At 73.7% G+C, this 57671-nt stretch carries 39 protein-coding genes (2 of these 39 cut by a window edge); 19 read left to right on the top strand and 20 right to left on the bottom strand.

Annotated features, from left to right (window positions below; all coding sequences use genetic code 11):
* Positions 1–110, top strand: the 3' end of a protein-coding gene (locus tag ACRB68_RS38275; RefSeq protein WP_153541539.1) for a phosphotriesterase family protein. Its footprint begins 862 nt before the window's first position; the window shows 110 of its 972 coding nt (coding positions 863–972); its start codon lies off the left edge, out of view; its stop codon occupies positions 108–110.
* Positions 107–1345 carry a cytochrome P450 gene (locus tag ACRB68_RS38270; RefSeq protein ID WP_153541537.1) on the top strand — a complete coding sequence of 413 codons (1239 nt, stop codon included), beginning with the start codon at positions 107–109 and terminating at the stop codon, positions 1343–1345. The genes ACRB68_RS38275 and ACRB68_RS38270 overlap by 4 nt, the downstream gene beginning before the upstream one ends.
* 14 nt (positions 1346–1359) lie before the next feature.
* On the opposite strand, the gene ACRB68_RS38265 is transcribed toward ACRB68_RS38270, so the two are convergent.
* Entirely contained in the window at positions 1360–2496 is a 1137-nt protein-coding gene (locus tag ACRB68_RS38265; RefSeq protein WP_328595300.1) for a S1C family serine protease, read from the bottom strand.
* A gap of 142 nt (positions 2497–2638) precedes the next feature.
* Positions 2639–3619, bottom strand: a complete 981-nt coding sequence (locus ACRB68_RS38260; protein ID WP_153541535.1) for a phosphotriesterase family protein — start codon at positions 3617–3619, stop codon at positions 2639–2641.
* A gap of 98 nt (positions 3620–3717) precedes the next feature.
* Between ACRB68_RS38260 and ACRB68_RS38255 the strand changes: the two genes are divergently transcribed.
* Positions 3718–4317: a TetR/AcrR family transcriptional regulator gene (locus ACRB68_RS38255; RefSeq protein ID WP_153541533.1), complete on the top strand. Its 600-nt coding sequence runs from the start codon at positions 3718–3720 to the stop codon at positions 4315–4317.
* Here ACRB68_RS38255 and ACRB68_RS38250 read toward each other — a convergent pair.
* The 9 genes from ACRB68_RS38250 to ACRB68_RS38210 form a co-directional block, all read right to left on the bottom strand.
* Positions 4274–5542, bottom strand: a complete 1269-nt coding sequence (locus tag ACRB68_RS38250) for a multidrug effflux MFS transporter (protein ID WP_153541531.1) — start codon at positions 5540–5542, stop codon at positions 4274–4276. The two genes, ACRB68_RS38255 and ACRB68_RS38250, sit on opposite strands and share 44 nt — an antisense overlap.
* A gap of 24 nt (positions 5543–5566) precedes the next feature.
* The gene (locus ACRB68_RS38245; protein WP_153541529.1) at positions 5567–6166 is read right to left on the bottom strand and encodes a malonic semialdehyde reductase; all 600 of its coding nucleotides are present in this window, start codon (positions 6164–6166) and stop codon (positions 5567–5569) included.
* Between the two features lie 95 nt (positions 6167–6261).
* On the bottom strand, positions 6262–6972 hold the full coding sequence (locus ACRB68_RS38240) for a PASTA domain-containing protein (RefSeq protein WP_153541527.1): 711 nt from the start codon (positions 6970–6972) through the stop codon (positions 6262–6264).
* 113 nt (positions 6973–7085) lie between these two features.
* Complete coding sequence (locus ACRB68_RS38235; protein ID WP_153541525.1) at positions 7086–8795, bottom strand: TRAFAC clade GTPase domain-containing protein; 1710 nt, start codon at positions 8793–8795, stop codon at positions 7086–7088.
* Between the two features lie 4 nt (positions 8796–8799).
* Positions 8800–11067, bottom strand: coding sequence for a GAP1-N2 domain-containing protein (locus ACRB68_RS38230; RefSeq protein WP_194293607.1), 2268 nt, complete (start codon positions 11065–11067; stop codon positions 8800–8802).
* Positions 11068–11071: 4 nt separating this feature from the next.
* The gene (locus ACRB68_RS38225; protein WP_153541522.1) at positions 11072–12292 is read right to left on the bottom strand and encodes a TRAFAC clade GTPase domain-containing protein; all 1221 of its coding nucleotides are present in this window, start codon (positions 12290–12292) and stop codon (positions 11072–11074) included.
* Positions 12289–14868: a hypothetical protein gene (locus tag ACRB68_RS38220; protein ID WP_153541521.1), complete on the bottom strand. Its 2580-nt coding sequence runs from the start codon at positions 14866–14868 to the stop codon at positions 12289–12291. The genes ACRB68_RS38225 and ACRB68_RS38220 overlap by 4 nt, the downstream gene beginning before the upstream one ends.
* Before the next feature lie 117 nt (positions 14869–14985).
* Positions 14986–16569, bottom strand: coding sequence for an Hsp70 family protein (locus ACRB68_RS38215; RefSeq protein WP_153541519.1), 1584 nt, complete (start codon positions 16567–16569; stop codon positions 14986–14988).
* A gap of 18 nt (positions 16570–16587) precedes the next feature.
* Complete coding sequence (locus ACRB68_RS38210; protein WP_328595299.1) at positions 16588–17235, bottom strand: nucleotide exchange factor GrpE; 648 nt, start codon at positions 17233–17235, stop codon at positions 16588–16590.
* 193 nt (positions 17236–17428) lie between these two features.
* Here ACRB68_RS38210 and ACRB68_RS38205 point away from each other — a divergent pair, with 193 nt between their 5' ends.
* The 3 genes from ACRB68_RS38205 to ACRB68_RS38195 all read left to right on the top strand — a co-directional run bounded on the left by ACRB68_RS38205 (position 17429) and on the right by ACRB68_RS38195 (position 19792).
* Positions 17429–18076 carry an ACT domain-containing protein gene (locus ACRB68_RS38205; protein ID WP_153541515.1) on the top strand — a complete coding sequence of 216 codons (648 nt, stop codon included), beginning with the start codon at positions 17429–17431 and terminating at the stop codon, positions 18074–18076.
* A gap of 251 nt (positions 18077–18327) precedes the next feature.
* Positions 18328–18951: a class II aldolase/adducin family protein gene (locus tag ACRB68_RS38200; protein WP_153541513.1), complete on the top strand. Its 624-nt coding sequence runs from the start codon at positions 18328–18330 to the stop codon at positions 18949–18951.
* 46 nt (positions 18952–18997) lie between these two features.
* Positions 18998–19792: an enoyl-CoA hydratase gene (locus tag ACRB68_RS38195; protein ID WP_328595309.1), complete on the top strand. Its 795-nt coding sequence runs from the start codon at positions 18998–19000 to the stop codon at positions 19790–19792.
* Positions 19793–19800: 8 nt separating this feature from the next.
* Here the strand turns inward: ACRB68_RS38195 and ACRB68_RS38190 are convergent, their stop codons facing one another.
* Both ACRB68_RS38190 and ACRB68_RS38185 read right to left on the bottom strand, forming a co-directional pair.
* Positions 19801–20991 (bottom strand): FAD-dependent monooxygenase, encoded by a 1191-nt coding sequence (locus ACRB68_RS38190; protein ID WP_153541510.1) that lies wholly within the window; start codon positions 20989–20991, stop codon positions 19801–19803.
* Positions 20988–21581, bottom strand: coding sequence for a PadR family transcriptional regulator (locus tag ACRB68_RS38185; RefSeq protein ID WP_153541508.1), 594 nt, complete (start codon positions 21579–21581; stop codon positions 20988–20990). The genes ACRB68_RS38190 and ACRB68_RS38185 overlap by 4 nt, the downstream gene beginning before the upstream one ends.
* 78 nt (positions 21582–21659) lie before the next feature.
* Here ACRB68_RS38185 and ACRB68_RS38180 point away from each other — a divergent pair, with 78 nt between their 5' ends.
* The gene (locus ACRB68_RS38180) at positions 21660–22082 is read left to right on the top strand and encodes a TIGR03668 family PPOX class F420-dependent oxidoreductase (protein ID WP_153541506.1); all 423 of its coding nucleotides are present in this window, start codon (positions 21660–21662) and stop codon (positions 22080–22082) included.
* Here ACRB68_RS38180 and ACRB68_RS38175 read toward each other — a convergent pair.
* Entirely contained in the window at positions 22079–23056 is a 978-nt protein-coding gene (locus ACRB68_RS38175) for an ADP-ribosylglycohydrolase family protein (protein WP_235960897.1), read from the bottom strand. The genes ACRB68_RS38180 and ACRB68_RS38175 overlap by 4 nt on opposite strands.
* A gap of 50 nt (positions 23057–23106) precedes the next feature.
* A complete protein-coding gene (locus tag ACRB68_RS38170) occupies positions 23107–24147 on the bottom strand; it encodes an acyl-CoA dehydrogenase family protein (RefSeq protein WP_153541502.1) in 1041 nt (346 codons plus the stop codon).
* Positions 24148–24325: 178 nt separating this feature from the next.
* Between ACRB68_RS38170 and ACRB68_RS38165 the strand changes: the two genes are divergently transcribed.
* The gene (locus tag ACRB68_RS38165) at positions 24326–24919 is read left to right on the top strand and encodes a Uma2 family endonuclease (RefSeq protein WP_153541500.1); all 594 of its coding nucleotides are present in this window, start codon (positions 24326–24328) and stop codon (positions 24917–24919) included.
* Between the two features lie 11 nt (positions 24920–24930).
* On the opposite strand, the gene ACRB68_RS38160 is transcribed toward ACRB68_RS38165, so the two are convergent.
* Positions 24931–25887 (bottom strand): helix-turn-helix transcriptional regulator, encoded by a 957-nt coding sequence (locus ACRB68_RS38160; protein WP_153541498.1) that lies wholly within the window; start codon positions 25885–25887, stop codon positions 24931–24933.
* 99 nt (positions 25888–25986) lie between these two features.
* On the opposite strand from ACRB68_RS38160, the gene ACRB68_RS38155 reads away from it, so the two are divergent.
* A complete protein-coding gene (locus ACRB68_RS38155) occupies positions 25987–26379 on the top strand; it encodes a VOC family protein (protein WP_153541497.1) in 393 nt (130 codons plus the stop codon).
* Positions 26380–26386: 7 nt separating this feature from the next.
* Entirely contained in the window at positions 26387–26761 is a 375-nt protein-coding gene (locus tag ACRB68_RS38150) for a VOC family protein (protein ID WP_153541495.1), read from the top strand.
* 36 nt (positions 26762–26797) lie between these two features.
* Here ACRB68_RS38150 and ACRB68_RS38145 read toward each other — a convergent pair whose 3' ends face one another.
* A complete protein-coding gene (locus ACRB68_RS38145; RefSeq protein WP_153541493.1) occupies positions 26798–28837 on the bottom strand; it encodes a phosphocholine-specific phospholipase C in 2040 nt (679 codons plus the stop codon).
* A gap of 488 nt (positions 28838–29325) precedes the next feature.
* Here ACRB68_RS38145 and ACRB68_RS38140 point away from each other — a divergent pair, with 488 nt between their 5' ends.
* Positions 29326–29904 (top strand): Uma2 family endonuclease, encoded by a 579-nt coding sequence (locus ACRB68_RS38140; RefSeq protein ID WP_153541491.1) that lies wholly within the window; start codon positions 29326–29328, stop codon positions 29902–29904.
* Here ACRB68_RS38140 and ACRB68_RS38135 read toward each other — a convergent pair whose 3' ends face one another.
* From ACRB68_RS38135 to sbnA, 3 genes are read right to left on the bottom strand one after another with little or no spacing between them, the layout of a single operon-like run.
* Positions 29905–30138, bottom strand: a complete 234-nt coding sequence (locus ACRB68_RS38135) for a hypothetical protein (protein WP_153541489.1) — start codon at positions 30136–30138, stop codon at positions 29905–29907.
* Positions 30139–30194: 56 nt separating this feature from the next.
* Positions 30195–31220, bottom strand: coding sequence for a 2,3-diaminopropionate biosynthesis protein SbnB (sbnB, locus tag ACRB68_RS38130; RefSeq protein ID WP_153541487.1), 1026 nt, complete (start codon positions 31218–31220; stop codon positions 30195–30197).
* A 32-nt stretch (positions 31221–31252) separates the two neighbouring features.
* On the bottom strand, positions 31253–32242 hold the full coding sequence (sbnA, locus tag ACRB68_RS38125; protein WP_328595297.1) for a 2,3-diaminopropionate biosynthesis protein SbnA: 990 nt from the start codon (positions 32240–32242) through the stop codon (positions 31253–31255).
* Between the two features lie 360 nt (positions 32243–32602).
* Between sbnA and ACRB68_RS38120 the strand changes: the two genes are divergently transcribed.
* From ACRB68_RS38120 to ACRB68_RS38085, 8 genes are all read left to right on the top strand, one after another.
* Positions 32603–34114: an amino acid adenylation domain-containing protein gene (locus ACRB68_RS38120; protein ID WP_153541484.1), complete on the top strand. Its 1512-nt coding sequence runs from the start codon at positions 32603–32605 to the stop codon at positions 34112–34114.
* A 437-nt stretch (positions 34115–34551) separates the two neighbouring features.
* Positions 34552–44226, top strand: coding sequence for a non-ribosomal peptide synthetase (locus ACRB68_RS38115; protein ID WP_153541482.1), 9675 nt, complete (start codon positions 34552–34554; stop codon positions 44224–44226).
* Positions 44223–51899, top strand: a complete 7677-nt coding sequence (locus ACRB68_RS38110; protein ID WP_153541480.1) for a non-ribosomal peptide synthetase — start codon at positions 44223–44225, stop codon at positions 51897–51899. Before ACRB68_RS38115 ends, ACRB68_RS38110 begins: the two co-directional genes overlap by 4 nt.
* Positions 51899–55804, top strand: a complete 3906-nt coding sequence (locus ACRB68_RS38105; RefSeq protein ID WP_153541478.1) for an amino acid adenylation domain-containing protein — start codon at positions 51899–51901, stop codon at positions 55802–55804. Before ACRB68_RS38110 ends, ACRB68_RS38105 begins: the two co-directional genes overlap by 1 nt.
* 39 nt (positions 55805–55843) lie before the next feature.
* The gene (locus ACRB68_RS38100; RefSeq protein ID WP_153541476.1) at positions 55844–56053 is read left to right on the top strand and encodes an MbtH family protein; all 210 of its coding nucleotides are present in this window, start codon (positions 55844–55846) and stop codon (positions 56051–56053) included.
* Positions 56046–56684 carry a GNAT family N-acetyltransferase gene (locus tag ACRB68_RS38095; RefSeq protein WP_328595296.1) on the top strand — a complete coding sequence of 213 codons (639 nt, stop codon included), beginning with the start codon at positions 56046–56048 and terminating at the stop codon, positions 56682–56684. Before ACRB68_RS38100 ends, ACRB68_RS38095 begins: the two co-directional genes overlap by 8 nt.
* Positions 56685–56772: 88 nt before the next feature.
* Positions 56773–57507, top strand: a complete 735-nt coding sequence (locus ACRB68_RS38090; RefSeq protein ID WP_153541474.1) for a thioesterase II family protein — start codon at positions 56773–56775, stop codon at positions 57505–57507.
* A 145-nt stretch (positions 57508–57652) separates the two neighbouring features.
* Positions 57653–57671, top strand: the 5' end (the start) of a protein-coding gene (locus ACRB68_RS38085; protein ID WP_153541472.1) for an ABC transporter ATP-binding protein. 974 nt of this gene lie beyond the right edge of the window; only the first 19 of its 993 coding nucleotides appear in the window; it begins with the start codon at positions 57653–57655; its stop codon lies off the right edge, out of view.

Here is a 57671-nt window from a genome sequence, read left to right as displayed (position 1 = left end):
TCTCCCGCGACGTGCTGCCCGCGCTGCGCGCCGCCGGGGTCACCGAGGCGCAGATCGAGCGGATGCTCGTCGGCAACCCGCGCCGCATCCTCACCGGAGGCCGCCCATGACCGGGCCGGAGACCGCCGCCGACTTCGACGTCACCGCCGATTGGCACGTGGCGAACCCCTACCCGTTCCTGCGCCGGCTGCGCCATGAGCAGCCGGTGTTCTGGAGTGATCACCTGCGGATGTGGGTGCTGACCAGGCACGACGACGTGCGCGCCGCCTACCGCGACCACGGGCTGTTCTCCAGCGTCGGCTCCCTGACGATCTCCCGGACGCTGACCGCCGAGGTCAAGGGCATGCTCGGCGAGCACCGCTCGTTCCTGGACGACTTCGCCGCCAACGTCGACCCGCCCAAGCACACCCGGATGCGCCGCGCGATCTCCCGCGCGTTCACCCCGCGCGCCGTCGAGCGCCTCGGCGACGCGTTCGGCGGCCAGGTCGACGCGGTGCTGGACGACGTCGTCCCGCGCGGCCGCGCCGACTTCGCCGCCGAGATCGCGCACCTGCCCTCCGCGCGTCTGGCCGCGGTGTTCATCGGCGTCCCGCCCGAGGACGAGGAGCGGGTCAAGCGCTGGGTGCTGTCGTGGTTCCAGCTGTTCCTGTCGCCGCAGCCGCCCGGACGCCAGCGCGAGCTGGCCCAGGACTTCCTGAAGTACCTCGACTACGTCGACCGGCTGGTCACCGAGCGGCGCGCCGATCCGCGCGCCGACTTCGTGTCGATGATGGCCGGGCTGATCGACAGCGGCCCGGACGGGCTGTCGCACCGCGAGGTGGTGGAGACGATCAGCGCGCTGCTGCTCGGCGGCAACGACACCGTCCCGAACGCGCTGTCCAACGCCGTGCACCGGCTGACGCGCGAGCGGGCGGTGTGGGAGGAGGTCGTCGCCGAGCCCGCGCTGATCCCGGGGATGATCGAGGAGAGCCTGCGCATCGACGGCGCGAGCCTCGGCAGCTTCCGCACCGCGACCCGCGACGTCGTCCTGCACGGGACGAGGGTCCCGGCGGGCGCGCAGGTGCTGCTGCACGCCGACTCCGCCGGGCACGACGAGACCGTCTTCCCCGACCCCGAGTGCTTCGACGTGCGCCGCGCCAACGCCCGCGACCACCTGGTCTTCGGGCACGGCGTGCACCACTGCGTCGGCGCCGCGCTCAGCCGGCTGAAGATGCGGATCGCGTTCGAGCGGCTGGCGGAGCGGATGCCGGGCCTGCGCGCCGCACCTGGCCCGCCGCCCGTGCACCGGCGCAGCCTGGTCGGCCGCGGCCTGGTCGCGCTGCCCGTCGAGTGGGACGTGCCTTGACCACGGGGCGGTGACTACTGGGCCGGCCCGTCGGCCAGGCGCACCTGGGCCGCGCGGCTCTGCCCGTCCGCGGTGCGCCACTCCAGCCGGACGACGTCGCCGGGATGGTGGGCGAGCATCAGCTCGGTGAGCCGGGTGGGGGAGTCGACCGGCTGCCCGTCCATGGCCGTGATGACCGCGCCCGCCCGCACCCCGGCGTCCGCCGCGGGCGCGTCGGGCACCACCATGGCGACCTGCGCGCCGCCCGCCGGAGCGGCGCCCGTGCCGCCTGCGCCGGGGGTGGCGCCCGCGGCGGCGACCGCGCGGACCTGCACGCCGAGCATCGCGGTGCGGCCGATGTGGACCGTCGCGGACGCCTCGCCCCGCTTGATCTTCGCGGCGACCTCCAGCGCCCGCGCGGCCGGGATCGCGTACCCGCGGTGCACCGCGCCCTTCTGCTTCATCTCGAAGTTGCCCGACGCGGCGGTGTTGATGCCGATCACCTTGCCGTCGGTGTCCAGCAGCGGGCCGCCGGAGTCGCCGGGCTTGATCGGCGCGCTGGTCTCGATGAGGCCGGTCAGCCGCTCGGTCCCGCCGTCGCTCTGGTCCCGCGCGGTGACCGTCTGCTCCAGCGCGGTGACCCGGCCGGTGACCACCGCGGGCGTGCCGCCCTTGCCGCCCGCGTTGCCGACGGCGGTGACCGGGTCGGCGATCCGCACGTCCGCCGAGTCGCCGAACGCCGCGGGCTTCAGCCCGGCCGCGCCGGTCAGCCGGATCACCGCCAGGTCGCCGGACTTGTCGTAGCCGACGACCTCGGCGGAGTAGGCGCGCCGGTTGTCGGTGTCGGTCCCGGTGATGGCGGTCGCGCCCTGGATGACGTGGTTGTTGGTCAGCACCAGCCCGGACGGCTCCAGCACGATCCCGGTGCCCGCCGAGCGCAGCCCGCGCAGCCCCTGCTCGGTCTCGATGTTGACCACGCCGGGCCGCCGCCCGCTCGGCCTGGCGGTGGCGCGGGTGCTGGTCGGCAGCGGCGGCGCGGCGGCCGTCTCGCCCTCGCCGCCGCCGAGCAGCGGGCGGCCGAACAGGAACGCGCCGACGGCCACCAGCAGGGTGAGCAGGAGCAGCACGGTCCCCGCCCCCGAACCCTGCCGGTCGTCGTGGGTCTGGTTCACCGGACGCGTCCTCCTCCGCTCCCGCGCGGCGGACGACGCCGCGCAGGATGATCCTCAGTGGCGGCGGGCTCCGGCGTCACCATCCCAGACTTGCTCCAGCGGGTACGACAAAGACCCCCGGATCAGCATAGAGGGGATCATGTCAGCCGGTAGTGAAGTAACGACGAGGGTTGTCCACCAGCATCTGGTCCAGCTGCGCGTCGCTCACGCCCAGCTCGCGCAGCGCGGGCAGGACGTCGTCGCCGATGTGCCGGTAGTTCCAGTTCGGCGCCATCGCCCGCAGCATCTCCGGGTCGGGCCCGAACCAGTCCATGTAGCAGCTGGCGTCGTGGCTCAGCACCATCCGGTCGGTGTAGCCGCGCTCGCAGAGGGCCGCGATCGTGGCGATCCGGCTCGCGGTCGGGTTCAGCAGGTCCAGGCCGAACCGGTCCATCCCGAGGATCGCGCCGGTGTCGGCGAGCTCCATCAGGTAGTCCAGGTCGTTGCTGTCGCCGGCGTGCCCGATGACGACCTTGGACAGGTCCACGCCCTCCTTGCCGAGCAGGTCCACCACGATCCGCCCGGTGTGCGCCGCGCTGTCGGTGTGCACGGTGAGCGGCGCGCCGGTCTCGCGGTGCGCGGCGGCGACGGCGCGCAGGATGCGCTCGACGCCGGGGGTGAGGCCGGGCGCGTCGATCGCGCACTTCAGGAACGCCGCCTTGACGCCGGTCTCGCCGATGCCCTCGGTGAGGTCGCGGACGAAGTCGGCGACCATCGGGTCCGGGCCGCCGAGCAGCGTGCCGGGGCCCCGGTAGTGGAACTGGAAGGGCACGTCGTTGTAGGAGTAGATCCCGGTCGCGACGATGATGTTCAGCTCGGGCACCTGCCCGGCGATCCGCGCGATGCGCGGGATGTAGCGGCCGAGGCCCCACACGGTCGGGTCGGCGATCGTCCGCACGCCCCGCTCGACCAGCTCGCGCAGCTTGACGACGGCGTCGGCGGTCCGCTCCTCCTCGTCCCACCAGGCGCCCGCGCCGTAGTTCTGCACGTGCTCGGTGCTCAGCACGAAGACGTGCTCGTGCATGTAGGTGCGGCCGAGGTCGTCGACGTCGACGGGGCCGCGGGCGGTCTCGACTGCGGGCATCAGGGGCTCCTCTGCACATACCGACCGGTCGGTCTTCTGGCAAACTATGAGGCGGAGCCGATGGACGTCAATGAAAGCACGGAAGAGGGAGGCGGCCGATGGCGGACGGCGGTCCCCGCAGCAGCCCGGTGGAGCGGCGCATCCTGGACGCGGCCGTGCGGCTGTTCGCCGAGCACGGCTACGACGCGACCCCGGTCCAGCGGATCGTGACCGAGGCGAAGGTCACCAAGGGCGCGCTCTACCACTACTTCGACGCCAAGGACGACCTGCTCTACGAGATCTACCACGGGCTGATCACCCGCCAGCTGGCCGACCTGGACCGGGTGCTGGCCGCCGGGCTGCCCGCGGCCGAGTCCGTCCGCGCCGTGCTGACCGGGCTGATCCTCAGCACCGCCGAGCACATCGACGAGGCCAAGGTGTTCGCCCGCGAGATGCACCGGCTGGAACCCGCCCGCATGCACGCCGTCCGCGCCGACCGCCGCCGCTACCACGTCACCTTCCGCGAGATCGTCGAGCGGGGGCAGCGGGCCGGGGAGTTCGCCGCCGCCACCCCGGCCGAGACCGTCACGATCGTCGCGCTCGGCATGGTCAACCAGATGCCCGCCTGGTACCGCGCGGACGGGCCGAAGCCCGCCGCGCGCCTCGCCGAGGAGGTCACGACCTTCGTCCTGACCGCCCTGGCGCCCGCCGGGCCCTGACGCGGCGGGTGGTGAGGGCGGTGAGCAGCGCCGCCGCGACCGCCAGCGCCGCGATCGTCACGGCCATCGGCACGGCGGTGCCGGTCCCGCCGATCCCGGCGAGCGGCGCCGCCGCCCCGCCGAGCGCGAACTGGGCGAGGCCGAGCAGCGCCGAGGCGCTGCCCGCCATGTGCGCGGGCCGGTCCGACAATGCCAGGGCGGTGGCGTTCGGCAGCACCAGGCCCTGCCCGGCGACCACCAGGAACAGCGCGGGCAGCACGCCCGCCAGGCCCGCGCCGGCGAGCACCGAGACCAGCAGCGCGACGCCGCCCGCCGCGACGACCAGCAGGCCGGCGTCCAGCAGCCGCCGCAGCGGCACCCGCCCGGCCAGCCACCCGCCGGCCTGCCCGGCGGCGATGATGCCGACGGAGTTGACCGCGAACACCAGGCTGAACATCTGCGGCGACAGGTGGTAGAGGTCCTGCAGCACGAACGGCGAGCCGGAGATGTAGACGAACATCGCCGCGAACGCCAGGCCGATCGCCGCCGCGTACCCGGCGAAGACCCGGTCGGCCAGCAGCGCCCGGAACGTGCGCAGCGTCTCGCGCAGCCCGCCGGTCGCGCGGCGGCCGGGCGGCAGCGTCTCGGGCAGCCCGAACAGCGCCGCGAGCAGCAGCGCCACCCCGATCCCGCCGAGCACGCCGAACACCCCCGGCCAGGGCATGACCCGCAGCAGCTGGCCGCCGAACACCGGCGCCAGGATCGGCGCGAGGCCGTTGACGAGCATCAGCAGCGAGAAGAACTTCGCCGCCGCGGTGCCGTCGTACAGGTCGCGGACGACGGCGCGGGCGATCACGATCCCGGCAGCGCCCGCCGCGCCCTGCACCAGCCGGAGCGCGATCAGCGTCTCCACGGTCGGCGCGAGGGCGCAGACCAGCGACGCGGCGGTGTAGGCGGCCATCCCGACCAGCAGCGGGCGGCGGCGCCCCCAGGCGTCGCTCATCGGCCCGGCCACGACCTGGCCGAGGGCGAGGCCGGCGACGCACGCGGTCAGCGTGAGCTGGGCCTGCACCGCCCCGGTCGACAGGTCGCCGGTCAGCTCGGGCAGCGCCGGCAGGTACATGTCGATCGACAGCGGCGCGAGCGCGCTCAGCGCGCCGAGGACGACGATCAGGACGAGCCGGCGCCCCGGCGCGGCGGGGGCGGTGTCCTCGCCGGCGCGGGGCGCCGCGGAAAGCTCGGTCATGGGGGGAGTCTCCTGCCCGGGTGCTCAGATCTCGGTGACGACCTGGTCGTAGGACAGGCGGGGGTTGCGGTCGAACCAGGCGTCCGGCCCGGGGCGGCCGACGTTCACCACGGCGACGACCTGCCGGTTGTCGTCCGCCAGGAACTCCTTCTTGATCCCCTCGGCGTCGTAGCCGGCCATCGGCCCGGCGGCCAGCCCGGCGGCGCGGATGCCGACGATCAGGTAGCCGAGCTGGATGGCGGCGTTGAAGTGCGCCATCCGCGCGCGGCCGGGGTTGGCGGCCATCACCTCGCGGGCGTCCGGCTTGTGCGGGAAGGTCACCGGCAGGTGCTCGTGGAAGTCGGCGTCGGCCGTCACGATGATCGTCAGCGGGGCGGCGGCGGTCTTGGCCTTGTTGCCCTCGTTCATGTGCGCGACCAGGCGCTCGCGGGCCTGCGGGCTGCGCACCAGCGTCAGCCGGAGCGGCTGGGTGTTCATCGCGGTCGGGCCCCACTTGACCAGGTCGTAGATCGCCGCGACCTGCGCGTCGGTGACGGGCTCGTCCGTGAAGGTGTTGGCGGTGCGCGCCTCGGTGAACAGCAGTTCCTGCGCGGCCCGGTCCAGGGCCAGGGTGCCGTCGGTCATCTCGTCCCTCTCGTCGCCGGTGTTTCGAGAGGCTTCAACGCGATGACGGTGAGTTATCTGCCGCGTCAGGAAGTGGGGTGTGTCACATTCGCCGGTCAGCCGCCGAGGTTCAGCGTGACGGCCGAGCCGCGCAGCCGGACGGTGCCGGGCGCGGGCTGCTGGGCGGTGACCATGCCGGTGCCCGTGGTGGTCACCGTCAGGCCGAGGCCGCCCGCGGCGATGCGCGCCTGCTCCTCGGTCAGCCCGGTGAAATAGGGCACGACCACCCGGCTGCCGGTGACCGCGCCGCCCTGCCCGCCCGACACGTACAGGGTGACCGGCATGCCCGGGGTGAGCGCGGTGCCGGGGGCGGGGAAGCTGCGCAGCACCAGCCCGGCGGGCTGCGCGGACGGCACCCGGATGAGCGAGCCGAGCGGGATCTGCCGCGCGGCGAGCCGTCCGACGGCGGTCATCGAGCCGAGCCCCGACAGTTGCGGGACGGTCGCCTGCGGCACGGCGGGCGGGGGCGTGGCCGGTCCGATGGCGGTGCCCGTGGTGGGAGTGCCGCCGGAGGAGGAGGGCTGCGGCGCGGTGCTCGCGCTCGCCGTCTGGATCTCGCTCGGCCGGTCGGCGCTGGAGTTGCGGGACGGGTGGCCGCCGAAGAGCATGGTCAGGGCGAGCACCACGACGACGGCCGCGGTGGCGCCGCCTCCGAGCAGCAGGATCGCCCGCGGGGACATCTCTGGTCCCGTCCGCCGCTCGTCCTGGGGGCCGCCTGGGCCGATGACGGCGTCGACGGCGGTGTCCTGGGGTCGTTGCTCGGGCATCGGACTGCCCCTTCCTCGGCGGGGATCTGCCCCCTCTTACCTGGTAGGACGCCACCTGCCGAGACGGGGTTCGTGATCCACACCCTCCGGTGGGGATCGGCGGCGGCAGCCGGTCAGATCAGCCGGACGGCGGCCAGGGCGGCGCCCGCGAGCGACGCGATCGTCAGCAGCGACAGCCCGGCCAGCACCGCCCACCGGCCCGCCTGGTAGCCCGCCGGGACGCGGGCGGCGTCGCGGCCCCGCACCGGCCACGGGTCGCGCAGCGGCGCGGTGCCCGGCACCTCCTGGCCCGGGTCGGGCGACGGCCCGGCGTGCTCGCCGGCCGGGGCGAGCCCGGCCACCCAGCCGAGCAGGTCGGCGACGTCGTCGGGGGCGGTGGCGAGGCCCGAGCCGAAGTAGCGGACCTGGCCGGCGACCTGGTCCAGGGTGCGCACGGTGTTGCCGAGGCCGACCCGGCCGAGCCAGCCGCGCAGGTCGGGGTCGGTGTCCAGGGACCGGCCGATCTCGGTGCGCACCAGCAGGTCGGTCTTGGTGACCACGACCGCGACGCGCTTCTGCCGGCCCCGGTCGGGGCGGGTGCGCAGCTCGTTCAGCACCCGCTGCAGGGTGTCGGCGGGGTCCTCGTCGGACGCGGCGGCCGTCTCGTCGACCAGCCGCCGCTCGTCGCCGGTGAGGGCGCGGCCGACCTGGGGGAGCGCGAACGGGTCGACGACGAACAGCAGCGCCTCGCCGTGGTCGAGGTAGCGCAGCGACTCGACCTCGGACGCGCCGGTGTAGTGCTCGCCGGCCGGGTCGAACAGGTACAGGATGCGCCGGGCCCGTCCGGGCAGCTCGACGTCCAGCATGGTGGCGAGGGGCAGTTCGGGGCCGGTCTTGGCGAGCCGCCCGCCGCGCTGGAACTCGCGGATCGCGCCCGCGTACGCCTGCGCGTGGCGCTGCTCGACGAACGCGACCCGGCCCTGCACAGCGCGCGCGCGGGCGTGCAGGGCGCGGATGCCCATCACCATGAACGTCGTCTTCCCGGCGGAGGGGCCGCCGACGAACGCCAGCGGCTCCACACGGACCCGCCCGATGCGCTCGGGTAGCCGCCCGCCGCAGTGCGGGCAGTACGCCGACAGCCGGAACCGGCCGAGCGGCACCGTCGTCGGCAGCCGCGTCCCGCACCGGCACACGTGCAGGAACGCGCCCGCCGCACCCGGCGTGAGATGCGGGTGCCGGGCCTGGCAGCCCGGGCACTCGTACACCGGCAGCGCGATCTTCTCGTAGCAGAACGGATGCGGGCAGGTCTGCAGGATCCGGCCGTAGGCCATGAACAGCCGCTCCACGGCGGCGAGCGTGAGCGCGCACACCAGCCAGCCGGCCAGGCCGACCGCCGCGACCAGCCCGTACAGCGCGGTCAGCGCGACGCCGAGCGCGGCGGCGGGCAGCGCCGCCACCACGATGCCGGCGCAGAGCGCCAGCCAGACCGGGAAGGCGAAGAACCCCCACAGGCCGCCGAGCAGGTAGGACGTCAGCCTCGTCACGACCGTCACGGCGGTGTGCCACACCCGCGGCACGACCGTGCGGGTGATCGTCCACCAGTCGCGCCAGACCTGGTCGAGCAGGTAGTGCCGGTAGGCGGTCTCGGGCGCGCCGACGGGGGAGGGGCCGAGCCGGGTGGACGGCGCGAGCGTCCGGCAGGCGTGCAGGTAGTACAGGCCGACGGCGGCGAGCCCGGCGGCGGCGACGGCGACCGGGAACAGCACCGGGAACACCACCACGAACCCGAGCCACATCGCGGCGATCCACGCCGCGATCAGCAGCAGGATGACGATCGGGTGCATCCGGTCACCTCCCCTTGCCCTCGTCGGCCAGCTCGCGCAGCGCGGCGCGCAGCCCCGGGTCGGCGGCGAAACGGGCGTCCAGGCGGCGGACGGCGCCCCAGCGCCCGGCGGCCGCGCGCGCCCAGTCGTCCAGGCCAGCGTCGCGGGCGCCGTGCCGCCGCAGCCGCAGCGCGACCTCGACCAGCTCGTCGCGGCGGACGGCCTCGGCGCCGCGCGGCCGGCCGGGCAGTTCGGCGGTCCAGGCGGCGCCGAGCCGGGCCCGGTCCGGGGCGGACGCGGCGGCGAGCAGGGCCGCGCGGAAGCGGGGGTCGCGGCGGCCGAGCCGCCGCGCGGCCCCGGCGAACGCGGTGGCGGCGAGCCGGCCCTGGCCGGTGAGCGTGGCGAGGGCCTGTGCGGCGTCGCCGGGTTTGTCCGCGCCGATCGCGTTGCCGTACGCCCGGACGATGCGGGCGTCGCGCTCGGCGCCGCCTCCCGGCAGCACTGCCTGGACGCGGGCGGCCAGCCGCAGCGTGCCCGGATCGGCGAGACCGTCACCGGTGGCCAGCCGCGCGAACGTCCGCGACGGCAGCGCCGCGAGCGCCGGATGCGCCGGGAACGCGTCGGCGTGCGCGTCGACGAGCGCGAGGCACTCGGCGGCGTCCGGCGGTTCGCCCCAGATCCGGCCGAACGCGGCGTCCCGGTCGGCGGCGGGGACGTCCAGCCGCAGCAGCTCCGCGGCCACCGTCAGCCGCGCGTCGCGGCGGCGGCGTCCGACCGAGGCGAGCACGGCCAGCGCGATGACCGGCTCCAGCGGCCGTTCCCCCGCGTGCGGCATGTCGTACAGCAGGTCGCAGGCGCGGTCGCCGAGGACGGCGGCGCGGGTGGCCTCGTCGGTGGCGGCGAGGCCGCGCAGCGCGCCGGTCAACAGCGCGTCGCGCGCCCCGCCGGGACAGGCGGCGAGCGCGGCGGGCAGGTCGGCGGCGCCGCACCTCGCCCGGCCGTGCGCGGCGGCGGCGACCTCGCCGGGATCGGTGTCGGTCATCGCGGCGATGCCCGCGACCTCGGTCAGGTCGGCGGCGGCCGTCAGCGCCTCGGCCACGCGCGGCGCCAGCTCGGCGCGCGCCGCCGGCGACAGCTCCAGCCGGGGCAGCCGGGCCCGCGCCGCCGGGTCGGACAGGGCGAGGACGGTCGCGCGCAGCGCGCACTGCCCCGCGACGCCCGCCGCGCCCGCCGCCCGCGCCCGGTCGTGCACCGCCAGGGCCAGGTCGAACCCCATCGAGGGCACGCCCGGCACCAGGTCGCGCCACATCCACTCGGGGATCGCGGCGCCGTGCCGCGCCAGCAGCCCGGCGGCCCCGGCCTCCTCGGCCGCGCCGACGGAGGCGTCGCCCCGGCAGAGCGCCAGCAGGGCCGCGGCGCGGTCCAGCTCGGCCGGGCCGGGACGGTCGCCGTCCAGCAGCGCCAGCTCGCCGAGCGCGTCCAGCCCGGCGAAGTCGCCGTCCCGCCAGCAGCGCGCGACGGTCGCGGCGAACCGGCCCGGTTCGGCGCCGGGCGGCACGGAATCCAGGACGAACGCGGCCGAACCGTGGTGCTGCGCGCCCGCCCACACGTCCGGGGTGGTGCCGACGAGCCGCTGCGCCGCGCCGCCGGGGTCGGCGCTGTAGGTGACGAACGTCAGCCGCGCCGCCGCCGCGAGCGGCAGCGAGTACGACACCACCGCGATCCACCGGGCGATCGCGCCGACGTCCTCCGACACCAGCACCACCCGGCCGTGGCCGCGCCCGAGCACCGCCGCGACCGCGTCGACGATCCCGGCCAGCATCCGGTGGCCGCCGCGCCCGGCGAGCCACTCGGCCAGCAGGTCGGGCGCGAAGTCGGGGCCCGGTGCCAGGTCGGCCAGGTCCGGCAGATCGGCGCCGGCCGCCGGATCGTCGCACCACAGCGGCGCGTCCCACAGCTCGGCGGGCCGCAGCCCCTCCAGCTCGCCCGGCTCGGCGACGACGGCGTGCGCGAAGAAGTTGCCGTACCGGCCCGAGTAGTCCTGCCCCAGATAGCGGCAGCGCAGCAGCAGCGGGCGGCCGTCCACCCGGTCGTAGAGCAGCGCGACCGGGAAGCGGTGCAGCTCGCCCTCCTCCGGCGACAGCGGCGCGTCCGGCGGCGGCCGGTACGCCAGATACGGCGTCACCGCCGCGCGGACCCCGGCGGGCAGCCCCGGCGTCTCGGCGACGAACTGGAACCCCGCCCGGCCGGTCGGGCCGCGCCGCGCGGAGGTGTAGTGGAGCTGCCAGGCCACGCCGTCACGACCCCTGCGACCGGGCGCCCGCGAGCATCCCGAACCGGTGCAGCAGCCACAGAAGCGGATCCTCGGTGCGGTAGGGGCGGACGCCGCCCGCGCCGACCCGCCCGTTCTCGGGGACGCCGCCGAGCGCCGACAGCCCGAACAGCGCGTAGTCGGCGTACTGCTGGCCGAGATAGGTGTCCAGGCCGCCCGCCTGCCACTCGTGCAGCAGCGACCGGACCTGCTCGTTCACCGCCTCGCGGTCGTCCAGGTCGAGCACCCCGGCGCCCGTGCGCGAGCGGTGCAGCGCCGACTGGCGCAGCAGCGCGGGCCGCAGCACGTCGATCTTGGTGAGCGCGACCGCGACCGGGACGCGCAGCCGCTCGCCCGGCCGCACGCCGTGCCGGGCGCGCAGCGCCTCGGTGACGCGCGCGATGATGTTGATCGGCTCGCTGTCGGGGTCGTCGGCGGCGCCGGTGGGCACCCCGTCGCCCACCGAGGGCCGGGCGGCGGGCAGCTCCAGCGGGTCGACCAGGAAGATGACCGCGTCGGCCGCCTCCAGGTACCGCAGGTGCAGGTCGCGGACCTCGCGGCTGCGCAGGTCCTCCCCGGCGGTGTCGAACAGCACCAGCGCGAGCGAGTCGGTGCGCTCGCGGGCGAACCGCGTCCGGGCGCGGCGGGTGCGGGTCAGCAGGTAGACCAGCGGCTCGCGCGGGGACGTCGCCGCGCTCGCCGTCGTCGGCAGCAGCCGCCGCTCCTCCAGCAGCGGGCGCGCGAAGTCGCGCTTGTAGCGCTCGATCGTGCGGTCGTCGCACGCCACCAGCGAGGCGTCCAGTTCGGTGCCGACCCGGTTCATCAGCTCGTGCAGCAGCACCGCGATGTAGGTGCTCTTCCCGGCGTTCTTGGCGCCGACCAGCGCGACGATCCGGCCGGGGGAGTCGCAGTACGCAGGCGGCAGCGGGTTGTGGCACTCGGGGCAGACGCGGCTGCCGGTCGTCTGCCCGCACGTGGGGCAGTCCGCGCGCGCCTTGCCGCCCGGCGCGTCGAACACCGGCGGCAGCGACGCGCCCGCCGTGGACCCGGTGTAGGCGGCCAGCTCCTTGTCCAGCACCGGCGCGCAGCCCGCCCGGCGGCCCGCCTGCCCCCGGCAGCGGTAGGGGATGCGCTGCGCGGCGACGACCGCGAAGCAGTACGGGCAGGTGATGCCCTGCCGGGACGAGGACGGCACGGGACTCCTCATCTGGTGACCTGGAGGCGGCGGACGGGGGGATCGCTCAGCTCGACGTCGTCGTCGGCGAAGCAGCGCAGCCAGTACGGCCCCGCCAGGGAGGGCAGCGCGACCGACAGCTCGCCGGGCACCGGGACCTGCTCCCAGCTGTGCAGCGTCTCGCCGTCGCCGCGCCGGTGCGGCATCACCCGCCCGGCGCGCACGACCAGGTCGAGCCGGGCGACCCGGACCGGGCGGCCCGACGTCAGCCGGATCGTCAGCGAGCGCCGCCACGGCGGGCCGCCGCGCGTCACGTCGTAGTGCACCACGGTCCGCGCGGCGACCTCGGTGGTCGCCGCCGGGCCGGTGACGCGGTCGCCGCCGGCGAACCCGGCGGCGGCGACGGCGATCTCCACCGGTTCGTCCTCGGGGACGGGCAGCCGCAGGCCGCCGCCGGTGTCGTAGCCGGCGCGGGTGACCACGACGCGCTCGGCGGCGCCGGCGTCGTGCCGGGACCCGGCCCGCCAGGTCACCTCCACCTCGGTCACGTCGGCCGGCCAGTCGAAGCCGACGTGCACGTGCGCGCCGCGCCGCTCGGCGACCAGGCGGCGCGGCGGCGGCAGGTTCACGTGCCGGTGGCACGCGCCGATCGCGGCGGTGCCCTCGGCGACACTGACGGCCAGCAGCCAGCCGCCCGCGCCCGGCCGCACCGCCAGCGCCGTCCCCGACGGCGTCGCGGCGAGGCGGCGGCTCTCCCGCCACACCTCCTCGATCGGCACCAGCGCGCTGCGCGGCCACGGCGGCTCGGCCGCCGTCAGCACCAGCTCCACGGTGCCGTGCGCGGGCGGCGCGAACCGCACCAGCAGCCGCCCGGGGTCGCCGGGATCGGGCGCGACGGCCAGCTCGTACACCGGCTCGGGCGGCGCGCTCGGCGTCACCGACACCCGCACGCCGGGCGTCACGACCTCCCGGCCCGACCCGTCCAGGTACACCGCGCAGACCCGGTAGTGCTGGGTGACGCCGTTCGGGACGTCCTCGCGGAAGCCGTCGCGGTCCGCCTCGACACGCCGGTCGCCGCGCACGACCTGCACCCGCGCCGCCTCGGGCGGGCAGCGCCAGCGGCCGGTGACGACGCCGTCGCCGGGGACCAGCTCCACCTCCCGCGGCTCGGGCCGCACCACGACCGGTCCGGCGACGGCGGGCGCGGCGGCGGCCTCCCCGCGCACCGCGACGGCCGCGTAGTAGAGCGGCACGTTCACCGGGACGCGGTCGTCGCGCGGGCCGGCCAGCGGCTCCCCGTCGGCGGCGCCGCGCGGCGGCCGGTCCCGGCGGCGCACCAGCAGATACCGGACTTCACCGGCGGTCGACGGCGACGGCTCCCACGACAGCCGCACCGACGCGCCGTCCACGTCCGCGCGCAGCGCCGGCACCGGCCGCGGCGCGAGGCGCCGCTGGTGCTCGGCCGCGCCCGGCAGGTCGCCGACCAGGCGCAGCGCGTCGGCGAGCAGCAGCCACGCCCGGTCCGGGTCGGGCTCGGCGGCGGCCTGCTCGCGCAGCCGCACCGCGGTCGCCACGCGCTGCCGCGCTTCGGCGGCCAGCACCGCGGCCTCCTCGGGCACGTCCTCGTGGCCGGCGTCCGCCAGCTCGGCGGCGGCGTGCACCTCGCCGCCGTCCAGCAGCGCCCGCAGCCGCCCCTCCAGGCCGCCGCCCGGCGCGGTCTCGCGCAGCACCGCGAACACCAGGCGCCGCGCGTCGCCGGCGTCGACACCGAGGTCCTCCACCGCGTGCCGCATCAGCGCCCGCTCCGACGCGCGCTGCCGCAGCCGCTCGCGCAGCCGCTCCGCCACGTCGTACCGGACGAGCCCGGCCAGGTCGGCGCCCGACCGCAGCGCCGCCAGGACCGTGCCCGCGTGCGTGGTGCTGGTGTCGCGGCTGCGCCGCGCCCACCGCTCGCCCGCCGCCTCCACCGCCGCCGCGTCCAGGACGACGCCCGGCGCGGCGAACCCGTCCAGCACCCGCATCGGGCCGGGCGGACGCCCCGCGAACACGAAGTCGGCCAGGTGCCGCATGCCGAGCACGTCCAGCGACGCGCGCACACTGCGGAACGCCGCGTACGGCGCGGCCGCCGGGAGCGCGTCGGGCTCACGGACCTCGATCCGGTCGGCCTCCGCCAGCGCGGCGAGCTCGGCCGCCGTCACCCCCGCCGTCCGCGCGATGCCCTCCAGCTCGGCGGGCGTCGCCATCCGCAGCCCCCCGGCGGCGTCGGCCAGCCGCGCCCGCGCCTCGGCCCGGCGCCGCTGCGACCGCTCCTGGCCGCCGCGCAGCCGCTCGGCCAGCGGCCGCAGATCGCCGCGCTCGGCCGCCAGGAACAGCGGCGCCAGCTCGCGGTGCTCGGCCTCCAGCCGGTCCACCAGCCGCCGGTACTTCAGCTGCCCGCGCGCCCGCCGCCAGCACTGCCGCACCTGCTTGACCCGCGCCGCGACCCCGGCCGGGTCCAGCGGCTCGGGCAGCGCGTACCGCGCCCGCAGATCCTCCGGCGGCGCGTCCCCGGCCGCCCGCGCGGGCTCCAGGACGTCACGCCGGTACTCCTCGTCAAAGGCAGTGCTCATGGCCTCGCCTCCGCTCGGCGGCTCGCGGCCGCCTTACGCGGCGGCTTCCCTCGTCGCAGGCTCCTCAGTCCAGCCGCCGCGCGGCCGCTCGCGCTCATGGCCTCGCCTCCGCTCGCGTCAGCTCACCTGGACACGGGACAGCGCCTTGCGGGACTGCTCGACCTCCTCCTCGGTCATGCCGCCCACGTCGACCTTCAGCTCCAGCCGCTCGCCGGTCTCCTTCTCCACCGCGGTGACGTTCAGCAGCCCGGAGGCGTCCAGCGCGAACGTCACCCCGATGGGCCAGCCGGCCTTCTTGCCCGGCGGCACCCGGATCTCGCCCTTGGCGATCTCGTTGTTGTCGGCGAGCTCGGCCGACTCGACGCTGCCGGCCTGCTCCATCACCCGGATGTCGGCGGAGGTCTGCTCGTCGTAGACGGTGAAGAAGTCCTCGGTGCGCGCCGCGGGCAGCTCGTCGTTGGCGTGCACCAGGTGCGCGACGTGCTCGGCGCCGGTCTCGCGCTCCACGACGACGATGCCGAACGCGTGCGAGGCGACCGTCTTGATCTGCCGCCCGGCGATCTGCCGCCGCTGCTCGGCCGACAGCCCGGCGCGGCCCGCCATCTCCTCGGCCTGCTCGGCGGCGCCCTCGCGGACCAGGCGCCGGTAGGTCTCCTCGAACGCGTACAGCGCGGCGCCCTTGGCGACGGCCAGGTCGGGGTCCTGCAGCCGCGGCGTCAGGTTCAGCTCGGTCTCCAGCCGGGCCGGCACCATCGGCATCTTGGTGGAGCCGCCGACCAGCACCAGCTCGTCGTACTCGTGCACGCCCTTGTCGGCGGCGGCGGCGAGCGCCCGGCCGGTGATCTCGATGGTGCGGTCCAGCAGGTCGCGGGTCAGCTCCTCCAGCTTCTCCCGGGTCACCTCGACCGCGGCGACCCGGCCCGCGTGCATCACCCGGACGGTGTGCGCGGTGCGGGTGGTCAGCGCCTTCTTGGCGTCCTCGGCGTCGCGGCGCAGCTGCTGCTCGGTCTGCTTGTCGTCCAGCGGGTCGCCCGCGCCGGGGTGCTCCTCGCGGAACCGCTCGGCCAGGTGCGCGACGAGGCGGTCGTCCCAGTCGGCGCCGCCGAGCTCGTGGTCGCCGTCGGTGCACACCACCTCGATGTGCCCGTCGCGCAGCGCGATCACGGTGGTGTCGAAGGTGCCGCCGCCGAGGTCGTAGACCAAGATGGTGCGGTCGGCGTCGGGGTTCAGCACCCCGTAGGTGATCGCGGCGGCGATCGGCTCGGACACGATGTCGATGACGTTCAGCCCGGCCAGCTGCCCGGCCTTGCGGGTGGCGTCGCGCTCGGCCGCGCCGAAGTAGGCCGGCACCGTGATCACCACGTCGTGGGCGTCCTCGCCGGTGACGGTGCGCGCGTCGGTGGCGAGCTTGAGCAGGATGAACGCCGACAGCTCCTCGGGCCGGTACTCGGTGCCCTGCAGCGGGTAGGCGACGTCGCGCCCCATGTCCCGCTTGATCAGGCTCACCACGTTGTCGGGGTCCAGCACCGCGGTGTCCTTGGCGGTGGCGCCGACCACGACGTTCTGGCCCGTCTCGAAGTACACCACCGACGGGGTGGTGTCGGTGCCCTCCAGGTTGCGCAGGACCGCCGGGCGTCCCACATCGTCGATGGAGGCAATGCAGGAGTAGGTGGTTCCCAGGTCGATCCCGTAGACAGCCATGTCCTCATTCACCTATCGCTACCGGGTGCTGGTGTTCATCGTCTCGCCCGGCCCGGCCGCGCGCAGGGTTTCCGGCCTGTTGTGACCTTCGGCATCGCCCGCGGGCGATGCCCGCCCGACGCAGACCTCGGCCTTGCGCACGATCCGCCCGCTCTGCTCGAAGCCCTCGGCGAGGACCCGCACGACGGTGCCGTCGCGCGGGCCGTCCACCGGCTCGGTGCGCACGGGCCGGTGCCGGGCGGCGTCGTAGGGCGCGCCGGGCTCGACGGCGAAGCGCTCGACGCCGAGCCGGGCCAGGGCGTCCAGCACGTCGCCGGCGACCGAGTCCAGCAGCGGCCCGAGCACCCCGGCGCCGCCGGGTTCGTCCTCGCCCTCGCCGGTCCAGTGCGCGCCGGCCTGCCGGACCCGGTCGTACAGCCGCAGCAGCGTCGTGCAGGCGGGCTCCAGCATCGCGGCGAGCTCGCCGCGGCGCAGCCGCTGGTTCTCCTCGTGCAGCCGGTCGATGATCGTCTCGCGGTGCGCGGCGCGCTCGTGCTCGCGGTCCAGCCGCTCGGTCAGCGCGGCGAGCGCCGCGCACAGTTCGGCGGGGAGCGGATCGGGCGCAGCGGAGGACCCGGGCCCGGACTGCGGGGCCTCGCTTACCTGGCGATCCCGATCACTCGACACGTTCAGTCACCCTAATGGGCCGCGATGGCGTGGGGTAGGTCTTGCGTTGACCTTCCCCTTTCTTTTCCTTGACCCGCCCCGGGGCGGGGTTTCTTGCCGCCGTCATCACGGGGTAACACGACCGAAACGGCTTTGCCGCAGGCTGGGGACCCGTACCGGTCACTCCCGGTACGGGGTGAAAGGGGAGGTGACGATGTTGCTGCGGATTCGGGTCCGGCTGCCGGACCGTCCGGGGGCGCTGGGGCAGGTGGCGCGCATCCTGGGCGCCGCCGGGGCCGACGTGGTCCAGATGGCGGTCCTGGAGCGCGAGAACGGGCGCGCCCTCGACGACTTCACCGTCGCCTGGCCCGCCGGCGCGGGCATCGAGCGGCTCTGCGACGGGCTCGGCTCGGTCCCCGGGGTGGACCTGGTCGGGGTGTGGCCGACCGCCGAGCCGCAGGGCGCCTCGCCCGACGCCGCGCTGGTCGGCCAGCTCGCCGCCGACCCCGGGCGCGGCGCGCTCACCCTGACCGACGCGGTGCCGGCCATCCTCAGCGCCGACTGGGCGGTGCTCGCCGAGATCCAGGCCGACGGCGCGGTGCCGGCGCACGCCAGCATCGGCGCGGACGAGGTGGAGCTGCCCGACCTGGCGCCGCTGCGGTCGCGCGCGTTCACCGCGCCGGACGGCACCCAGTACGCGGTCTGCCCGATGGCGGGGGACGCGCCGGGCGGCCGGGCGCTGGTGGTGGCGCGCACCGGGGCGCCGCCGTTCCACCGCACCGAGGTGTACCGCCTGTCCCAGCTGGTGGGCGCGGCCGAGGCGGTGCTCGGCGCGCGGAGCGCGGCGATGCCGAGCGCGTAACCGGTATGAAACCGACATGACGCTCGATGCGTCTACTTTTTGGACATGGCTCTCGGATGCGGCGGCGCGGTCGCAGCCGGGAGCCATCTCCTTGTCAAGGACGGTAGATCTTTCCCGGGCCGGGGGCGGGGCGCGGACGGCCGCCGCCTGCCGCCGTCCACCGGCTGGGCGCGGGCGTCCACGATGTGCGCTCCGAGGGCTACGACGGTCTAGCGTACGCGTGCGGATCGTCGAACCCGAGGGAGATGCATATGGAGCTCGCCGAGGAGCGCGCGCGGTTGTGCGCGACCGGCCGCCGGATGGCCGAGACGGGTCTGGTCAGCGGCTCGTCCGGCAACATCTCGATCCGGGTGGGCGACCTGGTCGCGGTCACTCCCGGCGGCGTCATGCTCGACCGGATGGAGCCCGCCGATTGCCCTGTGGTGGACCTGGCGGGCCGTGTGGTCGAAGGGGGGTGCAAGCCGTCCTCCGAGACGCCCATGCACCTGGCCATCTATGAGACGACCGACGCCGCCGCCGTCGTGCACACCCATTCCACCTACGGCACGGTCGTGGCCGGTGTGCTGACCGAGCTGCCCGCCATCCACTACAACGTGCTGCTGCTGGGTGGCCCGGTGCGGGTCGCCGAATACGCCACCTACGGCACGTCCGAGCTGGCCGCCAACGTCCGCGCCGCCCTCGAAGGTGGCCGGAAGGCCGCACTCATGGCCAACCACGGCGGCGTCGCCCTCGGGAACGATCTGGACGAGGCGTACGAGAACGCCCGGCTGCTGGAGTGGCTCTGCGGCGTCTACGTGCGGGCGAAGACGATCGGCGAGCCGCGCGTGCTCACCGAGGAGGAGCTGGCGCGGGTGGTGGAGCGCTTCGCCATGTAACCTAGCGCTTGCTAGGTTACCGCTGAGGAGGCCCCGGTTGCCGTTCGTGCTCATCGACCAGCCCCGCCCGCACGTCACCCAGATCACCCTGAACCGCCCCGAGCGGATGAACGCCATGGCCTTCGACGTCATGGTGCCGTTCCGCGAGGCGCTGGAGGAGGTCGGGCGCGACAACGGCACCCGCGCCGTCGTGGTGACCGGCGCCGGGCGCGGCTTCTGCTCCGGCGCCGACCTGGAGTCGCCCGGCCGCATCCCCGGCATCGAGGGCCTCACCGTGTCCACGATCGCGCTGCGCTCGATGGAGCTGCTGGACGACGTCGTCCGCGCCATGCGCCGGCTGCACCAGCCGGTGATCGCGGCCGTCAACGGCCCGGCCATCGGCGGCGGGTTCTGCCTCAGCCTCGCCGCCGACATCCGGATCGCCGCCGACACCGCGCGCTTCCGCGCGGCCGGCATCAACAACGGCCTCACCGCCAGCGAGCTCGGCCTCGGCTACCTGCTGCCGCGCGCGATCGGCGCCTCCCGCGCCTTCGAGATCATGCTGTCGGGGCGGGACGTGGACGCCGCCGAGGCCGAGCGGATCGGCCTGGTCTCGCGCACCGTCCCCGGCGGCGAGCTGCTGGACGCCGCCGCCGAGCTGGCCGAGCGGATCGCCGGGTTCAGCCGTCCCGGCGTGGAGCTGACCAAGCGGATGCTGTGGTCGAGCCTGGACGCCGCGAGCCTGGAGGCGCACATGGACCACGAGGGCCTGGCCCAGCTGTTCGTCCGCCTCACCACGCGCAACTTCGAGGAGGCGATCCAGGCCCGCAAGGAGGACCGGCCACCCGTGTTCGGCGACTGACCGGGCGTTCAGGGCGCGACGGGCTCGTCCCAGTCGATGTGGTGGTCGAACACCCGCGTCATCTGCTTGCCGCCCGCCGCCACCTTGAGGATGCCCGGCAGCACGGCGTCGCGCACCCGGCGTGCGACGGGCCCGGCCGCCTTGCTGCTGTTGATTCGCGCGGCGGCCTTGATGATGCCTTCCACGCGGGGCCGGCGCAGCTCCTGGAACCTGGCGAACGCCTCGGCCGGGCCGGGCAGGTCGCGCAGGCAGCGGGCGAGCACGACGGCGTCCTCGATCGACAGCGAGGCGCCCTGCCCGGACGTCGGCGTCGGCGCGTGCGCGGCGTCGCCGATGACGACCATGCGGTCGTCGTGCCACCTCGGTAGCCGCGGGACCGAGTGCACGGGCCCGGCCACCAGGTCGGCGGGATCGCTGGCCTGCACACAGCGGACGGCAGGCCCGGCGTCCTCGGCGAACAGCTCGGCCAGCGTGCGCTGCCACTGCTCACCAGGGATCTTCTCGACCTCGCCGCGGGCGGGTTCGCCGGCGCGCGGGATGTTGGCGAACCACCAGACGGCGCCGTCCGGCGGCACCGCGTACCCGAAGAACGCCCGCCGCCCGAAGACCATGGTGTAGCCGCCGGTCTCGCCCGGCAGCCGCAACCCCTCGGCGTACCCGCCGAGACCGACCAGGCCCGCGTAGACGGGCGCGGGCGCGGCCGGATCGATCAGGGTGCGCACCCGCGAGTGCACGCCGTCCGCGCCGATCAGCACGTCGCCGGTCGCCTCGGTGCCGTCGGCGAACACGGCGCACACCCCATCGGAGGTCCGCCGGGCGTCGACGAGCCGCTTGCCGTACTCGATCCGGACGCCCCTTTTCAGGGCCTCCTCGGTCAGGGCCCGGTACAGGTCGGCGCGCCGGAGGGTGTGGCTGACGACGCCGTCCGGCAGCGCCCGGCCGGTGGGCGTGTGGCCGAGTTCCTTGCCGGTGGTGCTGCGCAGCAGAATGTCGGGCGTGGCGAAGCCCCGCTCCAGCACCCCCGCGTCGGCCCCGATCGTGCGCAGCGCGTCGATGCCGTTGGTGGCCAGGGTCAGGAACGCGCCGCCGCCGTCCACGGCGGGGCGGGCCTCGTGGACGACCGCCTCGACACCGGCCTTGCGCAGGGCGATCGCCGCGGCGGTCCCGGCGATGCCGCCGCCGATGACCAGGACCCTCATGACCTGCTCCCCATGACCTGCTCCCACGCCTGGACATAGCCGGGCTCCCGCAGCGACGCGGCGAGGCCGGTGACGAAGCGGTGCTCGGCCTCCAGCACCGCGAGCTCGTACTCGTCCTCCACCAGGAAGATCCACATGACACCGTCGTCGGTGGCCTTCCGGACGGTCTCGCGGATCTCTCCGATCTGCTCGTCGAGCCGCGCCAGCCGCTCGCCGAGCAGCGCGGCGGCCTCGGCCGGCGGCAGCACGCTGATCAGTGACAGGGCCACCCCGAACTGGGGGTACTCGTTGCGGGGCCGGGCGACCAGCTCGCGCAGCCAGTCGTAGAGTTCGACCCGGCCCGCCTCGGTGAGCGCGTAGACGGTGCGCTCGGGCCGCTGGGTGTCGCGCACCGTCTCCTGCTCGACGACGAACCCGGCCCGCTCCAGCTGCTCGACGACCATGTACAGCGAGCCCCGGGTGTACTTCAGGGTCCGGTCGTTGCCGTGCTCCTGCAGCCGCCGGCCGATCTCGTACGGGTGCATCGCCTCCACGAGCAGTTCGGCGAGCACCGCCAGTGCCAGCGGGTTGGCCACCTTGCGCCGGGACATCGCGCCTCCTTAGTCAGGATCGACTATCCGCTCTCAAATAGTCGATGTCAACCATTCGGGGTATGAGAGGCTGGGCGCATGCCCCGGTTGTCGTCCGCCGCCGCGCGGGAGCGGCTCGCCTCCGCCCCGGTCGCCCGGCTGGCCACCGCCGACGAGCACGGCCGCCCGCACCTGGTCCCGGTGACGTTCGCGATCGAGCGCGGCACGGTCTACATCGCCGTCGACCACAAGCCGAAGTCGACCCGCGACCTGCGGCGGCTCGCCAACATCCGGGCCAACCCGCGTGTGGCGCTGCTCGCCGACCACTACGAGGACGACTGGGACCGCCTCTGGTGGGTGCGGGTGGACGGCCACGCGCACATCATCGACGACCCGGCCCGCATGGCAGGACCCGTCCGGCTGCTGGCCGCCCGCTACCCGCAGTACCGCGAGCGGCCCCCGGACGGTCCCGTCATCGTGATCGTCATCGACTCATGGACGGGCTGGTCGGCGGGCGGCTAGTCCCAGGCGCCGCCGATGCGCGCCAGGGCGTCGGCGTACTCGATGCGCCCGGCCCACTCGGCGGGCCAGGCGTCCATGCCGAGGTGCGCGCCGGCGAACGCCCCGGCCAGGCAGGCGATCGAGTCCGAATCGCCCGAGCTCGCCGCGCCCCGCCAGATCGCCGAGACCGCGTCATCGGGGAACAACAGGAACGCCAGCAGGCCGGTGGCCAGGGCCTCCTCGGCGACCCAGCCCGCGCCGGTCGCCTCGCACGGGTCGGCGTCGCGGTCGAGACGGGCGAGGGCCGCGTCCAGCCGGTCCAGGACGGCCAGGCACTCGTCCCAGCCCCGGGAGATGAACATCTCGGGGCTCTCCATGCCGGGCTGCTGCCACAGGTCTTCGAGCCAGTCGCCGTGATACGTCGTCCGCTGCTCGTGGCAGCGCGCGCGCAGCGCACCCGGCAGGTCGGCCGGGTCCATGCCCTCCCGCAGCCACCAGACGGCGAACGCGGTCAGCTCGCTCGCCGCGAGACCCGTCGGATGGCCGTGCGTCAGGGCCGCCTGCAGCTGCGACGCCGCCGCGCGCGTCTCGTCGGTGAAACCGGGCACCAGACCCAACGGTGTGACCCGCATGTTGGCGCCGCAGCCCTTGGAACCGGCCTGCGTCGCCTTCACCCAGGGCAGCCCGGCCTCCAGGTTCCGGCAGGCCTGCAGGCACGTGTTGCCCGGCGCCCGGTTGTTGTCGGGGCTGTTCAGCCAGTCGATGAACTTCCGCCGCCAGATCGGCGTGATCAGATCCGGCGTGAAGGGCGGGTTCTCCAGGGCGTTCAGCAGGCCCTCGGCGACCGCGATCCCCATCTGGGTGTCGTCGGTGACCAGCGCCGGGTTCCCCTCCGGCACGCGCGGGCCGTCGAAACCGTACCGGCGGTGGATCTGCTTCATGTCGATGAACTCGGTCGGCGCGCCGAGGGCGTCCCCGTACGCCAGTCCGAACATGGAACCGCTGGCCCGCCTACCCATCGAACGCCCCTTTCGCCGCGCCGAGCCTATATCCCGACAAGCCCGGCGAGCCGCTCCCGGTGCCGCGCGGCCGACCCGAACAGCTCCTGACAGGACTTGGCCCGCTTGAAGTACAGATGCGCGTCATGTTCCCAGGTGAACCCGATCCCGCCGTGCAACTGGACGGCCTCCCCGGCGACCTGGAAGTAGGCGTCGGTGCAGTACGCCTTGGCCACGGCCGCCGCCATCGGCAGCTCCTCAGGGCTCTCGTCCGCGACGGCCGCCGCCTGCAGCACCGCCGAGCGCGCCGACTCCACCAGCACGAACATGTCGGCGCACCGGTGCTTGATCGCCTGGAAGGACCCGATGGGCCGCCCGAACTGCCGCCGCACCTTGACGTACTCCACCGTCAGGTCGAGCATCCGCTGCGCGCCGCCGAGCGCCTCGGCCGCGAGCGCGACCGCCGCAACGTCCTCCACATGCCGCCGGGGGCCTCCGATGCGGCGGGCAGGTGTCCCGTCGAACTCCAGCCGGGTCAGCCTGCGGGTCTGGTCCAGCGTCGGCAGCGGCGTCCGCCCGAAACCGTCCTGCACGGCGAACAGCCCGTCGTCCCCGCAGACCACCACGAGATCGGCGAGGTGGCCGTCCACCACATACGAGGCGATGCCGTCCAGGGCCCATCCCTCGGCCGTCTCCCGCGCCGTGACGCCCTCGACGGCGACGGCCGCGATCATCGTCCCGTCCGCGATCCCGGGCAGCACCTCCCACTTGAGCTCCTCGTCCTCGGCGGCCAGGACCGCGGCGGCGCCCAGGATCGTCGCCAGATAGGGCGCGCACACCAGCGCCCGCCCCATCTCCTCGAAGACGATGGCCAGCTCCCGCATCCCGAACCCGGCCCCGCCGTACTCCTCGGGGATCGCCAGGCCCTGCAGCCCGATCTGCTCGGCCATCTGCGCCCAGACCTTCGGGTCGTAACCCTCGGCGCTGCCCATCAGCCGCCGCACCTCGGCCGACGGCGACTTGTCGGCGAAGAACCGCCGCAGCGCCCTCCGCAGTTCTTCCTGCTCCTCGCTGACGACCAGGCTCATCCGCTGCCCTCCGCTATCCCAACCCAACGCTTGCTTGGTAAGTCAATCATGTGCCACGGATGGAGAAGGCGGCCGGCGGGCACATACTGTGAGAACAAGCGACCTGGTCACTACGATCCGTATGCGAAGGGTGGCACTCTGCTCCTAAGCTCGTCCGTGACGAGGAAGGGAGCGGAACATGACCGCGATGGCACACGACACGCAGGCTCATCACGCGGAAGCTCACGAGGACTTCCTCCTGCAGGACTTCCTGGCCCTTGAGACCCCCGAGGGCTACCGCGCCGAGCTGATCGACGGAGAGATCGTCGTGTCCCCACCCCCCTTCGGTAACCACGAGAAGAACATCGCGAAAGTCGTCTCGCAGATCATCAGGAAAAGCAGCATCGAGGTCGACACATCTTCGATGAAGGGCCTGAAGGTTCCCTCCGGCGGCGGTTGCACCAAGAACCATGTGATCCCCGACCTCACGGTCGCCCCGGAGGAGCTGGACGTGTTCGGCGACGCGGCTCCCTGGATGGAACCGGAGGGTGTCGCACTCGTCATGGAGGTGACCTCCGATCACCCCGAACGTGATCGCGAGGCCAAGCGGCACTGCTACGCCAGATCGGGCATTCCGCTCTACCTGCTGGTAGATCGCACGGAAGCAAAGGTGACGCTCTTCAGCTCGCCCGAGAACGACGACTACGTCGAGCTCGTTCAAGTGAACTTCGGGAAGACGATCGCTCTGCCGAAGCCGTTCGAGTTCGAACTCGACACCTCAAAGTTCGTCTGAGGGGCCTGGGGTCAGGTGATGCCGCGGGTGGCGCGGGCGGCGATCGTGCGCAGGTGCCCGGCGACCTCCGGCGGGTCCAGCAGGGTGTAGTCCACTCGCAGCAGCGCGATGCGGTAGGCCAGGTTCACCGCCGAGTCCGGGTGGGTGCGCAGCCGGCACGACCGCTCGTCCACCGCCTCCAGTTCCCCGTGCCACCCCGAGACCAGCTCGCGGGCCTGCTCGATCGGGGTGTGCAGGATCAGGTGGGCCTGCAAGGATCCCGCGTTGCCCGCGATCGTCTGGTCGAGCCACGCGGCCGCGTCCACGCCGCCCGGCAGTGAGCGTTCCGGGACGCGGACGCCCGTGCGGTGCACCTCGGCGATGCGGTCCGCCCGGAAGGTGCGCCAGTCGGCGCGTGCCTCGTCGAAGGCCACGAGGTACCAGCGGCGGCCCGCCGCGACCAGCCGGTGCGGCTCCACCAGCCGCCGCGTCGCCGCGCCGTCCGCCTTGGTGTGGGCGAAGCGGACCTTCTCGTGCGCGACGCAGGCGGCGGCGAGCGTGGCCAGGACGTCCGGATCGGCGCCCGGCCCGGTCCCGGGCAGGGCCACGGCCGCCTCCGACAGCGCCGCCACCCGGTGCCGCAGCCGCCGCGGCAGGACCTGCTCCAGCTTGGCCAGGGCGCTCAGCGAGGTGTCCTCGATGCCGCCGATGGCGGCCGTGGCGGCGGTGCGCAGGCCGATGGCGATCGCGACGGCCTCGTCGTCCTCCAGCACCAGCGGCGGCATCGCCGCGCCGGCGGCCAGCCGGTACCCGCCGACGTTGCCCTGCGCCGCGTGCACCGGGTAGCCCAACTCCCGCAGCCGCTCGACGTCCCGCCGGATCGTGCGGGAGGTGACGCCGAGCCGGCCGGCGAGTTCGGGGCCCGGCCATTCGCGCGGAGTCTGCAGCAGGGACAGCAGTTGCAGCAGTCTTCCGGACGGATCTCTCATGGTCCTCATCCTGCCGTCCTGCTAGGACGTTCACTGTCCTATTGGGCTCCTACTGTTCAGGAAGCGGCCGAACGGCGGCCAAGGCGAAGGGAACAGGACATGCTCCGCGGACTCACCACCACCAGCTTCTGGGCGAACGACCTCCAGGCGGCCGAGCGCTGGTACACCGAGCTGTTCGGCGCCGAGCCCTACTTCGCCGTCCCCGGCTACATCGAGTTCCGCATCGGCGACTACCAGCACGAGTTCGGCGTGATCGACGCCGCGTACGCCCCGCCCGGCGCGACCGACGGCCCGGCCGGCGCCATCGTCTACTGGCACGTCGACGACGTGGACGCCGCCGTCGCGCGGCTGCTGGAGCTCGGCGCCACCGAGCACCTGCCCCCGACCGTGCGCGGCGAGGGCTTCGTCACCGCCTCCGTCGTCGATCCCTTCGGCAACGTCCTCGGCGTGATGTACAACCAGCACTATCTGGACATCCTCCAGATGCGATGATCAACGCATGGTGAGCATCGGATCGATCGTGCTGGGCGCCTCGGACGTGCGGCGCGCGGTGGCCTTCTGGAGCAGTGCGCTGAACTACGTGCCGCGCGACGGCGCGGTGAAGGACGACTGGACCGTGCTGGTCCCGGCGGACGGCGGCCCCGGCACGCCGGTCGCGCTCGGCCTCAGCGTGTCGCCGGTGCAGGAGCACCCGCGCGTCCACGTCGACCTGTACACCGCCGACGCCGCCGAGCAGGCGGCCGAGATCGAGCGGCTGCTCGCGCTCGGCGCGCGGCAGGTGTCCTGGGACATGTACCCCGACGATCCCGACTTCGTCGTCCTCGCCGACACCGAGGGCAACCGGTTCTGCGTCATCGACACCGCCCACGGCTGACCGGGCCCGCCGCGCGGGCCCGGCCGGCCGGCGGCGTCAGCCGAGCGCCGGGTCGCTGAGGCTCGGGCGGCCGGTCTCGACGTGCCCGGCGACGCGCCACAGGTAGGACGGGTCGCTGTCGGCCGTCACCGTCAGGTCGTACCAGGACGCCGAGTGGTGCAGCCCCACGGTGTGGCTGATCCGCTGCCCGGGCCGCACCCGCAGCCGCGCCGGCCGCCCGCCGCCGTAGGCGCTGGTGACGGTCACCTCGCAGGTGGTCCGGCCCGGGTTGGCGATGCTCAGCCGCACGTCGCCGCCCGCCCGGCGGACCGACACCTGCGGGCCGCCCTTGGACAGGTCGCCCCGGTAGCGGCGGAAGAACCCGTTGGGGCCGTGCACCGACAGGTCGTAGGCGTCCTTGGTGGTCCAGCTCTCGGACAGGGACTTGCCCGGCTCGACGGTGTAGGTCCAGGGGCCGTCGGTGCGGGTGGCCGAGGTGACATGGAAGCAGGCGCCCGCGCGGGGCCCGGCGGCGAACTCCAGGGTGACGCGCCCGGCGGCCGCGTCGGTCTTCGCCGCGACCGTCAGGTTGTAGGGCAGCGGCCGCGCCGGGCGGCGGCCGGGCTCCTGCTTCGGCATCGCGGGCGACGCCGGCCGGGCCGGGACGTAGTCGGGGTGCCGCTTCTTGTCCGGCGGCAGGTACCCGCCGGTGGACGGCAGCGGCGCGGGCTTCTCATCGCGCCGCGAGAAGTCGAACGCGCTGGTGAGGTCGCCGCACACCGCGCGCCGCCACGGGGAGATGTTCGGCTCGTGCACGCCGAACCGCTTCTCCAGGAAGCGGATGATGGAGGTGTGGTCGAAGGTCTGCGAGCAGACCCAGCCGCCCTTGCTCCACGGCGAGATCGCGATCATCGGCACGCGCGGCCCGAGCCCGTAGGGGCCCGCGGGCAGGCTCCCCGAGCCGGGGAAGTACTCGCCGGTGGTCGGCGCGGTGGACTGTCCCTGCGCGCGCGACGCCGGGGCGTAGGGCGGCACGACGTGGTCGAAGAACCCGTCGTTCTCGTCGTAGGTGAGCAGCAAGACGGTCTTGCTCCACACCTCGGGGTCGGCCGTCAGCGCGTCCAGCACCTGCGCGATGTACCAGGCGCCGTAGTTGACGGGCCAGTTCGGGTGCTCGCTGTAGGCCTCGGGCGCGGCGATCCAGGAGACCTGCGGCAGGCGGCCGTGCACGACGTCGTCCTTCAGGACGTCGAAGTAGGTCCCGCCGGACTTCACGTCGGTCCCGGTGCGGGCCTTGTCGTACAGCGGGTCGCCCGGCTCGGCGTTGCGGTACTTGTTGAAGTACAGCAGCGAGTTGTCGCCGTAGTTGCCGATGAACGCGTCGTCGGTCCAGCCCCAGGAGCCCGCGGCGTCCAGGCCGTCGCCGGCGTCCTGGTAGACCTTCCAGGAGACGCCCGCCTGCTCCAGCCGCTCGGGGTAGGTCGTCCAGTCGTAGCCGCGCTCGTCGTTGCCGAGGACGGGCCCGCCGCCGGTGCCGTCGTTGCCGGTGTGGCCGCTCCACATGTAGTACCGGTTGGGGTCGGTCGCCCCGATGAACGAGCAGTGGTAGGCGTCGCAGACGGTGAACGCGTCGGCGAGGGCGTAGTGGAACGGGATGTCGTCCCGCTTCAGGTACGCCATCGTGTTGGCGGTCTTGGCCGCGATCCAGTTGTCGTAGCGGCCCTGGTTCCAGGCCTTCTGCCCGCCGCGCCAGTCGTGGTTCAGGCCGGTCAGGTACTTCATGCCGAGGTCGGGGGCGTCCGGGCGGAACGGCAGCACCTCCCCGGCGCCGTCCGGCTGGTGCCACACCGGCTTGCCGTTCGGCAGCGCGACGGGCCGCGGGTCGCCGAACCCCCGCACACCGCGCAGCGCGCCGAAGTAGTGATCGAACGAGCGGTTCTCCTGCATGAGCACCACGACGTGCTCGACGTCGCGGATGGTCCCGGTGCGGTGGTGCGCCGGGATGGCGGCAGCCCGGGCGATGCTGTCGGGCAGCATCGAGAAGGCGGTGGCGCCGCCCGCGATCTGCAGGAAACGCCGGCGGTCGACTGCGCTCATGAAAAGTTCTCCTAACAGGATGAGTCGCCGCATCCTGCCGGGACTGCCCGAATACCCCCCATACGCAGGGCATCCGCAACCTGAACTGTGCCGATGCGATTCCAGCCGGGCCGTTCACCGGGACGACCGGCAAGAGCGGAATCCCTGGAATCCGGCCCGGCCCGCGTCTCGTCCGACGGCGCCGGGCCGCTCCGCATCCCGGTGACCGGCTGCGGGCTGTTCAGCATGCCTGAGCGCGCCCGCTCGCCTTCCCGCTGGACGGCTGGAGGCACGCACTCTGCGCCACATACGCGCTGATGCGCTCGTAGCTCGGATCCGCGCGGCCCAAACGGTATGCCGCGCGCGGGCTGCGCGGTGTCGCCGAGGCGGTCATCGTCCGGGCGGGGCGGGCGTCGTACGCTGAGGGTGCCGATACCGGGAAGCACGATCTGTATGCGAAAGGTGGCGCCCTGTCACTAGACTCGTCTTCGACGAGGAAGGAGCAGGGCATGACCGCGATGGCTCATGACCAGCATGTGCAGGAGGACTTCCTCCTGGAAGGTTTCCTCGCCCTCGACACCCCCGAGGGCTTCCGCGCCGAGCTGATCGACGGAGAGATCGTCGTGACCCCACCCCCCTTGGGCGATCATGAGAAGTGCGCCGGGAAGATCGTCCGGCAGATCTACCGCAACAGCACCGCTGATGTGGACTATGCGGCCAACAAGGGGCTCGTCGTCCCCAGCGGAGGGCGGTGTCCCAAGAACCATGTGATCCCTGATGCCACCTTCGCCCCCAGCGAGCTGGATCTGTTCGGCGGGGCCGAGGCATGGATGCCCGCTGACGGGGTGCTGTTGGTGGTCGAGGTGACGTCCTCCCGGCCCGAGCAGGACCGGGAGGCGAAACGGCACTGCTACGCGCGTGCGGACATTCCCCTCTATCTCCTGGTCGACCGTGAACACCGGTCTGTCACCTTGTTCACCGACCCGGGGGACGACGACTACCAGGAGGCCGCCTCGGTGGCGTTCGGGAAGCGGTTGCCGCTGCCGGAGCCGTTCGGGTTCGAGCTGGAGACCGCCGAGTTCGGGTGATCAGGCGCTCCAGTCATGGGGTCCCAGGACGTAGCCCTGGGGGGTGGAGTGCAGGTGGTTCGCCGAGACCAGGGTGCTGAGGGCGGCCCACAGGTCCTCCTCGGGGCTGTCGATCAGGTCCTGGAGGGTCGCGATGTCGGCCGCTGTGCCGGATTTGTCGAGTTCGGCGACGGTCTCGTAGACCAGCAGCTGGAACGGGGACAGGGCTTGGACGTCGGCTCGCTTGTCATCCATGTCCGAGGCGTTCCCGTTCCGCGGGCGTCCAAAGACGCCCGCGGAACGGCGGCGGGTCAGCCGTAGCGCTTCATCTCGTGGAAGAAGCCCGGGATCTCCTGCAGGTCGCCGGCGGCGGTGACCTGGTCGTAGACGTAGCGGGCGACGGCCAGGTCCAGCACGCCGAGCCCGAACGGGGAGAACACGACCGGCTTGTCGGCCGGGGGAGTGGTCGCGCCGGTGAGGACGTCGTAGAGCGTGCCGGCGACGAAATCGCGGTTGCCGACCCGCTGCTCCGCCAGGTGCGGGGAGGTGTTGGCCTTCATGCAGTGCTCGACGTCGTCGACGACGTTGTAGGAGTCCAGGATGATCTCGGGGGACAGGTCGCGCAGCGAGACGTGCAGGACCAGCGGGTTGTGCCCGAACCAGGCCGGGTCGGTGACGTGCGGCTCGCCGGCGACCGTGGCGAACACGATCAGGTCGGACGAGCGGACCAGGTCCTCGGCCTTCTCGTGGATCGTGACGGCGCCCTTCTCGGTGCGCTCCAGGTACCCCTTGAACCCCTCGGCGTGCTCGGCCGACAGGTCGTGCACGCCGAGCTCGTCGAACTCCAGGCCGTTGCCCACCAGGTAGGTGTGGATGTAGCGGGCGATCAGGCCGACGCCGAAGAAGCCGACCCGGCGGGGCCGGACGCCGCGCCGCCCGGCGAGCTCGACGGCGGCGAGCGCGGCCGAGGCGGCGGTGCGGGCGGCGGAGATGATCGAGCTCTCCAGGCACGCGAACGGGTAGCCGGTCGCGGTGTCGTTGAGGATCAGCACGGCGGAGGCGCGCGGGATGCCGCCCGCGACGTTGCCGGGGAACGAGGAGATCCACTTGATGCCGTGCGCGTTCACCTCGCCCTCGACCGAGGCCGGCAGCGCGATGATCCGGTTGGCCGGCTGGTCGGGGAAGCGCAGGAAGTAGGAGTCGGGGTTGACCGTGCGCCCCTCGCCGTGCAGCCGGTAGGCGGCCTCGATCATGCGGGTGACCTGCTGCTCGCGGCCGGTGATCGCCTCGTGCACCTGGGCGCCCGAGATCACGGCGAAAGAGGGGGACTGCGTCATATCCGTGTGCTCCGTGGAATGGCTGGTGATGATCAGACGCCGAGGATATCGGCGCCCGGCAGGGACAGTTCGGGGGCCAGGCCGGCGAAGTTCTCGCGCAGCCAGCTCTCCTCGTAGATCGAGTCGAGGTAGCGTTCGCCCAGGTCGGGGGCGATGGCGACGGCGACGGGCTCCTGGCCGGGGTATTTGTCGGCCAGCCAGCGGGCCGCGCCGGACACCACGGTGCCGGTCGAGCCGCCGAACAGGAAGCCGCGCGCGGCCAGGGCGTGCACGGTGCGGATGGTGTCGGCCTCGGCGACGTGCACGACGTCGTCGACGAGCGACTCGTCGACCAGCTCGGGGCGGCGGCTGGTGCCGAGCCCGGGGACCATCCGGCGCTCGGGGATGCCGCCGAAGGTGACCGAGCCGACCGCGTCGATCGCCACGATGGTGACCGGGCGCCGCTTCTCGCGGAAGTAGCGGGCGCAGCCCATCAGGGTCCCGGTGGTGCCGGCGCCGACGAACAGCACCTCCAGGCCCGGGAACGCGCGGTCGATGGCGGGCGCGGTCCCGCTGTAGTGCGCCATGGAGTTGTTGGCGTTGGCGTACTGGTTCAGCCAGACGTAGTCGCCGCCGGACTCGCACAGGCCCTGGACGTAGCGGATCCGGCTCTCCAGGAAGCCGCCGTTGCCGTCCTGGCGGGAGATGACCCGCACCTCGGCGCCGAGCGCGCGCATCACCCGCATCGAGGCGGGGTTGCAGCGCGGGTCGGTCACGCAGACGAACCGGTACCCCTTGCTCGCCGCGATGACGCTGAGCGCGATGCCGAGGTTGCCCGAGGAGGACTCGACGATGATCGAGCCGGGGGTCAGCACCCCGTCGCGCTCGGCCGCCGCCACCATCGCGGCGGCGGCCTTGAGCTTCACCGAGCCGGCGAAGTTGAAGCCCTCGCACTTGAGATGAACAGGACAGCCGAGGGCAGGCCGAAGGTCCACATAAAGGTCCTCGACATTGAAATCCTGCGGCGAGGTGATGATGGGCACGCTGCCACCCTTGAATGAATGACAATTGATGGATCGGTGGAAGTGGGAAAGGGGACGCGAGACTTTTGATCCGCCATTTTTTCCCCGCGTCGAATATCCAGAAATCAATTTCTGGCCGTTCCCCCGTCTTCCCCCGAGTACGCCGCGAGGTTCTGGGGCGAACCGGGGCGAAGCCTCACCGTACCTTCGGCCATGTCCCGTCGCAACCCTCTGCTTACCCACCGGTAGGTCGTAAGTAGGGTGTTATCCGGGGAATCGGTGAACGTTCCCTCGAGGACCGACATAAGCTAGCCCATCCGGCCATACCTCCGGCTCATTCGGTGATGACGGTCGAGAAGTTCTACATCACGGAGAGTTAAGATGAATGCTCGCGGTCCCGTCGCCGACCGGCTGCTGCCCCTGACCGGTCTGCCCGTCCTGCCGGTCTCGGTGGCCGAGGCCGGGCGCGCCCGTGAGCTCGCCGCCCGGCACGGCATGACGAGCGATCTTGCGGTCGACCTGACCGACGCCGTGATCACCCGGGTGGAGCGCCTGGCCGCTGAGCGCGACCGGCCCGCCGTCACCGACCGGCACCGCGCTCTCTCCTACGCCGAGCTGGCCGCCGAGGCCCGCCGCCTCGCCACGTTGCTGGAGGAGTCGGGCGTCGAGCCCGGTACCGTCGTCGGGGTCGGCGGCGAGCGCTGCGCCAGCGTGATCGCGGCGTTCCTGGCGATCGAGCTGATCGGCGCCCTGTACGTGCCGGCCGACGAGACCTGGCCCGCCGCCCGCGTCCGCGACGTGCTCGGCCAGGCCGGCGCGTCGGTGCTGCTCACCGTGGACACCGGCGCCTCCGCCCCGGCCCTGCTGGAGGGCGCCGCCGCGGCCGGGTGCACGGTGGTGCGGGCGGAGCGCGCCGCGGCCTGCGCGCCCTGGGCGGGCCCGGCCCGGCTGGACTCGCTCGACCGGCCCCGGTACGTGCTGTTCACCTCGGGTTCGACCGGCAAGCCCAAGGGCGCCGTGGTCGAGCACCAGGGCATGATCAACCACCTCTACGCCAAGATCGTCGATCTGGAGCTGACCGGCGCCGACGTGGTCGCCCAGACCGCCCCGCTCGGCTTCGACATCTCGGTCTGGCAGATGCTGTGCCCGCTGCTGATCGGCGGCCGGGTGGACGTGATCGGCGACGAGGTCGGCCACGACCCGGTCGCCTTCGCCCGCGCGGTGGACGCGCAGGGCATCACCATCGTCGAGCTGGTCCCGACCATGGTCAGGCACCTGCTGGACGACCTGGCCGGCGCGCCCGCCGGCTCGCTCGGCGGCCTGCGCTGGATGATCGCCACCGGCGAGGAGCTGCCCGCCGAGCTGTCGCGCCGCTGGCTGGAGGCGATGCCGCACGCCCGGCTGCTGAACGCCTACGGCCCGACCGAGTGCTCCGACGACGTCACCCACCACACCGTGACGGCCGGCGACCTGGAGCTGCTGCGGCTGCCGATCGGCGTGCCGATCGTCAACTCCCGCCTCTACGTGCTGCGGCACGAGGACGACGGCACCTGGAGCGCCTGCGACCTGGAGGAGACCGGCGAGCTGTTCGTCGGCGGCGTCTGCGTCGGCCGCGGCTACCTGGGCGACCCCCAGCGCACCTGCGACGCCTTCTACCAGGACCCCTTCGAGGAGAGCCCGACCGGCCGCCTCTACCGCACCGGCGACGCGGTGAAGCTGCTGCCCCCGGGCGCCGGCGGCGACGCGCGCCCGACGCTGCAGTACCTCGGCCGGGTCGACCGGCAGGTCAAGATCTCCGGGGTCCGGATGGAGCTCGGCGAGATCGAGGCGGTGCTACAGCGCCATCCCGGGGTGGGGGCCGCGGCGGTGGTGGTGCACGAATACTCTGCGTGACCGCACTGGCCGAGTTCGGACGTCAACCCTTGTCACGGGTTGAGCGTCCATGATCGCGCCAGGGCCCGCCACCTGCGGATCTTTGTCACGATCGTGAGTAATTTCGGGGCCCAAGTTCTACTTTTGGGGGGATTGCGAGCCATGTGACAGGCTGGTTAACTGTGGCTCCGCTACTCCTCAGTAGAGACGGGGCGCGGGGTCGGGCCCTCGCCGGGGGACGGAAGCAGTGGCGCTCCGCACCGGCCGGGAGTGAACCGCGGACGAACACACCTTTGGATCGGGCGCGAAATCACGATCCCGGAAGGGACTTGGGGAAAGGGGACGGGGACGGCCCGTAGTTGCGTGTTCAGTCGCTTTGCCTCCTGCCCGCGGCCGGAAAGTCCAGCCGCCGTATCGGGCATTAAGAAGTCCCCCTCCGACCGGGAAAGTACCGCTTGATGTCGTCCTCCGAGTACGTTCCTCTTTCCGCCGCCCAGCAGAGCGTCTGGTACGCGCAGCAGCTGGCACCGGAAACGCCGGTCCATATCGCGCTGTACATCGAGATCGAGGGACCGCTCGACGCCGAGCTGTTCGACCGCACCGCCCGTCTCTGCTCGCACGAACTCGACGCCATGCACGTGCGCATCGTCGAGCACGACGGAATGGCGCAGCAGGTCATCGAGAAGGCCCCGGCGTCCATTCCGCTGGTGGACCTGAGCGGCGAGCCCGACCCGGAGGCCGCCGCGCGCGCGTGGATGGACGCGCGCATGCGCGAGCCGCTGCCGATGGACGGCGACCGGCTGAGCGTCACCGCGCTGCTCCGGCTGGCGCCGCAGGTGCACTGGTGGTTCATCCGCTCGCACCACATCATCCAGGACGGCTACTGCGGCCCGATCATCAGCCACCGCGCCGCCGAGGTGTACACCACCCTCCTGCGGGGCGGCGAGTACGTGCCCGGCAGGCTCGGCGACTACCGGAGGCTGCTGGCCGAGGAGGCCGCCTACCGCGAGAGCGAGCGGTTCGAGCGCGACCGGGCGTACTGGCTGGAGCGGTTCGCCGACAAGCCCGTCGCGGCCGGCCTCACCGACGAGATCGCCGGGCCCACCGCCGACTACATCTCCCGCGTCGTCACCGTCCCGCCGGACCAGAGCGAGGCGCTGGCCGCCGGGTCGCGGCGGCTGCGCACCGCCTCCCAGGGCCTGGCGATCGCCGCGACCGCCGCCTACATGGCGCGGATGACCGGCACCGAGGACGTCATCCTCGGCCTCGCGGTCACCGGCCGCGTCACCCGGCTGGCGCTGGAGACGCCGGCGATGATGTCCTCGATCCTGCCGCTGCGGGTTCAGGTGCGCCCGGACATGACGGTCGAGGAGCTCGTCCGCTCGGTCACCCGGGCGAGCGCGCGGGCCCTGCGCCACCAGCGCTACCGGTACGAGGACCTGCGCCGCGACCTGAAGCTGCTCGGCGACCGCCGCCGCATGTACGGCCCGGTCATCAACATCATGGCGTTCGACTACCGGCTGGACTTCGGCGGCACGCCGGGCCGGATGCACGCCCTCACCGTCGGCCCGGTCGAGGACCTGCAGATCAACATCTACGACAACTTCGACGGCAACGGCCTGCGCGTCGACTTCGAGGCCCACCCCGACCTGTACGGCGCGGACGAGGTCGCCGCGCACCACGACCGCTACATCCGGTTCATGCGCGCGCTCGGGGACGCCGACCCGGCCACCCCGCTGCGCGAGATCGAGCTGCTCACCGACGCCGAGCGGCACACGATCCTGCACGAGTGGAACGGCCCCGCGCTGCCGGTGGAGCGCGACGTGCTCGCGCACGAGCTGATCGAGGCGCACGCCGCCCGTACCCCGGACGCGATCGCGCTGACCGCCGGCGACGGGCGGATCACCTACGCCGAGCTGAACGCCCGCGCCAACCGGCTGGCCCGCCACCTGGTGGGCCTCGGCGTCGGCGCCGAGGACCTGGTCGCGGTCGCGCTGCCGCACGACGCGCGCACCGTCGTGGCGACGCTCGGGGTGATGAAGGCGGGCGCCGCCTACCAGGCGCTCGACCCCTCCTACCCGCCCGACCGCGTCGCCTACATGCTGCAGGACGCCGCCCCCGCCTGCGTCGTCACCACCAGCGAGGTGCCGCTGCCGGGCGACGTCGTCCGCGTCGAGCTGGACACCCTGGACCTGGAGGGCACCCCCGGCGGCGACCTCACCGACGCCGAGCGGGTGCGGCCGGTCCGGCCCGGCAACCCCGCCTACATCATCTACACCTCCGGCTCCACCGGCCGCCCGAAGGGCGTCGTGGTCACCCACGCCAACCTGGTGGAGTTCCAGGCCCGGATGCAGCCGGTGTTCCCGCCCGAGCGGATGGCGCGGGTGCTGTTCGGCACGTCGCTGAACTTCGACATCTCGATCATCGAGTGGTACCTGACGCTGTCCAGCGGCGGCTGCCTGGACGTGGTGCGCGACCTGCTGGAGCTCACCGACCGCGGCGGCTGGGAGGGCACCTTCCTCGGCGGCGTGCCCTCGGCGGTCGCCGCGCTGATCGCGCGCGGCTCCCTCAAGCTGGACGTCGGCGACCTGATGCTCGGCGGCGAGGCGCTGTCGCCGCGGCTGCTGCGCGACCTGCGCGCGCTGGCGCCGCAGGCGCGCATCACCAACGTCTACGGCCCCACCGAGATCACCGTCCTGGTCACCGCGTGGATCGACGACGGCGACCCCGCCGCGAACGCGCCGATCGGCGCGGTGCTCGGCAACACCGGCGCCTATGTGCTGGACGACGCGCTGAAGCCGGTCCCGGCCGGCGTGCCCGGCGAGCTGTACCTGACCACCCCCGGCCTCACCCGCGGCTACCTCGGCCGCCCCGACCTCACCGCCGAACGCTACGTCGCCTGCCCCTTCGGCGCGCCCGGCGAGCGGATGTACCGCACCGGCGACGTGGTGCGCTGGCTGCCGGACGGGCAGCTGGAGTTCATCGGCCGCTCCGACCACCAGGTCAAGGTGCGCGGCTTCCGCATCGAGCTCGGCGAGATCGAGGCGGCGCTCGCCGCGCACCCGCAGGTCGGCCAGCACGTGGTGACCGCGCGGCGCGACGCGGCCGACGACACCATGCTGGTCGCCTACGTCGTCCCGGCGGACGACACCGCCCCCGACCCGGCGCGGCTGAAGGCGTTCCTGGCCGGGACGCTGCCCGAGTACATGATCCCGGCGGCGATCGTGGTGCTGGACGCCATGCCGCTGAACCCGGCCGGCAAGATCGACCGCGGCGCGCTGCCCGAGCCGGTCTTCGCCGCCGCCACCACCGGGCGCGGCCCGCGCGACGCCCGCGAGGAGATCCTGTGCGGGATCTTCGCCGACGTCCTCGGCATCGAGCACATCGGCATCGACGACGACTTCTTCGACTTCGGCGGCGACTCCCTCAAGGCCACCCGCGTCGTCTCCCGCGCGCGCGCCGCGCTGGACGTCGAACTGCCCGTCCGCGCCCTGTTCGAGACCCCGTCGGTCGCCGGGCTGTCCGAGCACATCGCGACGGCCAAGGCCGAGCCCGCCCGCCCGGTGCTGCGCCCAGCCGACCGGCCCGACCCGCTGCCGGTGTCGTACGCGCAGGAGCGGCTGTGGTTCCTCAGCCGGCTCGAAGGGCTCACCGCCACCTACAACATGCCGATCCCGCTCCGTCTCACCGGCGCACTGGACCAGGACGCGCTGCGCGCCGCGCTGCGCGACGTGGTGAACCGGCACGAGTCGCTGCGGACGCTGTTCGGCGAGGCGGACGGCGAGGCCTACCAGCGCGTCCTCGCCCCCGGTGAGGCCGACCCGGCCCTGCACATCGGCGGCGTGCCGGACGGCGACCTCCACGGCGCGCTGTTCATGGACGCCACCCGCGGCTTCGACCTCGCCACCGAGCTCCCGCTGCGCGCCCACCTGTACGAGATCGGCCGTGCTGCTTCTGGGGGGGCGACCCCCCAGACCCCCCGAGGGCCGGAGGAGCCGGCTTCGCCGGCGGACGGGCCTCACGAGCACCTCCTCCTGCTGGTCCTGCACCACATCGCCGGCGACGGCTGGTCGATGGCGCCGCTCGCCCGCGACGTCATCACCGCCTACCTGGCCCGCCGCGACGGCCACGCCCCCGGCTGGGCGCCGCTGCCGGTCCAGTACGCCGACTACGCCCTGTGGCAGCGCGAGCTGCTCGGCGCCGAGGACGACCCGGCCAGCCTGGCCGCCCGGCAGATCGCCTACTGGAAGAAGACCCTGGCCGGGCTGCCCGACCAGACGCCGCTGCCCACCGACCGGCCGCGCCCCGACCGCGCGTCCTACCGCGGCGGCCAGGTCTCCTTCGAGCTGCCCGCCGAACTGCACCAGGGCCTGGCCGCCCTCGCCCGCACCCACCAGGTCAGCCTGTTCATGGTGCTGCAGGCCGCGCTCGCCGCGCTGCTCACCCGCCTCGGCGCCGGCACCGACGTGCCGATCGGGTCGCCGATCGCGGGCCGCACCGACGAGGCGCTGGACGACCTGGTCGGCGTGTTCGTCAACACCCTGGTGCTGCGCACCGACACCTCCGGCAACCCCTCGTTCGCCGAGCTGCTCGGCCGCGTCCGCGAGACCGACCTCGGCGCCTACGCCCACCAGGACGTGCCGTTCGAGCGCCTGGTGGAGGTCCTCAACCCGGCCCGGTCGCTGGCCCGGCACCCGCTGTTCCAGGTCATGCTGACCCTGCAGAACAACCCCGAGGCGACCGTCGAGCTGCCCGGCCTCACCGTCGCGGTCGAGCCGGTCGACGCGGGCGTGGCCAAGTTCGACCTGGAGTTCCTGCTGGAGGAGGCCCGGGACGGCTCGGGCGCCCTCGCGGGCACCGTCGAGTACGCGGCCGACCTGTTCGACCGCGAGACCGTCGCCGACCTCGCCGGCTGGTTCCGGCAGGTGCTGGAGGCCGCCGTCGCCAGCGCCGCCGCCGTCACCGTCGGCGGCCTGGAGCTGCCCGGCGCCGACGCGCGCCGCGCCGCCGTCGTCCCCGCGGCGCCCGGGGTGAAGCGGCTGGTCGCCTACGTCGTCGCCGCGCCCGGCCAGACCCTCGACCCCGAGGAGCTGCGCGCCTACGCCCGGCAGAACCTGCCCGAGTCGATGGTGCCGTCCGCGGTGGTGGTGCTGGACGAGCTGCCGCTCACCCCGAACGGCAAGGTCGACACCAAGGCGCTGCCGAAGCCGGAGATCTCGGGCCGTACCGCCCCCTACCGCGCCCCGCGCGACGAGCGCGAGCAGATCGTCGCCGCCGTCTTCGCCGACCTGCTCGGCCTGGACCGCGTCGGCGTCGACGACGACTTCTTCGAGTTCGGCGGCAACTCGCTGATCGCCACCCGGGTGGTCAGCCGGATCCGCCGCGCGCTGGACGTCGAGCTGCCCGTCCGCACCCTGTTCGAGACCCCGACCGTCGCCGGCATCGCCGCGCTGCTGTCCGGCCTGTCCGGCGGCGCCCGGCCCGCGCTGGAGGCGCGCGAGCGGCCCGAGACGGTCCCGCCGTCCTACGCCCAGCAGCGGCTGTGGTTCCTCAACCGGTTCGAGGGCCCGTCGGCGACCTACAACATGCCGATCGCGCTGCGCATCCGCGGCGCGCTCGACCCGGCCGCGCTGCAGACCGCGCTCGGCGACGTCGTCGCCAGGCACGAGACGCTGCGCACGGTGCTGCCCGACAGCGGCGGCGTCCCGCGCCAGCTCGTCCTGGACCCGGCCGCGGCCCGCCCCGAGCTGCAGATCACCGAGACGACCGCGGCCGAGCTGCCCGCCCGCCTCGGCATGGCCGCCGGGTACGCCTTCGACATCTCCGCCGAGCCGCCGCTGCGCGCCCACCTGTTCCGCCTCGCGGAAGAGGAGCACGTCGTCCTGCTGCTGATGCACCACATCGCCGGCGACGGCTGGTCGCTGGCGCCGCTCGCCACCGACGTCATCACCGCCTACACGGCGCGCGCCGGCGGCCAGGCCCCCGGCTGGGCGCCGCTGCCGGTCCAGTACGCCGACTACACCCTCTGGCAGCAGGAGCTGTTCGGGTCCGAGGACGACCCCGGATCGCTCATCTCGCGGCAGATCGCGTACTGGAAGGACGCGCTCGCCGGGCTGCCCGAGGAACTGGAGCTGCCCGCCGACCGGCCGCGCCCGGCCGAGGCGTCCTACCGCGGCGGCACCGCCCGCTTCCGCCTCGGCGCGGGCGTGCACGCCGCGCTGCTGAAGCTGTCGCGCGAGACCGGCGCCAGCCCGTTCATGGTCGCGCAGGCCGCGTTCGCCGCGCTGCTGACCCGGCTCGGCGCGGGCACCGACGTGCCGATCGGGTCGCCGATCGCGGGCCGTACCGACGAGGCGCTGGACGATCTGGTCGGCATGTTCGTCAACATGCTGGTCTTCCGCACCGACACCTCCGGCGACCCGACGTTCCGCGACCTGATCGGCCGGGTCAAGGAGACCGACCTGGCCGCCTACGCGCACCAGGACGTCCCCTTCGAGCGCCTGGTCGAGGTCCTCAACCCGCCGCGCCACCTCGGCCGCCACCCGCTGTTCCAGGTCGGCCTGACCTTCCAGAACAACCCCAAGGCCAAGGTCGAGTTGCCCGGCTTCACCGCCGAGGTCGAGCCGCTGTACGCCGGCGTCTCCCGCTTCGACCTGCTGATGGTCCTGACCGAGGAGGAGGACGGCCTCGCCGGCGAGCTGGAGTACGCGCTCGACCTGTACGACCCGGCTTCCGCCGAGCGCCTCATCACCCGCTTCGAGCGGTTCCTGACCGCGCTGCTGGACGCCCCCGACACCCGCATCGGCGCCGCGCCCGTCCTGTCCGGGGACGAGCGCGCGACGATCCTGGGCGACTGGGCGGGCGGTTCGGCCGTCGGGAAGGCGGAGCGGGCGACGATCCCGGCGCTGTTCGAGGCGCAGGCCGCGGCCCGTCCCGACGCCCCGGCCGTCACCTTCGAGGGCCGCACCCTCACCTACGGCGAGGTCAACGCCGAGGCCAACCGCCTTGCCCGCTACCTGGCCGCCCGCGAGATCGGCGCCGAGCAGTTCGTGGCGCTGGCGCTGCCGCGTTCGGCGGAGCTGGTCGTGGCGATCCTGGCGGTTCTGAAGACCGGTGCGGCGTATGTGCCGATCGACCCGGACTACCCGGCCGACCGCATCGCCCACATGCTGGACGACGCCAAGCCCGTCATCGCGATCACCACGGGCGAGGCCGGATCGGCGCTGCCGGAGGAACTGCCGCGCGTCCTGCTGGACGAGCAGGAGCACTCCGCCTACCTGGACAGCGACCTCGGCGACGAGGACCGTGTCCGGCCGCTGTCGCCCGAGCACCCGGCGTACGTCATCTACACCTCGGGTTCGACGGGTCGTCCGAAGGGCGTGGTGGTCCCGCACCAGAACGTCGCCCGCCTGCTGAAGTCGACCGAGCAGTGGTTCGACTTCGGCCCGGACGATGTGTGGACGCTGTTCCACTCCTACGCCTTCGACTTCACCGTCTGGGAGCTGTGGGGCTCACTGCTCTACGGCGGCCGCCTGGTCGTGGTGCCGTTCCTGACGTCCCGCAGCCCGGAGGACTTCCTGCGCCTGCTGGCGGCGGAGAAGGTCACGGTGCTGAACCAGACGCCGTCGGCGTTCTACCAGCTCATGGCCGCCGACCGGGACAACCCGGGCCAGGACCTGGCGCTGCGCTACATCGTGTTCGGCGGCGAGGCCCTTGAGCTGGGCCGTCTGGACGACTGGTACTCGCGGCACCCGGAGAACGCGCCGACGCTGGTCAACATGTACGGCATCACCGAGACCACGGTGCACGTCTCGTACGTCGCGCTCGACCGTGCCTACGCGGCCACCGCACCCGGCTCGGTCATCGGCGTCGGCATCCCCGACCTGCGCCTTTACGTCCTGGACGACCGCCTCCAGCCCGCCGCTCCCGGCGTGGTCGGCGAGCTGTACGTGGCGGGCGACGGCCTGGCGCGCGGCTATCTCAACCGTCCCGACCTGACCGCCGAGCGTTTCGTCGCCGACCCGTTCGGCGCGCCCGGCACCCGCATGTACCGCACCGGCGACGTCGGCCGCTGGCTGGAAGACGGCCGGCTGGAGTACCTCGGCCGCTCGGACCAGCAGGTCCAGCTGCGTGGCTTCCGCATCGAGCTGGGCGAGATCGAGTCCGCGCTCGCCCGCCACGACTCGGTCGACGACGTCGCCGTCATCGTCCGCGACGACAAGCTCGTCGCCTACGTCGTCGGCACCGAGATCGACTCCGCCGAGCTGCGCAAGTTCGCCGGCCAGGACCTGCCCGACTACATGGTCCCGGCCGTCGTGGTGGAGCTGGACGCGCTGCCGCTCACCGTCAACGGCAAGCTCGACCGCAAGGCCCTCCCGGCGCCCGACTTCGGCGCCAAGGTCTCCGCGCTCGCCCCCCGCACCTCTGAAGAGGAGATCCTCGCGGGTCTGTTCGCCGAGGTCCTGGGCCTGGAGCGGGTCGGCGTGGACGACGGGTTCTTCGACCTGGGCGGCGACTCGATCATCGCCATCCAGCTCGTCTCCCGCGCCCGCCAGGCCGGCCTGGTGATCTCGCCCCGCGAGGTGTTCCAGCACCAGACCGTCGAAGAGCTGGCCGCCATCGCCCAGCCCGTCGGCGAGGGCGAGCAGATCGAGGTCGAGGCCCCCGGCACCGGGACCGGCCCCGTCCCGGTCACCCCGATCGTGGCGTGGCTGCGCGACCGCGTGGACGGCGACGCCTCCCTCGCCGCCGGCTTCCACCAGTCGCTGCTGCTGCGCACTCCCGCCGGCCTCGGCGTGGAGCAGCTCACCGCCGCGTTCCAGAAGGTCCTGGACCACCACGACATGCTCCGCCTCCGCCTGGACGTGTCCGGCGGCGAGTGGCAGCCGGTCGTCCGGGCCGAGGTGTCCGCCGAGGGCCTGGTCACCCGGGTGGACGTGGCCGGCCTGGACGGCGACAAGCTCGCCGCCGTCGTCACCGAGCAGGCCCTGGCCGCCCGCGACCGCCTCGACCCGGTCGCCGGGACCGTGGCGCAGCTGGTCTGGTTCGACGCCGGCGACGCGCAGGGCCGGCTGCTGATCGCGCTGCACCACCTGGTCGTGGACGGCGTGACCTGGCGCATCATCACCCCAGACCTCGTCGCCGCTTGGGCGGGCGCCGAGCTCGCGCCGGTGAACACCTCGTTCCGTCGTTGGGCGCAGCGCCTCACCGCCGCCGCGTCCGACCCGGCGCGCGCCGACGAGCTCGACACCTGGCTCGACATCGTGGACGGCCCCAACCAGCGCCTCGCAGCGCGCGCGCTCGACCCCAGCGTCGACGTCGCCGCCCGCGCCCGGTCGCTGCACCTGGAGCTGCCCGCCGACGTCACCGGGCCGCTGCTCACCGACGTTCCGGCCGCGTTCCACGGCCGCGCCAACGACGTGCTTCTCACCGGCCTCGCCCTCGCCGTCGCGCACTGGCGCAAGCAGCGCGGCGGCCGCGGCACGAGCGTGCTGCTGGACCTGGAGGGCCACGGCCGCGAGGACATCGTCCCCGGCGTCGACCTGTCGCGCACCGCCGGCTGGTTCACCTCGATCCACCCGGCCCGCCTGGACGCCGGCCTCGCTGACTGGGCCGAGGTCGCCGGCGGCGGCGCGGTCGTCGGCGGCGCCATCAAGAAGGTCAAGGAGCAGCTGCGCCAGATCCCGCACAACGGCATCGGCTACGGCCTGCTGCGCTACCTGGACGACGCGGCCGCCGAGGAGCTCGCCGACCTCGCGCCCGCCCAGATCGCCTTCAACTACCTCGGCCGGGTCGCCCCCGGCGCCGAGGGCGGCGACTGGAGCATCGCGCCCGAGGAGCCGCCCGCCGGCGAGGACCCGCGGATGCCGTTCGCGCACCTGCTGGAGATCAACGCCATCACCCGGGACCTGGCCGCCGGCCCCGAGCTGTCGGCCACCTGGACCTGGCCGGACGGGCTGCTCACCGAGGAGGAGGTGCGCGAGCTGGCCGAGGCCTGGTTCGCCGCCCTGCGCGGGCTGGTCGCGCACGTCACCACCGGCGCGGCGGGCGGGTTCACCCCCTCCGACCTGCTGGTGGAGCTGGACCAGAGCGAGATCGACAAGCTTCAGGACGCGTGGAAAGGCAAGTTTTGAACCGGGGGGACCTTGAGGACATCCTGCCGCTGTCGCCGCTGCAGCAGGGGTTCTTCTTCCACGCGCTGTTCGACCGGGACGACACCGACGTCTACACGGCGCAGATCGTCCTGGACCTGGACGGCCCGCTCGACGCCGCCGCGCTGCGCACCGCCGCCGACACGCTGCTGCGCCGGCACGCCAACCTGCGCGCCGCGTTCTGGCACGAGGACCTGTCGCGCCCGGTCCAGGTGATCCCGCGCTCGGTCGAGCTGCCGTGGGAGGAGGTCGAGGCGTCCGGCGACGCCGAGGCCGCCGGCATCGTCGCCCGCGAGCGCGCGCGCAAGTTCGACGTGACCGCGCCGCCGCTGCTGCGGTTCGTGCTGATCCGGCTGTCGGCCGAACGGCACCGCCTGGTGTTCACCAACCACCACATCCTGCTGGACGGCTGGTCCACCCCGGTCCTGGCGACCGAGCTGTTCCTGCTGTACATCCAGGGCGGCCACGACGCCGGGTTCCCGCGCGTCACCCCGTACAAGAACTACCTGGCGTGGCTGGCCGGGCAGGACCGCAGCGCCGCCGAGGACGCCTGGCGCCGCGCGCTGGACGGCGTCGGCGAGCCGAGCCTGGTCGCCCCCGAGGCCGCCGGCCGCCCGCCCGCGCCGCCCGCCCGCACGATCACCACGCTGGACGAGCGGCTCACCAAGAAGCTCGGCCGCGCCGCGCGCCGCCACGGCGTGACGCTGTCGACCGTGCTGCAGGGCGCCTGGGGCCTCACCGTCGGCCGGCTGCTCGGCTCGGGCGACGTGGTGTTCGGCGCGACGGTGTCGGGCCGCCCGCCCGAGCTGCCCGGCGTCGAGCAGATGATCGGCCTGTTCATCAACACGCTGCCGATCCGGGTCCGCTACTCCCAGAACGAGACGCTCGCCTCGCTCATGGAGCGGCTCCAGGACGAGCAGACCGAGCTGCTGGCCCACCACCACCTCGGCCTCACCGACATCCAGAAGGCGTCCGGCCACAACGGCGCGCTCTTCGACACCATGACAGTGTTGGAGAACTACCCGTTCGACCCGGCGTCCATGGACGGGTCGCTGAACGGCGTCCGCATCACCGGGTTCGAGTCCTACGACGCCACGCACTTCCCGCTGTCGTTCGTCGCGGTGCCCGGCGACGAGTTGTCGCTGCGGCTGCACTACCGGCCCGACGTCTACGAGCAGCCGGTCGTGGAGGCGCTGCTCGCCCGCACCCGCCGCTTCCTGGAGGCGTTCGCCGAGGACCCCGAGCGGCTCATCGGCGCGGTGTCCCTGGCGGGGGAGGAGGAGCGCGCGGCGCTGGCGTCCTGGAACGACACCGCCGCCGAGCCGCGCCCCGGCACCCTGGCCGGCCTGTTCGAGCACCAGGCCGCGCAGACCCCCGCCGACGTGGCACTGGTCGCGGGCGGCCAGGCGATCACGTTCGAGGAGCTGAACGAGCGCGCCAACCGCCTCGCGCACGAGCTGATCGCGCGGGGGATCGGCGCCGAGGACCGGGTCGCGCTGGTGCTGCCGCGCACCCCCGAGATCGTCGTGGCGATCCTGGCCGTGCTGAAGGCGGGCGCGGCGTACGTGCCGGTCGACCCCGAGTACCCGGCCGACCGCATCGCCTACATGCTGGACGACGCGCGGCCGGTCCTGACGATCACCGAGGGCCTGGACGTCGCGGGCCGTCCCGCGCACGACCCGACCGACGCCGAGCGCGTCCGGCCGCTGCGCCCCGGCAACGCCGCCTACGTCATCTACACCTCCGGTTCGACGGGCCGCCCGAAGGGCGTGCCGGTGGCGCACTCGGCCGTCCTCAACTACTACGAGGCGCACCGCGCCACGTTCATGGACCCGGAGATCGCGAAGGCCGGGCGGCGCATGCGCTTCGCGCACCTGGCGTCGTTCTCCTTCGACACCTCCTGGCACGGCCTGCTGTGGATGATGCACGGCCAGGAGCTCCACCTCATCGACGACGTCACCCGCCGCGACGTGGAGGCGTTCGCCCGGTACATCGCGGGCGCCGGGATCGACCTGGTCAACACCACGCCGTCGCACTTCCAGTCGCTGCGCGAGTCGGGCCTGCTCACCGCCGCGCACCGGCCGTCCACGCTGCTGCTCGGCGGCGAGGCGATCGGTGACGCGCTCTGGGACGAGCTGCGCGGCCTCACCGGCGTCACCGTCCGCAACTTCTACGGCCCGACCGAGTCGACCGTCGACACCATGAACGCCAAGGTGAGCGACGCGGACCGGCCGGCCGTCGGCGCCCCCTACCGCAACACCCGCGCCTACGTGCTGGACGCGGCGCTGCAGCCGGTCCCGCCCGGCCTGCCGGGCGAGCTGTACCTGGCGGGCGGCCAGCTGGCGCGCGGCTACCTCGGCCGCCCCGGCCTGACCGCCGAGCGGTTCGTCGCCGACCCGTTCGGCGCGCCCGGCGACCGCATGTACCGCACCGGCGACCTCGTCCGCTGGACGGGCAAGGGGACGATCGAGTACCTCGGCCGGGTCGACGACCAGGTCAAGATCCGCGGCTTCCGGGTCGAGCCCGGCGAGATCGAGAACGTCCTCGGCCGCTACGACGGCGTCGCGCACGCCGCCGTCGTCGTCCACGACGGCCGCCTCGCCGCCTACGTCGTCCCCGCCACGGTGGACGTCGCGGGCCTGCGCCGCTACGCCGCCGCGCACCTGCCCGACTACATGGTCCCCTCGATCACCGTGCTGGAGGCGCTGCCGCTCACGGTGAACGGCAAGCTCGACCGCAGGGCCCTCCCGGCGCCCGACGCCGCCGCGACCGTGAGCCGCGCGCCGCGCTCGCCGCAGGAGGAGATCCTGTGCGGGCTGTTCGCCGAGATCCTCGGCGTCGCCCGCGTCGGCGTCGACGACGGGTTCTTCGACCTCGGCGGCGACTCGCTGGTCGCCACCCGGCTGATCAGCAGGATCCGCTCCACGCTCGGCGTGGAGCTGCCGGTGCGCGCGCTGTTCGAGGCGCCGACCGTCGCCGGCCTGGCCGAGCGCGTCGCGCGGGCGTCCGGCACCGCCCGGCCGCCGCTGGTGCGCGCGGACCGGCCCGAGACCGTCCCGCTGTCGTACGCGCAGCAGCGGCTGTGGTTCCTCAACCGGTTCGAGGGGCCCTCGGCGACCTTCAACATGCCCGTCGCGCTCCGCCTGAACGGCCGCCTGGACCGCGACGCGCTGCAGGCCGCGCTCGGCGACGTCGTCGCCCGGCACGAGCCGCTCCGCACCGTCTTCCCCGACGCCGCGGGCACGCCGCGCCAGCTCGTCCTGGACGCCGCGTCCGCCCGCCCGGCCATCACCGTCGTGCACACCGACGAGGCGTCGCTGCCGATGGAGCTCGCCGCCGTCGTCGGCCAGGGCTTCGACCTGTCGGTGGAGCCGCCGCTGCGGGTCCGCCTGTTCGACCTCGGCGACGACACGCAGGTCCTGACGCTGGTCCTGCACCACATCGCCGGTGACGGCTGGTCGATGGCGCCGCTCGCCCGCGACGTCATCCTCGCCTACGCCGCCCGCGCCGAGGGCCAGGCGCCGCAGTGGGCGCCGCTGCCGGTCCAGTACGCCGACTACGCCCTCTGGCAGCGCGAGCTGTTCGGGGCCGAGGACGACCCCGAGTCGCTCATCTCGCAGCAGATCGCCTACTGGAAGAAGACCCTCGCCGGGCTGCCCGACCAGCTGGAGCTGCCCGCCGACCGGCCGCGCCCGACCGAGGCGTCCTACCGGGGCGCCACGCTCGCCTTCGAGCTGGACGCCGACCTGCACGCGGGCCTGCTCACCCTGGCCCGCGAGTCCGGCGCCAGCCTGTTCATGGTCATGCAGGCCGCCTATGCCGCGCTGCTGACGCGGCTCGGCGCGGGCACCGACATCCCGATCGGTTCGCCGATCGCGGGCCGTACCGACGAGGCGCTGGACGATCTGGTCGGCATGTTCGTCAACATGCTCGTGCTGCGCACCGACACCTCCGGCGACCCGACCTTCCGCGACCTGATCGCCCGGGTCAAGGAGACCGACCTCGCCGCCTACGCGCACCAGGACCTGCCGTTCGAGCGGCTCGTCGAGGTGGTGAACCCGGCCCGCTCGATGGCCCGCCACCCGCTGTTCCAGGTCGTGCTGTCCTTCCAGAACAACCCCGAGGCCAAGCTGGAGCTGGACGGCCTGTCCGGCGGCGCCGAACCGCTCGGCTCCGGCGTCGCCAAGTACGACCTGTCCCTCTACCTGGAGGAACGCCAAGGCGGCAACGGCGCCCCGGCCGGCATCGAGGCCGGGCTGGAGTACGCGCTCGACCTGTTCGACGCCGACACCGCCCGGTCGATTGCGGACCGCTTCGAGCGCCTCGTCCGCGAGCTGGTTGACGCCCCGGACGCCCCGATCGGCACCGCCGACATCCTGGACCGCGCCGAGCGCCGCACCCTCCTGCGCAAGTGGGCGGGCGGTTCGGCCGTCGGGAAGGCGGAGCGGACGACGATCCCGGCGCTGTTCGAGGCGCAGGCCGCGGCTCGTCCCGACGCCCCGGCCGTCACCTTCGAGGACCGCACCCTTACCTATGGCGAGGTGAACGAGCGCGCCAACCGGCTCGCCCGCCACCTCGTCGCGCAGGGCGCAGGCCCTGAGCGGTTCGTGGCGCTGGCGCTGCCGCGTTCGGCCGAGCTGGTTGTAGCGATCCTGGCGGTTCTGAAGACCGGTGCGGCGTATGTGCCGATCGACCCTGATTACCCGGCCGACCGCATCGCCTACATGCTCGACGACGCCAAGCCCGTCCTCACCGTCGACTCGGTAGAGGTGGACGGCGACTACGCCGGCACCGACCTGACCGACGCCGACCGCCTCGCGCCGCTCACCCCGGACAACCCGGCGTACGTCATCTACACCTCGGGTTCGACAGGCCGTCCGAAGGGCGTGGTGATCCCGCACCAGAACGCCGTGCGGCTGCTGCGCTCGACGGAGCAGTGGTTCGATTTCGGCCCGGACGATGTGTGGACGCTGTTCCACTCCTACGCCTTCGACTTCTCGGTGTGGGAGCTGTGGGGGCCGCTGCTGTACGGCGGCCGGCTCGTGGTCGTCCCCTTCCTCACCAGCCGCAGCCCGGAGGACTTCCTGCGTCTGCTGGCGGCGGAGAAGGTGACGGTGCTGAACCAGACGCCGTCGGCGTTCTACCAGCTGATGGCCGCCGACCGGGACAACCCGGGCCAGGATCTGGCGCTGCGTTACATCGTGTTCGGCGGTGAGGCCCTCGAACTCGGGCGTCTGGACGACTGGTACTCCCGGCATGCCGAGGACGCGCCGACGCTGGTCAACATGTACGGGATCACCGAGACCACGGTGCACGTCTCGTACGTCGCGCTCGATCGCGCCTACGCGGCCACCGCACCCGGCTCGGTCATCGGCGTCGGCATCCCCGACCTCAAGGTCTACGTGCTGGACGACCGGCTCGAACCGGTCCCGGCAGGCGTCGTCGGTGAGCTGTACGTGGCCGGCGACGGCCTGGCGCGCGGCTACCTGAACCGTCCCGACCTGACCGCCGACCGTTTCGTCGCCGACCCGCACGGCAAGCCGGGCACCCGCATGTACCGCACCGGCGACCTCGGCCGCTGGCTGAAGGCCGGGAGGTCGGACGGGGTCGGTTGGTCGGGTGAGATGGGCCGCCTGGAGTACCTGGGCCGCGCCGACCAGCAGGTCCAGCTGCGTGGCTTCCGCATCGAGCTGGGCGAGATCGAGTCCGCCCTCGCCCGCCACGACTCGGTGTCGGACGTCGCCGTCGTCGTCCGCGACGAGAAGCTGATCGCCTACGCGGTCGGCACCGGCATCGACTCGGGCGAGCTGCGCCGTTTCGTCAACGAAACGCTGCCGGACTACATGGTCCCGGCCGTCGTCGTCCCGCTGGACGCGCTGCCGCTGACCTCCAACGGCAAGCTCGACCGCAAGGCCCTGCCCGCGCCCGACTTCGGGGCCAAGGTCTCCTCCCGCGCCCCGCGCACCTCCGAGGAAGAGACGCTGGCGGGTCTGTTCGCCGAGGTGCTGGGCCTGGAGCGGGTCGGCGTGGACGACGGGTTCTTCGACCTGGGCGGCGACTCGATCATCGCCATCCAGCTGGTGTCGAGAGCCCGCCAGTCCGGCCTGGTCATCTCGCCGCGCGAGGTCTTCCAGCACCAGACCGTCGAGGAACTGGCCGCCATCGCCCAGCCCGTCGGCGAGGGCGAGCAGATCGAGGCCGAGCCGCCCGGCGCGGGCGTCGGCCCCGTCCCCGCCACCCCGATCATGCGGTGGTTCCAGAAGCTGCACGGCCCGGTCGACGGCTACAGCCAGCGGATGCTGCTGCAGGTCCCGCCGGGCCTGGACCTGGACGCGCTCACCCGCGCGCTCCAGACCGTCCTGGACCACCACGACATGCTCCGCCTGCGCTACGACGGCGCGGGTTTCGAGGTCGCCGAGCCCGGCACGGTCGACGCCGCGGCGCTCGTCCGCCGCGTGGACGGCATCGACCACGCCACCCTGCGCGCCGAGTCGCTGGCGGCCCGCCGCCGGCTCGACCCGGCCGCCGGGACCATGGTCCAGCTCGTCTGGTTCGACGCCGGCCCGGACACCTCCGGGCGGCTGCTGCTCACCGCGCACCACCTGGTCGTGGACGGCGTCTCGTGGCGGATCGTCCTGCCGGACCTGGTCACCGCGTGGGCCGGGCAGGAGCCGCAGCCGGTCGGCACCTCGTTCCGCCGCTGGGCGCAGCGCCTGGCCGCCGAGGCGTCCGACCCCGCGCGCGTCGCCGAGATCCCGCTGTGGACCGAGATCCTGGCCACCCCGGACCCGGCGCTGGCGGACCGGCCGCTGGACCCGGCGGCCGACACCTTCGGCACGGCCCGCCACCACACCGTGGATCTGCCCGCCGAGGTGACCGGCCCGCTGCTCACCGACGTCCCGGCCGCGTTCCACGGCCGCGTCAACGACGTGCTGCTGACCGGCCTCGCGCTCGCCGTCGCCGAGTGGCGGCGCGAGCGCGGCGGCACCGACGAGCCCGCGGTGCTGATCGACCTGGAGGGCCACGGCCGCGAGGAGATCGTGCCCGGCGTGGACCTGTCGCGCACCGCCGGCTGGTTCACCTCGATCTTCCCGGTCCGGCTGGACGCGGGCGGCGTCGACTGGGCCGAGGCGGTCGCGGGCGGCCCGGCCGTCGGCACCGCGCTGAAGAAGGTCAAGGAGCAGCTGCGCGAGCTGCCCGACAACGGCATCGGCTACGGCCTGCTCGCCGAGCGGCTGCCGGAGCGGACGCCGCAGATCGCGTTCAACTACCTCGGCCGCACCGCCGCCGCCGAGGCCGCCGACTGGAACCCGGCGGGCCAGGCCGACCACGACGCGCTCGCCGGCGGCCAGGACGACGCCCTCGCCCTGGTGCACGCGATCGAGGTCAACGCGCACACCCGCGACCTGCCGTCCGGGCCCGAACTGAGCGCCACCTGGACCTGGGCGGGCGGCCTGTTCGCCGAGGCCGAGATCGCGGACCTGGCGGACCGCTGGTGCGCCGCGCTGCGCGGCCTGGTCGCGCACGTCGTGGACGCCCCGGCCGACGGGCCCGTCGGCGGCTTCACCCCGTCCGACCTGGCGCTGGTGGAACTGGACCAGGACGAGATCGACGACTTGGCCGCCGAGCTCGACGGCGAATGGGAACTGGAGTAATGGCCGAACCGAAGAAGCAGTCGCAGCTCGAGGACGTCCTGCCGCTGTCGCCGCTCCAGCAGGGCCTGTTCTTCCACGCCCTGTTCGACACCGGCCAGGACGTCTACACCGCGCAGATCGTCTTCGAGCTGACCGGCCCGCTCGACGCCGCCGCGCTGCGCGCCGCCGCCGGCACGCTGCTGCGCCGGCACGCCAACCTGCGCGCCGGGTTCCGCCAGCGCAAGGAGGGCACGCCCGTCCAGGTCGTGCACCGCCAGGTGCGGACGCCGTGGGAGGACGTCGACCTCACCGGCCTGCCCGAGGCCGAGCGGGAGGCCGCGGCCGTCGCGATCGCCGCCCGCGAGCAGGCCACGCCGTTCGACATGACGCGCCCGCCGCTGCTGCGCTTCGTCCTGATCAAAATGGGCGAGGACCGGCACCGGATGGTGTTCACCAACCACCACATCCTGCTGGACGGCTGGTCCACCCCGATCCTGCAGACCGAGCTGTTCGCGCTCTACCTGACCAAGGGCGACGACACCGGGATGCCGCGCGTCACCCCGTACAAGAACTACCTGGCGTGGGTCGCCAAGCAGGACCGCGCCGCCGCCGAGGACGCCTGGCGCCGCGCGCTGGACGGCGTGGAGCAGCCCACCCTCGTCGCCCCCGACGCCGGTCCTCCCGGGGAGACGGTCCCGGGCCGCGTCCGCGTCGCGCTGCCCGAGGAGCTGACCGCCGCCCTGGCCGCGCGTGCCCGCGCGCAGGGCGTCACCCTCAACACCGTCCTGCAGCTCGCCTGGGGCCTGGTCCTCGGCCGCCTCACCGGCAGCACCGACGTGGTGTTCGGCGCGGCCGTCTCCGGGCGCCCGCCCGAGCTGCCCGGCGTCGAGCAGATGATCGGCCTGTTCATCAACACGCTGCCGATCCGGGTGAAGGTCCGTCCCGCCGACACCGTCGCGGACGCGCTGCGCACCCTCCAGGGCGAGCAGGCCGACCTGATGGCGCACCACCACGTCGGCCTCGCCGACATCCAGCGCCTCTCGGGAGTCGGGACGCTCTTCGACACCATGACGGTGCTGGAGAACTACCCCTTCGACCCCGACGCCGCCGGCACCGACCTCGGCGGCCTCACCCTGAACGCGCTGGACGGCTACGACGCCAGCCACTACCCGCTCGCCCTCGCCGCCGTCCCCGGCCGCGAGCTGTCGCTGCGGCTGGACCACCGCACCGACCTGTTCGGCGCGCCCGCCGCCGAGAAGATCATGGGCCGGCTCGTCCGGGTGCTGGAGGCGATCGCGCACCGCCCGGACACTCCGCTCGGCCGCGTCGACGTGCTGGACGACGCCGAGCGGGCCCTCGTCCTGGACGGCTGGCAGGGCCCGGTCACCGGCCGCGCCGCCCAGGACACCATCACCGCCCGGTTCGCCGCGCATGTCGCCGCCACCCCGGACGCCGTCGCCGTCCGCGAGAACGGCGTCTCGATCACCTATGCCGAGCTGGACGCCCGCGCCAATCGCCTTGCACACAAGCTGATCGGCCTCGGTGTCGGCCCCGAGACGCGCGTGGCGATGCTGCTGGACCGGTCCGCCGACGTCGTCGTGGCGACGCTGGCGGTCGTCAAGGCGGGCGGCGTGTACGCGCCGATCCACCACAGCTACCCCGCCGACCGGATCGCCTGGGCGATCGAGGAGGTCGCCGCGCCCGTCCTGCTGGTCGACCCGGTCACCGCCGGACGCGTCGCCGACCTCGGCACCGGCGCCCGCACGGTCGTGGTCGACGGCGACGTGGACGGCCCGTCCACCGCCCCTGACGTGCGGATCCACCCCGAGCAGGTCGCCTACGTCCTGTTCACCTCCGGCTCGACCGGGCTGCCCAAGGGCGCCATGGTCCGGCACCGCGACGTCGTCGACCTCGCCGACGACGCGACCATGCGCAACGGCGCCCACGACCGCGTGCTGATGCACTCGCCGCACGCCTTCGACGCCTCCACCTACGAGATCTGGATGCCGCTGCTGCACGGCGGCACCCTGGTCGTCGCGCCGAAGGGCCAGCTCGACGCCGCGACCCTCGAAGAGGTCGTCAACGCCGAGGACGTGCAGGGCCTGTTCATCACCACCACCCTGTTCAACCTGGTCGCCGAGGAGCGCCCGCAGGTGTTCGCGCACCTGAAGGAGGTCCTCACCGGCGGCGAGGCCGGGTCGGTCGCCGCCATGCGCAAGGTCCTGGCCGCCTGCCCCGGCACCGAGGTCGGCAACGTCTACGGCCCGACCGAGTGCACCACCTACACCACCATCCTCGGCATGCGCGCGCCCCTCGAAGCGGGCGAGACCATGCCGGTCCTCGGCAGTCCCATCGACGACATGCGCGTCTACCTGCTGGACGAGTCGCTGCGGCCCGTCCCGCCCGGCGTGACCGGCGAGGCCTACATCGCCGGCGCCGGAATGGGGCGCGGCTACCTGAACCGGCCCGTCCTCACCGCGGAGCGGTTCGTCGCGAACCCGTTCGGCGCGCCCGGTGAGCGCATGTACCGCACCGGCGACCTGCTGCGCTGGCGTGAGGACGGCACCCTCGAATACGTCGACCGCGCCGACTTCCAGGTCAAGATCCGCGGGTTCCGCATCGAGCTCGGCGAGATCGAGGCGGCGATCTCCGCTCACCCGGCCGTCGCCAACGTCGCCGTCCTCGCCCGCGAGGACGAGCCCGGCGCCAAGCGCCTGGTCGCCTACGTCCTGCCCACCGCCGGCCACGAGGTCCCCGACCTGCGCCGGTACGCGGCCGAGCGGCTGCCCGACTACATGGTGCCCGCCGCGTTCGTCGTGCTGGACACCTTCCCCACCGGCCCGACCGGCAAGCTCGACCGCCGCGCGCTGCCCGCCCCCGACTACGGCCAGGCGCTCGCCGGACGCGCCCCCGCCACCCCCGAGGAGGAGACCTGGTGCGGGCTGTTCGCGCAGGTCCTCGGAGTGGAGCGGGTCGGCGCCGACGTCAGCTTCTTCGACCTCGGCGGCGACAGCATCGCCGCGCTGCGCCTGGCCACCCAGGCCCGGCAGGCCGGCCTGGAGCTGACCCCCAAGGACGTGTTCACCCACCAGACCCCCGAGGCCCTGGCGACCCGCGACGCCGGCGCCGACCTCGGCTTCGAGGTGCTGCTGCCGATCCGCGCCACCGGCTCGCGGCCGCCGCTGTTCTTCGTCCACCCGGCGGGCGGCCTGGCCTGGAACTACTTCCAGTTCCAGCGCCACCTCGGCCCCGACCAGCCCATCTACGGGCTGCAGGCGCGCGCCTTCACCCAGTCGGAGCTGCCGGGCTCGGTCGAGGAGATGGCCGAGGACTACCTGGGGCTCATCCGCGGCGTCCAGCCGCACGGCCCCTACAACCTGGCCGGCTGGTCCCTCGGCGGCCTCATCGCCTACCAGATCGCCACCCGGCTGCAGGACGACGGCGAGGAGGTCGCGCTGCTGGCGATGATCGACTCCTACCACGGCCTGGACCTGGACTCGGAGAAGCGGCAGATCCTGCCCGAGCTGCTGCTCGGCATCGGCGTGGACGCCACCATGCTGGCCGAGGACGGCAACCCCGACCTGGACCAGATCATGGGCGTGCTGGCCGAGCGCGGCGACGCCCTGTCCACCCTCGGCGAGGACGACCTGGTCAACGTCTACCGCAACTACGAGAACGGGGTGCGCCAGGCCGAGGAGTACCGGCCCCGCCCCTTCCGCGGCGACCTCGTCTTCTTCACCGCGCTGCAGGGCCGCACCGAGGACTCGCCGACCGCCCGCGCCAACTGGGCGCCGCTGGTGGACGGCGAGATCGAGGACTACCCCCTCGACGTCGAGCACCACCACCTGATGGAGCCCGGGCCGGCCGCCGAGATGGGCGCCGTCCTCGCCGCCAAGCTCGACAAACTACATTCGACCCGCCGATAACCTGACGTATCACCACCCCCACCGCCGGAAGGACCCCCGATGACCAACCCGTTCGAAGACCCCGAGGGCCGCTACCTGGTCCTGGTCAACGACGAGGGCCAGCACTCGCTGTGGCCGTCGTTCGCCGAGGTCCCCGCCGGGTGGACGGTCGCCAAGGCCGAGGACACGCGCCAGGCGTGCGTGGCCTACATCGACCAGAACTGGACCGACCTGCGGCCGAAGAGCCTGATCGAGGCCATGGGTGGCTGACGGCGCCGAGCTGCGGGTGCCCGCCGTCACCGAGTGGGCGATGGAGATGCTCGACCCCGCCGACCTGCGCGCCGCGCCGCCGCCGGAGGTCGAGATGACCTTCTCCCGGGCGCGCGTCCCCTCGCCCGACGTCAGCCGGGCGCTGTACGCGGCCGTCGGCGCCCGGGTCTGCTGGACCGACCGGTTCTCCTGGACCTACCGGGACTGGGAGACCTGGGTGTCGCGCCCCGAGCTCGGCACCTGGCTCGTCCTGGCCGAGGGGACCCTCGCCGGGTTCTTCGAGCTGGAGGCGCAGCCCGGCGGCGACACCGAGATCCACCTGGTCGGGCTCACCCCGGCGTTCGTCGGCCGCGGCTGCGGCGGCCACCTGGTCGAGCAGTGCGTCCGCCGCGCCTGGGCGCGCGGCGGCGACTGGGCCGAGCACGCCGGGCCCGCCACCCGGGTGTGGCTGCGCACCAGCACCCTGGACCACCCGAACGCCCTCGCCAACTACCGGCGGCGCGGCTTCAAGGTCGCCGCCGAGGCCACCGGGCCGAAGACGGTCCCCGACCCCCGGCTGGCGCCCTGGCCGCTGCCGGACGACCCGCGCACCGCCCGGACCGCCGACCTGGTCGACGAACTGATCACGTGAGCGAAGCGAGGAACTGAAATACCGTGAGCGGAGCGAACCAGGAAGCAGGGCAGTGGTTCCGCCCCGGAACGCATCGAGGAGCTTGATCATGAAGTGGTTCCGCTGCCCCGACCCCCGTCCCTGGGCGTCGATGCGGCTGTTCTGCCTGCCGCACGCGGGCGGGTCGGCGGTGTTCTACCGGACGTGGGCCAAGGAGATCAGTCCGGCCGTCGAGGTGCACGCCGTGCAGTACCCCGGCCGCGCCGACCGGATGACCGAGCCGCTGATCGGTGACGGGCACCAGCTGGCCCGCCTCATCGCCGGCGCGATGGCGCCGCTGCTGGACCGGCCCGCCGCGCTGTTCGGGCACAGCATGGGCGCGGTGCTCGGCTACGAGGTGGCGCGGCTGCTGCAGGAGCGCGGCCACCCGCCGGTCCACCTGTTCGCCTCCGGCACCCGCGCCCCGCACGACCGCGGTGACGAGCGCGTCTCCGACCGCGACGACGACGGCCTGGTCGAGGCGATGGCCAAGCTCGGCGGCACCGACGCCGAGGTGCTGCAGGACGCCGAGCTGCGCGAGCTCGTCCTGCCCTACGTGCGCAACGACTTCAAGCTGGTCGAGGACTACGCGCACCGCGCCGCGCCCCGCCTCACCGTGCCGGTCACCGCCGTCATCGGCGACGCCGACGCGCACGTGTCGCGGGAGCAGGCCGCCCGCTGGGCCGAGGTCACCGACGGGCGGTTCGCCCTGAAGGTGCTGCCCGGCGACCACTTCTACCTGGTGCCGCAGCAGTCCGAGGTGATCGGCGAGGTGCTGCGGACGCTGGAGGTCCCGGCCCGCTGACAGCCCGAAACCGGACGGGAAGTCCAATATCGGCCCCGGCTGGGCCTGTGCCGCGGATCACGTTCGACGTACCGTCGTAGGAGGCGGGGGGCCGGGCACCAGATCGCGGACCACCCCGCCCCCGGCGCCCGCCCCGGGAGTCGCCATGGGCATCGAGATCCGGG

The sequence above is a fragment of the Actinomadura macrotermitis genome, assembly GCF_009604375.1.
In the GTDB taxonomy this organism is placed as follows: domain Bacteria; phylum Actinomycetota; class Actinomycetes; order Streptosporangiales; family Streptosporangiaceae; genus Spirillospora; species Spirillospora macrotermitis.
Note: the sequence above shows the minus strand (reverse complement) of the source record. Positions and strands in the feature narration are given on the sequence as shown.

Bases quoted from the DNA above. Each gene is read 5' to 3' on its own strand.
- ACRB68_RS38270 (WP_153541537.1), top strand. From the start codon at position 107: ATGACCGGGCCGGAGACCGCCGCCGACTTCGACGTCACCGCCGATTGG.
- ACRB68_RS38260 (WP_153541535.1), bottom strand. From the start codon at position 3,619: ATGCCCGCAGTCGAGACCGCCCGCGGCCCCGTCGACGTCGACGACCTC.
- ACRB68_RS38255 (WP_153541533.1), top strand. From the start codon at position 3,718: ATGGCGGACGGCGGTCCCCGCAGCAGCCCGGTGGAGCGGCGCATCCTG.
- ACRB68_RS38250 (WP_153541531.1), bottom strand. From the start codon at position 5,542: ATGACCGAGCTTTCCGCGGCGCCCCGCGCCGGCGAGGACACCGCCCCC.
- ACRB68_RS38245 (WP_153541529.1), bottom strand. From the start codon at position 6,166: ATGACCGACGGCACCCTGGCCCTGGACCGGGCCGCGCAGGAACTGCTG.
- ACRB68_RS38240 (WP_153541527.1), bottom strand. From the start codon at position 6,972: ATGCCCGAGCAACGACCCCAGGACACCGCCGTCGACGCCGTCATCGGC.
- ACRB68_RS38235 (WP_153541525.1), bottom strand. From the start codon at position 8,795: ATGCACCCGATCGTCATCCTGCTGCTGATCGCGGCGTGGATCGCCGCG.
- ACRB68_RS38225 (WP_153541522.1), bottom strand. From the start codon at position 12,292: ATGAGGAGTCCCGTGCCGTCCTCGTCCCGGCAGGGCATCACCTGCCCG.
- ACRB68_RS38220 (WP_153541521.1), bottom strand. From the start codon at position 14,868: ATGAGCACTGCCTTTGACGAGGAGTACCGGCGTGACGTCCTGGAGCCC.
- ACRB68_RS38215 (WP_153541519.1), bottom strand. From the start codon at position 16,569: ATGGCTGTCTACGGGATCGACCTGGGAACCACCTACTCCTGCATTGCC.
- ACRB68_RS38205 (WP_153541515.1), top strand. From the start codon at position 17,429: ATGTTGCTGCGGATTCGGGTCCGGCTGCCGGACCGTCCGGGGGCGCTG.
- ACRB68_RS38200 (WP_153541513.1), top strand. From the start codon at position 18,328: ATGGAGCTCGCCGAGGAGCGCGCGCGGTTGTGCGCGACCGGCCGCCGG.
- ACRB68_RS38190 (WP_153541510.1), bottom strand. From the start codon at position 20,991: ATGAGGGTCCTGGTCATCGGCGGCGGCATCGCCGGGACCGCCGCGGCG.
- ACRB68_RS38185 (WP_153541508.1), bottom strand. From the start codon at position 21,581: ATGTCCCGGCGCAAGGTGGCCAACCCGCTGGCACTGGCGGTGCTCGCC.
- ACRB68_RS38180 (WP_153541506.1), top strand. From the start codon at position 21,660: ATGCCCCGGTTGTCGTCCGCCGCCGCGCGGGAGCGGCTCGCCTCCGCC.
- ACRB68_RS38175 (WP_235960897.1), bottom strand. From the start codon at position 23,056: ATGTTCGGACTGGCGTACGGGGACGCCCTCGGCGCGCCGACCGAGTTC.
- ACRB68_RS38170 (WP_153541502.1), bottom strand. From the start codon at position 24,147: ATGAGCCTGGTCGTCAGCGAGGAGCAGGAAGAACTGCGGAGGGCGCTG.
- ACRB68_RS38165 (WP_153541500.1), top strand. From the start codon at position 24,326: ATGACCGCGATGGCACACGACACGCAGGCTCATCACGCGGAAGCTCAC.
- ACRB68_RS38160 (WP_153541498.1), bottom strand. From the start codon at position 25,887: ATGAGAGATCCGTCCGGAAGACTGCTGCAACTGCTGTCCCTGCTGCAG.
- ACRB68_RS38155 (WP_153541497.1), top strand. From the start codon at position 25,987: ATGCTCCGCGGACTCACCACCACCAGCTTCTGGGCGAACGACCTCCAG.
- ACRB68_RS38150 (WP_153541495.1), top strand. From the start codon at position 26,387: ATGGTGAGCATCGGATCGATCGTGCTGGGCGCCTCGGACGTGCGGCGC.
- ACRB68_RS38145 (WP_153541493.1), bottom strand. From the start codon at position 28,837: ATGAGCGCAGTCGACCGCCGGCGTTTCCTGCAGATCGCGGGCGGCGCC.
- ACRB68_RS38140 (WP_153541491.1), top strand. From the start codon at position 29,326: ATGACCGCGATGGCTCATGACCAGCATGTGCAGGAGGACTTCCTCCTG.
- ACRB68_RS38135 (WP_153541489.1), bottom strand. From the start codon at position 30,138: ATGGATGACAAGCGAGCCGACGTCCAAGCCCTGTCCCCGTTCCAGCTG.
- sbnB (WP_153541487.1), bottom strand. From the start codon at position 31,220: ATGACGCAGTCCCCCTCTTTCGCCGTGATCTCGGGCGCCCAGGTGCAC.
- ACRB68_RS38120 (WP_153541484.1), top strand. From the start codon at position 32,603: ATGAATGCTCGCGGTCCCGTCGCCGACCGGCTGCTGCCCCTGACCGGT.
- ACRB68_RS38115 (WP_153541482.1), top strand. From the start codon at position 34,552: ATGTCGTCCTCCGAGTACGTTCCTCTTTCCGCCGCCCAGCAGAGCGTC.
- ACRB68_RS38105 (WP_153541478.1), top strand. From the start codon at position 51,899: ATGGCCGAACCGAAGAAGCAGTCGCAGCTCGAGGACGTCCTGCCGCTG.
- ACRB68_RS38100 (WP_153541476.1), top strand. From the start codon at position 55,844: ATGACCAACCCGTTCGAAGACCCCGAGGGCCGCTACCTGGTCCTGGTC.
- ACRB68_RS38090 (WP_153541474.1), top strand. From the start codon at position 56,773: ATGAAGTGGTTCCGCTGCCCCGACCCCCGTCCCTGGGCGTCGATGCGG.